At 71.8% G+C, this 55,624-nt stretch carries 54 protein-coding genes and 1 riboswitch (1 of these 55 cut by a window edge); of the genes, 26 read left to right on the forward strand and 28 right to left on the reverse strand.

Annotated elements, in window-relative coordinates; all coding sequences use genetic code 11:
• Positions 1–122: 122 nt before the first annotated feature.
• Positions 123–518: a cold shock domain-containing protein gene (locus P0Y31_RS14390; RefSeq protein WP_275870540.1), complete on the forward strand. Its 396-nt coding sequence runs from the start codon at positions 123–125 to the stop codon at positions 516–518.
• Between the two features lies 1 nt (position 519).
• On the forward strand, positions 520–1,257 hold the full coding sequence (locus P0Y31_RS14395) for a DUF3027 domain-containing protein (protein WP_275870543.1): 738 nt from the start codon (positions 520–522) through the stop codon (positions 1,255–1,257).
• Positions 1,258–1,332: 75 nt separating this feature from the next.
• On the opposite strand, the gene P0Y31_RS14400 is transcribed toward P0Y31_RS14395, so the two are convergent.
• Positions 1,333–1,611, reverse strand: coding sequence for a DUF2530 domain-containing protein (locus tag P0Y31_RS14400; RefSeq protein ID WP_275870545.1), 279 nt, complete (start codon positions 1,609–1,611; stop codon positions 1,333–1,335).
• Positions 1,612–1,662: 51 nt separating this feature from the next.
• Here P0Y31_RS14400 and P0Y31_RS14405 point away from each other — a divergent pair, with 51 nt between their 5' ends.
• The 3 genes from P0Y31_RS14405 to P0Y31_RS14415 all read left to right on the forward strand — a co-directional run bounded on the left by P0Y31_RS14405 (position 1,663) and on the right by P0Y31_RS14415 (position 5,032).
• A complete protein-coding gene (locus P0Y31_RS14405) occupies positions 1,663–3,153 on the forward strand; it encodes an NCS2 family permease (protein ID WP_275870547.1) in 1,491 nt (496 codons plus the stop codon).
• A 137-nt stretch (positions 3,154–3,290) separates the two neighbouring features.
• Positions 3,291–3,749, forward strand: coding sequence for a MarR family transcriptional regulator (locus tag P0Y31_RS14410; protein ID WP_275870550.1), 459 nt, complete (start codon positions 3,291–3,293; stop codon positions 3,747–3,749).
• Complete coding sequence (locus P0Y31_RS14415) at positions 3,746–5,032, forward strand: MFS transporter (RefSeq protein WP_275870552.1); 1,287 nt, start codon at positions 3,746–3,748, stop codon at positions 5,030–5,032. Before P0Y31_RS14410 ends, P0Y31_RS14415 begins: the two co-directional genes overlap by 4 nt.
• A gap of 103 nt (positions 5,033–5,135) precedes the next feature.
• On the opposite strand, the gene P0Y31_RS14420 is transcribed toward P0Y31_RS14415, so the two are convergent.
• The 4 genes from P0Y31_RS14420 to P0Y31_RS14435 all read right to left on the reverse strand — a co-directional run bounded on the left by P0Y31_RS14420 (position 5,136) and on the right by P0Y31_RS14435 (position 10,119).
• Complete coding sequence (locus P0Y31_RS14420; RefSeq protein WP_275870555.1) at positions 5,136–6,365, reverse strand: lytic transglycosylase domain-containing protein; 1,230 nt, start codon at positions 6,363–6,365, stop codon at positions 5,136–5,138.
• A gap of 103 nt (positions 6,366–6,468) precedes the next feature.
• Positions 6,469–7,596, reverse strand: a complete 1,128-nt coding sequence (serC, locus tag P0Y31_RS14425) for a phosphoserine transaminase (protein ID WP_275870557.1) — start codon at positions 7,594–7,596, stop codon at positions 6,469–6,471.
• 259 nt (positions 7,597–7,855) lie between these two features.
• The gene (locus tag P0Y31_RS14430; RefSeq protein ID WP_275870559.1) at positions 7,856–8,848 is read right to left on the reverse strand and encodes a type IV toxin-antitoxin system AbiEi family antitoxin domain-containing protein; all 993 of its coding nucleotides are present in this window, start codon (positions 8,846–8,848) and stop codon (positions 7,856–7,858) included.
• A gap of 173 nt (positions 8,849–9,021) precedes the next feature.
• Positions 9,022–10,119: a citrate synthase 2 gene (locus P0Y31_RS14435; protein ID WP_275870561.1), complete on the reverse strand. Its 1,098-nt coding sequence runs from the start codon at positions 10,117–10,119 to the stop codon at positions 9,022–9,024.
• Between the two features lie 107 nt (positions 10,120–10,226).
• On the opposite strand from P0Y31_RS14435, the gene P0Y31_RS14440 reads away from it, so the two are divergent.
• Entirely contained in the window at positions 10,227–10,817 is a 591-nt protein-coding gene (locus tag P0Y31_RS14440) for a pentapeptide repeat-containing protein (protein ID WP_275870563.1), read from the forward strand.
• A gap of 3 nt (positions 10,818–10,820) precedes the next feature.
• On the opposite strand, the gene P0Y31_RS14445 is transcribed toward P0Y31_RS14440, so the two are convergent.
• Positions 10,821–11,585 (reverse strand): NYN domain-containing protein, encoded by a 765-nt coding sequence (locus tag P0Y31_RS14445; RefSeq protein ID WP_275870566.1) that lies wholly within the window; start codon positions 11,583–11,585, stop codon positions 10,821–10,823.
• 42 nt (positions 11,586–11,627) lie between these two features.
• Between P0Y31_RS14445 and P0Y31_RS14450 the strand changes: the two genes are divergently transcribed.
• A complete protein-coding gene (locus P0Y31_RS14450) occupies positions 11,628–12,905 on the forward strand; it encodes an MFS transporter (RefSeq protein WP_275870569.1) in 1,278 nt (425 codons plus the stop codon).
• 34 nt (positions 12,906–12,939) lie between these two features.
• Here the strand turns inward: P0Y31_RS14450 and P0Y31_RS14455 are convergent, their stop codons facing one another.
• From P0Y31_RS14455 to P0Y31_RS14465, 3 genes are read right to left on the reverse strand one after another with little or no spacing between them, the layout of a single operon-like run.
• Positions 12,940–13,827, reverse strand: coding sequence for an oxygenase MpaB family protein (locus P0Y31_RS14455; RefSeq protein ID WP_275870571.1), 888 nt, complete (start codon positions 13,825–13,827; stop codon positions 12,940–12,942).
• Positions 13,828–13,868: 41 nt separating this feature from the next.
• Positions 13,869–14,531: a response regulator transcription factor gene (locus P0Y31_RS14460; RefSeq protein WP_275870573.1), complete on the reverse strand. Its 663-nt coding sequence runs from the start codon at positions 14,529–14,531 to the stop codon at positions 13,869–13,871.
• Complete coding sequence (locus tag P0Y31_RS14465) at positions 14,528–15,724, reverse strand: sensor histidine kinase (RefSeq protein WP_275870575.1); 1,197 nt, start codon at positions 15,722–15,724, stop codon at positions 14,528–14,530. The genes P0Y31_RS14460 and P0Y31_RS14465 overlap by 4 nt, the downstream gene beginning before the upstream one ends.
• A 209-nt stretch (positions 15,725–15,933) precedes the next feature.
• Here P0Y31_RS14465 and P0Y31_RS14470 point away from each other — a divergent pair, with 209 nt between their 5' ends.
• A complete protein-coding gene (locus P0Y31_RS14470) occupies positions 15,934–16,656 on the forward strand; it encodes a hypothetical protein (protein WP_275870577.1) in 723 nt (240 codons plus the stop codon).
• Positions 16,657–16,754: 98 nt separating this feature from the next.
• Here the strand turns inward: P0Y31_RS14470 and P0Y31_RS14475 are convergent, their stop codons facing one another.
• A complete protein-coding gene (locus P0Y31_RS14475) occupies positions 16,755–17,159 on the reverse strand; it encodes a hypothetical protein (protein WP_275870580.1) in 405 nt (134 codons plus the stop codon).
• A 47-nt stretch (positions 17,160–17,206) separates the two neighbouring features.
• Here P0Y31_RS14475 and pdxH point away from each other — a divergent pair, with 47 nt between their 5' ends.
• A complete protein-coding gene (gene pdxH / locus P0Y31_RS14480; protein ID WP_275870583.1) occupies positions 17,207–17,887 on the forward strand; it encodes a pyridoxamine 5'-phosphate oxidase in 681 nt (226 codons plus the stop codon).
• A gap of 6 nt (positions 17,888–17,893) precedes the next feature.
• Here pdxH and P0Y31_RS14485 read toward each other — a convergent pair whose 3' ends face one another.
• Positions 17,894–18,391 (reverse strand): phosphate-starvation-inducible PsiE family protein, encoded by a 498-nt coding sequence (locus P0Y31_RS14485; protein ID WP_275870586.1) that lies wholly within the window; start codon positions 18,389–18,391, stop codon positions 17,894–17,896.
• Between the two features lie 238 nt (positions 18,392–18,629).
• On the opposite strand from P0Y31_RS14485, the gene edd reads away from it, so the two are divergent.
• On the forward strand, positions 18,630–20,540 hold the full coding sequence (gene edd, locus P0Y31_RS14490) for a phosphogluconate dehydratase (protein ID WP_275870588.1): 1,911 nt from the start codon (positions 18,630–18,632) through the stop codon (positions 20,538–20,540).
• Positions 20,537–21,190 (forward strand): bifunctional 4-hydroxy-2-oxoglutarate aldolase/2-dehydro-3-deoxy-phosphogluconate aldolase, encoded by a 654-nt coding sequence (eda, locus tag P0Y31_RS14495; protein WP_275870590.1) that lies wholly within the window; start codon positions 20,537–20,539, stop codon positions 21,188–21,190. The genes edd and eda overlap by 4 nt, the downstream gene beginning before the upstream one ends.
• 287 nt (positions 21,191–21,477) lie before the next feature.
• On the opposite strand, the gene P0Y31_RS14500 is transcribed toward eda, so the two are convergent.
• From P0Y31_RS14500 to P0Y31_RS14525, 6 genes are all read right to left on the reverse strand, one after another.
• Positions 21,478–22,122, reverse strand: a complete 645-nt coding sequence (locus P0Y31_RS14500) for a malonic semialdehyde reductase (protein WP_275870593.1) — start codon at positions 22,120–22,122, stop codon at positions 21,478–21,480.
• 69 nt (positions 22,123–22,191) lie between these two features.
• Positions 22,192–23,256, reverse strand: a complete 1,065-nt coding sequence (locus tag P0Y31_RS14505) for a LacI family DNA-binding transcriptional regulator (protein ID WP_275870595.1) — start codon at positions 23,254–23,256, stop codon at positions 22,192–22,194.
• Between the two features lie 83 nt (positions 23,257–23,339).
• Positions 23,340–25,214, reverse strand: coding sequence for an ABC transporter ATP-binding protein (locus P0Y31_RS14510; RefSeq protein ID WP_275870597.1), 1,875 nt, complete (start codon positions 25,212–25,214; stop codon positions 23,340–23,342).
• Positions 25,215–25,219: 5 nt separating this feature from the next.
• The gene (locus tag P0Y31_RS14515; protein WP_275870599.1) at positions 25,220–26,140 is read right to left on the reverse strand and encodes an ABC transporter permease; all 921 of its coding nucleotides are present in this window, start codon (positions 26,138–26,140) and stop codon (positions 25,220–25,222) included.
• A gap of 28 nt (positions 26,141–26,168) precedes the next feature.
• A complete protein-coding gene (locus P0Y31_RS14520) occupies positions 26,169–27,158 on the reverse strand; it encodes an ABC transporter permease (RefSeq protein WP_275870601.1) in 990 nt (329 codons plus the stop codon).
• A 12-nt stretch (positions 27,159–27,170) separates the two neighbouring features.
• Entirely contained in the window at positions 27,171–28,742 is a 1,572-nt protein-coding gene (locus P0Y31_RS14525) for an ABC transporter substrate-binding protein (RefSeq protein WP_275870603.1), read from the reverse strand.
• Positions 28,743–29,035: 293 nt separating this feature from the next.
• Here P0Y31_RS14525 and P0Y31_RS14530 point away from each other — a divergent pair, with 293 nt between their 5' ends.
• The 3 genes from P0Y31_RS14530 to P0Y31_RS14540 are packed head-to-tail and all read left to right on the forward strand — an operon-like array spanning position 29,036 to position 37,035.
• On the forward strand, positions 29,036–32,446 hold the full coding sequence (locus tag P0Y31_RS14530; protein WP_275870605.1) for a cellobiose phosphorylase: 3,411 nt from the start codon (positions 29,036–29,038) through the stop codon (positions 32,444–32,446).
• Positions 32,443–34,608 carry a glycoside hydrolase family 3 N-terminal domain-containing protein gene (locus P0Y31_RS14535; RefSeq protein WP_275870608.1) on the forward strand — a complete coding sequence of 722 codons (2,166 nt, stop codon included), beginning with the start codon at positions 32,443–32,445 and terminating at the stop codon, positions 34,606–34,608. The genes P0Y31_RS14530 and P0Y31_RS14535 overlap by 4 nt, the downstream gene beginning before the upstream one ends.
• Before the next feature lie 12 nt (positions 34,609–34,620).
• Positions 34,621–37,035, forward strand: coding sequence for a beta-galactosidase (locus tag P0Y31_RS14540; protein WP_275870611.1), 2,415 nt, complete (start codon positions 34,621–34,623; stop codon positions 37,033–37,035).
• A gap of 33 nt (positions 37,036–37,068) precedes the next feature.
• Here the strand turns inward: P0Y31_RS14540 and P0Y31_RS14545 are convergent, their stop codons facing one another.
• Together P0Y31_RS14545 and P0Y31_RS14550 are read right to left on the reverse strand one after the other, a co-directional pair.
• Positions 37,069–37,821, reverse strand: coding sequence for an SDR family NAD(P)-dependent oxidoreductase (locus tag P0Y31_RS14545; protein WP_275870613.1), 753 nt, complete (start codon positions 37,819–37,821; stop codon positions 37,069–37,071).
• Complete coding sequence (locus P0Y31_RS14550) at positions 37,818–38,561, reverse strand: hypothetical protein (RefSeq protein ID WP_275870614.1); 744 nt, start codon at positions 38,559–38,561, stop codon at positions 37,818–37,820. The genes P0Y31_RS14545 and P0Y31_RS14550 overlap by 4 nt, the downstream gene beginning before the upstream one ends.
• 107 nt (positions 38,562–38,668) lie before the next feature.
• On the opposite strand from P0Y31_RS14550, the gene P0Y31_RS14555 reads away from it, so the two are divergent.
• Together P0Y31_RS14555 and P0Y31_RS14560 are read left to right on the forward strand one after the other, a co-directional pair.
• Positions 38,669–39,070, forward strand: coding sequence for a PGPGW domain-containing protein (locus P0Y31_RS14555; RefSeq protein WP_275870617.1), 402 nt, complete (start codon positions 38,669–38,671; stop codon positions 39,068–39,070).
• A gap of 55 nt (positions 39,071–39,125) precedes the next feature.
• Complete coding sequence (locus P0Y31_RS14560) at positions 39,126–40,328, forward strand: MFS transporter (RefSeq protein WP_275870619.1); 1,203 nt, start codon at positions 39,126–39,128, stop codon at positions 40,326–40,328.
• Here P0Y31_RS14560 and P0Y31_RS14565 read toward each other — a convergent pair.
• Positions 40,298–41,644, reverse strand: a complete 1,347-nt coding sequence (locus tag P0Y31_RS14565) for a deoxyribodipyrimidine photo-lyase (protein WP_275870621.1) — start codon at positions 41,642–41,644, stop codon at positions 40,298–40,300. The genes P0Y31_RS14560 and P0Y31_RS14565 overlap by 31 nt on opposite strands.
• Positions 41,645–41,663: 19 nt before the next feature.
• On the opposite strand from P0Y31_RS14565, the gene P0Y31_RS14570 reads away from it, so the two are divergent.
• On the forward strand, positions 41,664–42,359 hold the full coding sequence (locus P0Y31_RS14570; protein ID WP_275807144.1) for a metal-dependent transcriptional regulator: 696 nt from the start codon (positions 41,664–41,666) through the stop codon (positions 42,357–42,359).
• A gap of 149 nt (positions 42,360–42,508) precedes the next feature.
• Positions 42,509–42,702: riboswitch (cyclic di-AMP (ydaO/yuaA leader) on the forward strand.
• Between the two features lie 3 nt (positions 42,703–42,705).
• Positions 42,706–43,437 (forward strand): C40 family peptidase, encoded by a 732-nt coding sequence (locus tag P0Y31_RS14575; RefSeq protein ID WP_275870624.1) that lies wholly within the window; start codon positions 42,706–42,708, stop codon positions 43,435–43,437.
• A 107-nt stretch (positions 43,438–43,544) separates the two neighbouring features.
• Here the strand turns inward: P0Y31_RS14575 and P0Y31_RS14580 are convergent, their stop codons facing one another.
• Positions 43,545–44,261 (reverse strand): DUF305 domain-containing protein, encoded by a 717-nt coding sequence (locus P0Y31_RS14580; RefSeq protein ID WP_275870626.1) that lies wholly within the window; start codon positions 44,259–44,261, stop codon positions 43,545–43,547.
• 69 nt (positions 44,262–44,330) lie between these two features.
• Between P0Y31_RS14580 and P0Y31_RS14585 the strand changes: the two genes are divergently transcribed.
• Complete coding sequence (locus tag P0Y31_RS14585; RefSeq protein ID WP_275870628.1) at positions 44,331–45,011, forward strand: DsbA family oxidoreductase; 681 nt, start codon at positions 44,331–44,333, stop codon at positions 45,009–45,011.
• A 20-nt stretch (positions 45,012–45,031) separates the two neighbouring features.
• On the opposite strand, the gene P0Y31_RS14590 is transcribed toward P0Y31_RS14585, so the two are convergent.
• The 6 genes from P0Y31_RS14590 to P0Y31_RS14615 all read right to left on the reverse strand — a co-directional run bounded on the left by P0Y31_RS14590 (position 45,032) and on the right by P0Y31_RS14615 (position 50,522).
• Positions 45,032–46,129: an ionic transporter y4hA gene (locus tag P0Y31_RS14590; protein ID WP_275870630.1), complete on the reverse strand. Its 1,098-nt coding sequence runs from the start codon at positions 46,127–46,129 to the stop codon at positions 45,032–45,034.
• Positions 46,130–46,197: 68 nt separating this feature from the next.
• The gene (locus P0Y31_RS14595; RefSeq protein ID WP_275870632.1) at positions 46,198–46,548 is read right to left on the reverse strand and encodes a DUF3817 domain-containing protein; all 351 of its coding nucleotides are present in this window, start codon (positions 46,546–46,548) and stop codon (positions 46,198–46,200) included.
• 93 nt (positions 46,549–46,641) lie between these two features.
• On the reverse strand, positions 46,642–47,061 hold the full coding sequence (locus P0Y31_RS14600; protein ID WP_275807163.1) for a CBS domain-containing protein: 420 nt from the start codon (positions 47,059–47,061) through the stop codon (positions 46,642–46,644).
• A 114-nt stretch (positions 47,062–47,175) separates the two neighbouring features.
• On the reverse strand, positions 47,176–47,415 hold the full coding sequence (locus P0Y31_RS14605) for a crosslink repair DNA glycosylase YcaQ family protein (protein WP_275870634.1): 240 nt from the start codon (positions 47,413–47,415) through the stop codon (positions 47,176–47,178).
• A 535-nt stretch (positions 47,416–47,950) separates the two neighbouring features.
• Positions 47,951–49,666: an alpha-glucosidase gene (locus P0Y31_RS14610; protein WP_275870636.1), complete on the reverse strand. Its 1,716-nt coding sequence runs from the start codon at positions 49,664–49,666 to the stop codon at positions 47,951–47,953.
• A 286-nt stretch (positions 49,667–49,952) separates the two neighbouring features.
• Positions 49,953–50,522, reverse strand: coding sequence for a dihydrofolate reductase family protein (locus P0Y31_RS14615; protein WP_275870638.1), 570 nt, complete (start codon positions 50,520–50,522; stop codon positions 49,953–49,955).
• Positions 50,523–50,820: 298 nt separating this feature from the next.
• Here P0Y31_RS14615 and P0Y31_RS14620 point away from each other — a divergent pair, with 298 nt between their 5' ends.
• From P0Y31_RS14620 to P0Y31_RS14650, 7 genes are all read left to right on the forward strand, one after another.
• A complete protein-coding gene (locus P0Y31_RS14620; protein WP_275870640.1) occupies positions 50,821–51,447 on the forward strand; it encodes a hypothetical protein in 627 nt (208 codons plus the stop codon).
• Between the two features lie 110 nt (positions 51,448–51,557).
• Positions 51,558–51,872, forward strand: coding sequence for a hypothetical protein (locus P0Y31_RS14625; protein ID WP_275870642.1), 315 nt, complete (start codon positions 51,558–51,560; stop codon positions 51,870–51,872).
• Positions 51,873–51,929: 57 nt separating this feature from the next.
• The gene (locus tag P0Y31_RS14630; protein WP_275870644.1) at positions 51,930–52,346 is read left to right on the forward strand and encodes a hypothetical protein; all 417 of its coding nucleotides are present in this window, start codon (positions 51,930–51,932) and stop codon (positions 52,344–52,346) included.
• Positions 52,347–53,065: 719 nt separating this feature from the next.
• Positions 53,066–53,476 carry a hypothetical protein gene (locus P0Y31_RS14635; RefSeq protein ID WP_275870646.1) on the forward strand — a complete coding sequence of 137 codons (411 nt, stop codon included), beginning with the start codon at positions 53,066–53,068 and terminating at the stop codon, positions 53,474–53,476.
• 161 nt (positions 53,477–53,637) lie between these two features.
• On the forward strand, positions 53,638–54,618 hold the full coding sequence (locus P0Y31_RS14640) for an aminoglycoside phosphotransferase family protein (protein WP_275870648.1): 981 nt from the start codon (positions 53,638–53,640) through the stop codon (positions 54,616–54,618).
• A gap of 117 nt (positions 54,619–54,735) precedes the next feature.
• Complete coding sequence (locus P0Y31_RS14645; protein ID WP_275870650.1) at positions 54,736–55,173, forward strand: adenylyltransferase/cytidyltransferase family protein; 438 nt, start codon at positions 54,736–54,738, stop codon at positions 55,171–55,173.
• A 63-nt stretch (positions 55,174–55,236) separates the two neighbouring features.
• Positions 55,237–55,524 carry a hypothetical protein gene (locus tag P0Y31_RS14650; protein WP_275870652.1) on the forward strand — a complete coding sequence of 96 codons (288 nt, stop codon included), beginning with the start codon at positions 55,237–55,239 and terminating at the stop codon, positions 55,522–55,524.
• 78 nt (positions 55,525–55,602) lie between these two features.
• Here the strand turns inward: P0Y31_RS14650 and P0Y31_RS14655 are convergent, their stop codons facing one another.
• On the reverse strand, positions 55,603–55,624 hold the end of the coding sequence (locus P0Y31_RS14655) for a maleylpyruvate isomerase family mycothiol-dependent enzyme (RefSeq protein ID WP_275870654.1). It continues 662 nt past the right edge of the window; 22 of the gene's 684 nt are visible here — the last part of the coding sequence; the start codon falls outside the window, past its right edge; it ends in the stop codon at positions 55,603–55,605.

Here is a 55,624-nt window from a genome sequence, read left to right on the forward strand (position 1 = left end):
GGGGGGGGCGCGGCATACCGGCTCATCGATTTGCCGCGACACGTTAGCCTTGCGGGAGGCGCGCAGTGCTCGCGCCGTCACACACGAACTTCCAGGGCTCTTTTCAAAGGCAGAGGTGGGCAGTGCCTACAGGCAAGGTCAGGTTCTACGACGCGGACAAGGGCTTCGGCTTCATCGCCGGTGACGAGGGTGAGGACGTGTTCCTGCACGCCAGCGCCCTGCCGGAGGGCGTCACCACGCTGAAGAAGGGCACCCGCGTCGACTTCGGCATCGTCGAGGGTCGCCGCGGCGCCCAGGCCCTGTCGGTGCGCGTGCTCGAGCCGTCGCCCAGCGTCGCCGCGGGCAAGCGCGAGCAGACCCGCAAGAAGCCCGAGGAGATGGTCGTCCTCATCGAGGACACCATCAAGCTGCTCGACGACGCCTCCACCTCCCTCCGCCGCGGTCGCCGGCCCGACAAGGCGCACGGCGACAAGCTCGCCACCGTGCTGCGCTTCCTCGCCGACCAGCTGGAGTCCTGAGGTGGCTGCCCCCAAGCACGACGCCGTGCTGAAGGCCTCGGTCGATCTGGCCCGCGAGGCCGCCGAGTCGATCGCCGAGACCGGCAGCGTCGGCGGCCACCTCGGCATGGAGATGGTCGACGAGCGGCTGGCCACGCACTACTTCGCCTGCACCGCCAAGGCCTACCCCGGCTGGCGCTGGGCGATCACGGTCGCCCGGGTGCCCCGCGGCAAGGTCGCCACGGTGTGCGAGACCAACCTCGTGCCCGGCGAGGGCGCGCTGCTCTCGCCGGAGTGGGTGCCGTATGCCGAGCGGCTCGCGCCCGGTGACGTCGGGCCCGGCGACGTGCTCCCCTACCGGGAGGACGACCCCAACCTCGAGCCCGGCTTCGAGGCCACCGGCGACGAGGACGTCGACCAGATGGCGCTCTGGGAGCTGGGACTGGGGCGCAAGCGCGTGCTGTCGGCCGAGGGCCGCGAGGCCGCGGCCCAGCGCTGGTACGAGGGCGACAGCGGTCCGCACTCCGAGGTCGCCGAGAAGGCCCCGGCCCCGTGCTCGACGTGCGGCTACTTCCTGCCCATGGCGGGAGCGCTGAGGTCTTTTTTCGGCGTGTGCGCCAACGCCTGGTCCCCGAGCGACGCCCGCGTCGTGAGTCTTGACCACGGCTGCGGCGCCCACTCCGAGGTCGACGTGGAGAAGCAGCTGCCGGTGCCCGTGGGCGAGCCGCTGGTGGACGAGCAGGCCTACGACCTGGTCTGAGCGCCGGTCCGAGCCCCGGTCTGAGGTGCGGTTGCTGGTGCGGTCGGTGGTTCGGGTGGTGCTGCGGCCCTGCCCTCAGCGGGCGTCGGAGGCGTTGCCACGCCCGCGGCGCACGTAGCCGTAGCCGAGGAAGCCGAGCACGATCCCGGCGACACACACCCACGGCCACCACGAACGGTCGCCGGTGTGCAGGGCCGGCACGGCGAGGGTGACGACCAGCGCCACGGCCCAGATCGCGATGCCCCACAGCACGACGTGGGTCGTGCGCCACGGCAGCGGCTGCGGCTCGGTGACCTGGGGTGTCGAGCGGCTGGTCGGGCCGTTGGTCGGCCGGCTGGCGCTGGACTGTCTCACGTCTGCAGCCTAGCCGCAGGACAAACCGCCACAGGCCCTACTCTTCTGTCCATGTCGAAGTCCTCCACCGCGACGCGCAGGGCCGTCTCCACCGGCGCCCTCGACTCGTTCTTCCAGATCACCGAGCGTGGCTCGACCGTCGGACGCGAGGTCCGCGGCGGTCTGGCCACCTTCTTCACGATGGCCTACATCATCGTGCTCAACCCGCTCATCATCGGCACCCAGGCCGACTCCACCGGGCAGTTCCTCGGGGGCGGCACCGCCCCGAACCTGCACATGGTGGCCGCCGCGACCGCCTTGGTCGCCGGTGTGATGACCCTGCTCATGGGTGTCGTCGCCAACTACCCGCTGGCACTGGCCACCGGCCTCGGCCTCAACGCCTTCGTCACGTTCGGCGTGGCCAAGCTCCCGGAGATGACCTGGGCCGACGCCATGGGCCTGGTGGTGCTCGAGGGCATCATCATCACGGTGCTGGTGCTCACCGGCTTCCGGCAGGCGGTCTTCAAGGCGATCCCCGCCCAGCTCAAGACCGCGATCAGCGTCGGCATCGGCCTGTTCATCACCATCATCGGGTTCGTCGACGCGGGCTTCGTGCGCAAGCCGGCCGGCGGCCCGGTGCCGGTCGAGCTCGGCATCGGCGGCTTCCTCACGGGCTGGCCGCTGCTGGTCTTCGTCGCCGGCCTGCTGGCCATCATCGTCATGATGGTCAAGGGCGTGAAGGGAGCGATCCTCTACGGCATCGTCGGCGCCACCGTGCTCGCGGTCGTCGTCGAGACCATCGCCAAGATCGGCGGTCAGGCCAACGACAAGGGCGAGGTCGTCAACCCGGCCGGCTGGGGCCTGAACGTCCCGGCGATCCCCAAGACGATCGTCGACCTGCCGGACTTCGGCCTGCTCGGCCAGTTCAGCCTGCTCGGCTCGTTCTCGAAGATCGGCGGCGTGGCCGCCCTGCTGCTGGTCTTCACCCTGCTGCTGGCCGACTTCTTCGACACGATGGGCACGATGGTCGCGATCGGCTCCGAGGCCAAGCTGCTCGACAAGGAGGGCAACCCGCCCAACGCCGAGAAGATCCTCATCGTCGACTCCGTCGCCGCCATGGCCGGTGGCGCCGCCTCGGTCTCGTCGAACACCTCCTACATCGAGTCGGCCTCCGGTGTCGGCGAGGGCGCGCGCACCGGTCTGGCATCGGTGGTCACCGGTGTGCTGTTCCTGCTGGCGACCTTCCTGGCGCCGCTCGTCAACATCGTCCCCTACGAGGCGGCCACGCCCGCGCTCGTCATCGTCGGCTTCCTGATGATGCAGCAGGTCAAGGGCATCGACTGGGACGACCTCGAGATCGCCATCCCCGCGTTCCTCACCATCGTGCTGATGCCGTTCACCTACTCCATCACCGTGGGCATCGGCGCGGGCTTCGTCGTCTACACCCTGATCAAGGTCGTCCGCGGCAAGACCGCCCAGATCCACCCCATCCTCTGGGGTGTCTCGGCGCTGTTCGTGGTCTACTTCGCGATCGATCCGCTGCGCAGCGCCGCCGGCCTCTGACCTTCGGCGCCCCGCGCGTATGCCGGGTGGTCCCCGCACGGGGCCACCCGGCATACGCGTCTGCGGGGTTGTCACCCCTCGCCGGAATAGTTAGCACAGGTAATGAGTTGTGCTAAACATCTAGTGAGGAGGGACCCATGAGGTCATCGGACCGCCGCGCGGTGAGCGCGGGCCTGTCGCCCTCCGCTGTCGCCGCCGTGGCCGGCGAGATCCGCCTGGCCTGCATGCGCATCTCGCGCCGCATCCGTTTCGAGAGCACCCACGAGGTGCCGCCGCACCAGTTCAGCGTGCTGGCACGGCTGCAGGAGGCGCCGCGCACGCCGGGTGAGCTGGCGGAGATCGAGCGGGTCAGCGCCCCCAGCATGACGCGCACGGTGGCCGCGCTCGTGGAGCGTGGCCTCGTCGCACGCACCGCCGACCCCTCGGACGGGCGGCAGGTCATCCTGTCGCTGACCGACGAGGCGAAGCGGGTGCTCAAGGAGATCCGCCGCCGACGCGACCAGTGGATGACCGTGCGCGTCAAGGCGCTCAGCCCCGAGGACCAGGAGGTCCTGCGCAAGGCCGCCGCCATCCTGACGAGGGTGGCCAGCGAATGAGCCCGACGTTCTCGTCGCTGTCCATCCGCAACTACCGCATCTACGCCACCGGCGCCTTCATCTCCAACATCGGCACGTGGATGGGCCGGGTCGCCCAGGACTGGCTGGTGCTCACCGAGCTCACCGACCACTCGTCGCAGGCGCTGGGCATCGTCACCGGGCTGCAGTTCCTGCCCTTCCTGCTGCTGGCGCCGTGGGCCGGCATGATCGCCGACCGGTTCCCCAAGCGGCGCACGCTCGTCCTCACCCAGACCGGGCTGGCGGCCTCGAGCCTGTTGCTCGGCCTGCTCGTCGTCACGGGGGTGGCCGAGCTGTGGATGGTCTACGCCATCGCGCTGTTCACCGGTGTCGCCACCGCCATCGACAACCCGGCCCGCCAGTCGTTCGTCTCCGAGATGGTGCCGCGCGACAAGCTGGCCAACGCCGTCTCCCTCAACAGCGCGTCGTTCAACGCCGGGCGGCTGATCGGCCCGGGCATCGCCGGCCTGACCATCGCCTGGTTCAACACCGGCGTGGCGCTTCTGCTCAACACCCTGACCTTCGTGGCGGTGCTCGTCGCGCTCGTGCTGCTGCGGCCGAGGGAGCTGCGGCCCGCTCCGGTCACCCGGGGCAAGGGCGCCATCACCGACGGGCTGCGCTACGTCAGGAACCGGCCCGACCTCATCCTCGTCATGGGCCTGGTGTTCGTGCTCGGCACCTTCGGCATGAACTTCCAGATCACCACCGCCCTGATGGCGACCCGCGAGTTCGACAAGGGGCCCGAGGAGTACGGCCTGCTCGGCTCGATCATGGCGATCGGGTCGCTGGCCGCGGCCCTGCTCTCGGCTCGCCGCTCCGAGCCGCGGCTGCGCATCCTGCTCACGGCCCTCGTGGGCTTCGTGCTGGCGACCGCTGCGGCTGCGCTCGCGCCGACCTACACGCTCTTCGCCGTCGCCCTCGTGCCGGTGGGCCTCGCCGCCCTGACCGCGCTGACCACCGCCAACGCGATGGTGCAGCTGCGCGTCGAGCCCTACATGCGGGGCCGGGTCATGGCGCTCTACATGGCGATCTTCATGGGCGGCACGCCCGTCGGGGCGCCCATCATCGGCTGGATCGGCGACGTCTTCGGGCCCCGCTGGACCATCGCGATCGGCACCGTGGCCGTGGGAATGGCGCTGGCCGGTGTTTCGGTCTGGCTGGCCCGCCACGAGAATGTCCGCGTGAGCTACGAGTCGCAGCGACGTCCCCGGTTCCGGGTCAGCACCTCGCCGGTGTCCGAGGCCGTGCCCGAGGCGGCCCGGTGACCCCGGCGTTCCGGCGACGGGTCACCATCGCGGTGCTGGTGGCCGTGGTCGCCGTGGCCGTGGTCGCCGCGCTCGTCGGCTGACTGGTTCGGTCGGCGGCTGACTACTTCGGGTAGCACATCGGCGGAACGGTGAGCCGCAGCTCGTACCCGGCGGGGCAGACGAGCTGACCCAGCGCGTTGGTGACGGGCTCGACCGGCTCGGGCGCCGACGTCGTGGTGGGGGAGGGGCTCGAGGTCGACGTGGGGGTCGACGTCGGCTTCGGCTTCAGCGGCTTTGTCAGGTCTTCGACGACACCGCCCACGCCCGTGGTCGACGAGGGTGAGGGGGTCGGGCTGGTGGTCGCCTCGTCGCCCGAGCCGCCGGTGGTGCCCGAGCCGGAGCCGGAGCCGCCGGCCGCGCGAGCCGACGGCGTCGAGCGCGGGGACGGTGCCGACGCGGTGGAGCCCTTCGCTGCGGTCCCGCCCTCCGGTGCGGAGGACCCCGAGGGGAGGTAGGGGGTCGCGGCGCGCTGGGCCGCGGAGAGGTCGCCGCTGGGCAGCACGGTGACTCCGCGCCGGTAGCCGTCGGCGATGGCGACGACCTGGCTGACGTAGGCGTCGCTGTGGTTGTAGCGCAGGACCGCCGAGCGGAGGTCGGAGCCCTGGGTGAGGTCACCGGGGCCGGAGCAGAGGTAGACGGCGGTCGAGGTGGCCGCGTCGGACATGTTCTGCGGGTTCTTCGTGCCGTCGCCGTCGGCGTCGACCCCCACCGTGCGCCAGGTGCCGGGGATGAACTGCATCGGCCCCACGGCGCGGTCCCACTCGGTGTCGCGGTCGAGGGCGCCGCCGTCGGTGTCGCGGATGACCGCGGTGTCGTTGCTGCCGTCCAGCGGCAGCCCGTAGATGCCCGGGCGGACGGTGCCGGACTCGTCGAGGCCGTTACCGGCATACCGTCCGTGGTCGCTCTCGACCTTGCCGATCGCGGCGATGAGCGCCCAGTCGATCCCGCATGCGGGGTCGGCCGCGTCGACCAGCGTGGCGCCCCGCTTGTAGGCGTCGAGGGCGCGCGAGGGGATGCCGCTGGCCGCGAGGGCAGGGGCGAGGTCGGGGCTGGTGGCCGACGGCAGCGAGGGCGCCACCTCGTCGGGGATGGGCGGCAGCGGCGGCAGCACCGGGGCCGCGGGACGCGTCAGCGGTGTGGCGGGCACCGTCACGATGGGCTTGGACCCGGCGGTGACGTGCTCCGCCGACGCCCCACCGGTGCCGACGAGCACCGATCCGCTGCCGATCAGGGCCACCGCCGGCAGGGCGCCGGCAAAGGTGCGCCAGGTCAGTCGCACGTCCCGCGTCATTGCGTGCTTCTCCTCGTGTCCGCGTGCCCCATCCCCGGGGTGGTCCACCCGGACCAACGACGGGCCGGCGCGCAGGTTACGCCCGAAAGGGCGCGTTCGCAGGTCAGAGGCGCTCGACGATGTGCTCCACACAGGCGATCAGGGCCGACACGTCGTCGGGCTCGACGGAGGGGAACGTCGCCACGCGCAGCTGGTTGCGGCCCAGCTTGCGGTAGGGCTCGACGTCGACGACGCCGTTGGCGCGCAGGGTCTTGGCCACCGCGGCCGCGTCGACGTCGTCGGCGAAGTCGATGGTCGCCACGACCTGGGAGCGCGCGGCCGGGTCGGCCACGTAGGGCGTGGTGTAGGACGTGCGCTCGGCCCAGTCGTAGAGACGCCCGCTGGAGTCGGCCGTGCGCTTGACCGCCCAGTCGAGACCGCCGTTGCCGTTGATCCACTCGAGCTGGGCCTTGAGCAGGGCCAGGGTGCCGACGGCCGGGGTGTTGTAGGTCTGGTTCTTGCGGGAGTTGTCGATCGCGGTCGGCAGCGAGAAGAAGTCGGGCACCCAGCGGCCTGACGCGGCGATCTCCTCGACCCGGGCCAGGGCGGTCGGGGAGAAGACCGCCAGCCAGAGGCCGCCGTCGGCCGCGAAGCACTTCTGCGGGCCGAAGTAGTAGACGTCGGACTCGCGGACGTCGACGGGCAGGCCGCCGGCGCCGGAGGTCGCGTCGATGAGCACGAGGGAGCCCTCGTCGGCGCCGGCGACCCGCTTGACCGGGGCCATGACGCCGGTGGAGGTCTCGTTGTGCGGCCAGGCGTAGACGTCGACACCGGCCTCGGCCTGCGGGGAGCTCAGCGTGCCGGGCTCGGCCTTGATGACGGTCGAGTCGCCGAGGAAGGGGGCGTTCTGGGTGACGCTGGCGAACTTGGACGAGAACTCGCCGAAGCTCAGGTGCTGGGCGCGTTCGCGGACCAGGCCGAAGGCGGCGATGTCCCAGAAGGCCGTCGAGCCGCCGTTGCCGAGGACGACCTCGTAGCCGTCGGGCAGGCCGAACAGCTCGCCGATGCCCTCGCGGACCGCGCCGACGAGGTTCTTCACCGGGGCCTGGCGGTGCGAGGTGCCGAGCACGGTCGTGCCGAGGGAGGCGAGGTAGTCGACCTGCTCGGGCCGGACCTTCGACGGACCGGAGCCGAACCGCCCGTCCTGGGGCAGCAGCTCGGCGGGGAGGGTCAGCGGGGCGCTCTCGGTCACGTCAAGTCACCTTCGGGTTCGGTGGCCGCGGTCTGCGGTCGGCTGGCTGGTGGTCTGGCGACGCCGTTGTCGGCCACCAGTCTGGCACCGCTGTCCGCTCTGTGGGACGTGAGGTCCACCAACCGGACGTTCCGCCCGCCTTTCGTGCAGCAACTTCTGCTAGCAGAAGTTGCTGCCGCCGACCCACGTTGCTGCATACCCGTGCGGCAGCATCCTGTGCTGTGTCGTGATGAGTCGAGTCGCAGCGGACCCGTTGAGGTCAGGCTCCGAGGCGGCCGCGTGCCCGCGCGATGGCCGCGTCGAGCCGGGTCCGCACCACGGGGGCGTCATCGGCCTCTGCCCAGACGAAGCGCACCACCTCGCGCTCGGTGCTGCGCAGTCGGTCCTCGCGCCACTTCTCCAGGGCGAGCGCCTTGCGCAGCTGTTCTGGCGCCGGGTTCATGAGCCCGCCTGAGTACTTCGCGAGGCCGTCGAACTCCACGATGACCGGGTCGTCGTCGAGTACGAAGTCAACCCGCCAGCGCCGACCCCCGGCGGTCACCTTCACCTGCGGCGTGAACTGGTAGCCCAGGGCGCGCATGGTGTGTGCCAACCGGGTCTCCCCGACCGACTCGTGGCGACCATCCGCGTGCGCGAGGAGGGTCCGCACCCCATGAATGCCGGGGAGCCGGCTGTGCGCCCTGACCGCGGCCTCGAGCTCCTCCTTGGTGACCAGGCCGTCGTGGAGTGCGCCGTCTGCCGCCACCAGGCTCTCGAAGGGGAATGGCGGGAGACCGTCTCGTGGAGCGTGGAGGCCGGCCTGGACGACCGCGGTCGCGACCGGCACGGTGAGGAAGCCGTCAGCGGTCTTCACCGGATCGACACCGCACGCCGGGTGCAGGACGGCCGCCGCTCGCCGACGGGTGTGGTCGTCGTCGGTGCGGCAGACGTGGGCGGTCTCGAGGTCCGACTTCCACAGCCGAACACCGTGGAGCACCAGCGCGGACTGGTGACTCGCCACTACGCGGCCCTCGAACGACCGCAACAGGGCGATGGTCAGGAGGCGGTGTTCGGCCCGGGCAGTCTCCCACTCGTCCTCGCCCTCCCACGGTGGACGGTCCGCGTCGGGCGAGCCGACGGCATACCAGCCGCGGATGAGCCGGCGGATCTCGCCCTGCCTGACCATCCGGCGCAGATCGGACGGTCCGAGTCCCAGCGTGGTGGCGTCGCGGGTCGACACCACGTTGTGCCGGGCGAGGTCGTGCAGCTCCATCCCGGCAGGGTGCCGGATGCAGCAAGGTCGGCGCTGCGGGCCTGTGGACAACTCGGGTCGCGCAGGCCGTTGCGGTCGCCCGACTCAGCAGAGACTGCTGCCGCAGGGGTATGCAGCAACATAGGTAGTCGGCAGCAACCCCTGCTAGCAGAAGTTGCTGCAGGGGAAGGCGGTCAGCCGCGCCAGCCGGCGACGGACTCCACGGGCCGCGGGCCGGGGCCGACGTAGCGCGAGCTGGGCCGGATGAGGCGCCCGGTCTTCTTCTGCTCGAGGATGTGCGCCGACCAGCCGGCCGAGCGGGCGCAGGTGAACATGGGCGTGAACATCGACGCGGGCACCTCGGCGAAGTCGAGGAGCACGGCCGCCCAGAACTCCACGTTGGTCGCCAGCACCCGGTCGGGGCGCCGGGCGTGCAGCTCGTCGAGGGCAGCCTTCTCCAAGGCGGCCGCCACCTCGAAGCGGGGCGCGCCCAGCCGCTCACAGGTCGCCCGCAGCACCCGGGCGCGGGGGTCCTCGGCGCGGTAGACGCGGTGGCCGAAGCCCATGAGCCGCTCGCCCTTGTCGAGCACGTCCTTGACGTAGGCCGTGGCGTCGCCGGTCTGCTCGACGCCCTCGATCATGTGCAGCACCCGCGAGGGGGCACCACCGTGCAGCGGGCCCGACATCGCCCCGACGGCACCGGACAGGCAGGCGGCCACGTCGGCGCCGGTGGAGGCGATGACGCGGGCGCTGAAGGTCGAGGCGTTCATGCCGTGCTCGGCAGCCGAGACCCAGTAGGCGTCGACGGCTTCGACGTGACGCGGGTCGGGCTCGCCGCGCCAGCGGATCATGAACCGCTCGACGATGGTCTTTCCCCTGTCTACCTCGCGCTGCGGGATCATCGGCTGCTGCAGCCCACGGGCCGACTGCGCCACGAACGACAGCGCCGTCACCGAGGCGCGGGCGAGGTTGTCGCGGGCGGTCTCGGGGTCGATGTCGAGCAGCGGCCGGAACCCCCACAGCGGGGCGAGGGTCGCCAGCGCGGCCTGGACGTCGACCCGCACGTCACCGGAGTGGATCGGCAGCGGGAACGGCTCGGCGGGCGGCAGGCCCGGGTCGAACTCGTTGTCGACGAGTAGCCCCCACACCTGGCCGAAGGAGACCCGGCCGACGAGGTCGTTGATGTCGACGCCGCGGTACCGGAGGGCGCCGCCCTCCTTGTCGGGCTCGGCGATCTCGGACTCGAACGCGATGACTCCCTCGAGCCCTGGCTTGAAGTCACTGTCGGACATCGGAGGTCCCCATCCCTTGCTCGGCGTCGTTGTCGGCGCTGCCATTCTGCACTGTCGGCGTGATGGGCCAACATGGCGTCCATGCACATGTCTGCGACGCCCGTATGGTGACCCCTCGCCTGACCGCCGACGGCGACTTCGACGCCGAGGTCTTCACCGGTGACCTGACCGGGCAGGACGCCGGGAGCGCACGCTTCCTGGAGTGCCGGTTCGAGGAGTGCGACCTCACCGAGCTGCGGGCACCGCGGGCTCGCTTCGCGGACACGACCCTGTATGCCGTGCGCGGAGCCGGCGTCGACCTCGCCGAGAGCGAGTGGCTGGACTGCGTCGTCTCGGGGGCGCGACTGGGGGCGGTGCAGCTCCACGGGTCCGAGCTGCGGCGGGTGCGGGTCGAGGGCGGCAAGATCGACTACCTCAACCTGCGCGGGGCAGACCTGCGGGAGGTGGCGTTCGTCGACTGCGTGCTGACCGAGCCCGACTTCGGTGCTGCGACCCTGCAGCAGGTCACCTTCGAGGGCTGCCGGCTCGTGGGTCCCGACTTCAACCAGGCGCAGATGAAGGCGGTCGACCTCAGCGGGGCACACCTGGCGGCACCGCGCGGGCTGGCCAGCCTGTCGGGCGCGACGATCTCCCGCCTCCAGCTGTTCGACCTCGCCCCCGGGCTGGCCGACCAGCTCGGCATCACCGTCGCCGACTGAGCCCTATTGCCTGCCGTCCCTGGCGACCCGCTTGTCCCGCACGGCGAGGGTGGGCTTGCCCTCGTCCTTCATGTCGAACAGGTCGGTCGCCTCGAGCAGCCTGCTGAGCTTGGCGTAGCCGTAGTTGCGCGGGTCGAACGACGACTGGTTCGCGATGTGCTGGCCGACGGTTCCCACGAGCGCCCAGCCGTCGTCGTCGGCGGCCCCCTGAACGGCCCGGCGGAGCAGCGTGACGAGCTTGGCGTCCTTCTTGAGCTCGGTGGTGGGCACCCGCAGCCGCGCAGGCCGGGCCTCGGCCTCGGTCGTGTCGGCCGCCGCGGTCTCCTCCTCCTCGACGTCGAGCTGGTCGAGCACGAGGAACCGCGAGCAGGCGCTCTTGAAGGGCTCCGGGGTCTTGCGCTCGCCGAACCCGTAGACGGCTGCGCCCTTCTCGCGCAGGTGCATGACGAGGGGGGTGAAGTCGCCGTCGGAGGAGACGATCGCGAAGGCCTCGGGCCGGTCGGTGTAGAGCAGGGCCATGGCGTCGACGACGAGCGCCATGTCGCTGGCGTTCTTGCCGCTGGTGTAGTCGTACTGCTGCATGGGCCGGATGGCGTTCTCGTGGAGCACCCCCGCCCACCCCCGCAGCTCGGGCTTGGTCCAGTTGCCGTAGGCGCGCCGGATGCTCGTCTCGCCATAGCCGGACAGCTCGTTGAGGATGAGGTCGATCCGGCGGGCCGACACGTTGTCGGCGTCGATGAGCAGCGCGATCCGCGCCTTGGCTTCCATGCGGCTGCACGCTAGCCGACACCGCGTCGTAGGGTCCTGCCTGTGCCCTTGCTGCTCGACCTGACGCCGCTGCGCGTCAGCCCCGAGTACCGGCGGCTCTACACCGGCTTCACGTTCAGCAACATCGGCTCGCAGATGGCCACGGTGACCATCGGCCTGCAGGTCTACGACCTCACGAAGTCCACGGCCGCGGTCGGTCTCGTCGGTCTCTTCGCGCTGGTGCCACTCGTCGGGCTCGGGCTCTACGGCGGCTCGCTCGCCGACCACCACGACCGCCGGCTGGTCGCGCTCGCGGCCCAAGGCGCCAGCTGGCTCACCAGCATCCTGTGCGCGGTGCAGGCCTTCCTGGGCAACACCAACGTCTGGGTGCTCTATGCCCTGGTCGCCATGTGGAACGGCTCGTTCGCCGTGGCCTCGCCGTCGCGCACCTCGATCTACCCGCGCATCCTCGAGTCCCGCCTGGTGCCGGCGGCCAACGCGCTCTCGGTGTTCGCCATGAACGCCTCGCTCACCGTCGGCCCGCTGCTCGCGGGCGTGCTGGTCGACTGGGGAGGCTTCCGCACGGCCTACGCCGTCGACGCCGTCGTCACGACGGCCGCGCTGTGGGGGCTCTGGCGCCTGCGTGCCCTGCCGCCCGAGCCGCACGACGACGAGCACGCCGCGACGAGGCCCGGGCTGCGTTCGGTGCTCGACGGCTTCCGCTTCCTCAGCACCCGGCCCAACGTGCGCATGACCTTCGTGGCCGACATCGCCGCGATGCTGCTGGCCCAGCCCCGGGTGCTGTTCCCGGCTGCCGGCGCCGTCATCTTCGGCGGCGGCGCCAAGACGGTCGGCGCCCTCAGCGCCGCCGCGGCGGTGGGCGGCATCGTGGCCATGGCGTTCTCGGGCCGGCTCGGCCACGTGCGACGCCAGGGCGTGGCGATCCTCGTCAGCATCGTCGGGTGGGGCTTCGCCATCGCGGGCTTCGGCGTGGCGATGCTCGCCAGCGGTGGCGCCCTCACCCAGCAGCAGGCGCTGTGGGCCGGGCTCGCCTGCATGGCCGTGGCCGGGGCGTCCGACTCCGTGAGCGCCGTCTTCCGCACGACCATCCTGCAGTCGGCCACGCCCGACCACCTGCGCGGGCGCCTCCAGGGCGTCTTCATCGTCGTCGTCGCGGGCGGCCCGCGGCTCGGGGAGCTGGCCGGCGGCCTCGCGACGAAGGTGCTGGGGGAGGGCTGGACCGCCGTGGTCGGTGGCCTGCTGTGTGTCCTGGCCATCGGCGTCCTCGCCCGCCTGCAGCCCGGCTTCGTCCGCTACGACTCCCGCCACCCGACGCCCTGACGGCGCGCCAGGTGCGCGTGGGCGAGGGCTGCGATCAGGCCGAGCGGCGGTGGCGCACGTCCTCGTCGGTGCGCATCGCCCAGCGCACCACCGCGGTCGCCGCACCACCGAGCGGCCGCCCCACCAGGTGCTCGGTGACCGGCAGCCACGGCAGCCGCAGCGGCCGGCGGGCCCACCGGGGCAGCATCGCCACGGCACCGGCCGCCAGCGCGGCATACCCGGTTCGTGCGGCCAGCGGCAGCGGCGGGTGCACGAGCAGGAAGCGGGCCGCCTCGCGCGCCTCGGGGGTGCTGGCGAGCTCGGGGCGGTAGGCCTCGATGCCCTCACGCAGCTGCGCCACGGTCGTCGGCGGGTCGAGCACCCCGAGGCGGCTGGCGACGACGGCGGTCTGCTCGACGTAGGTGTCGGCCTCCCCGGGGGTGAGGGGCTGCTGGGCGTAGCGCTGGTAGGAGGTGAGGAAGCTGTCGGCCTCGGTGAGGTGCACCCAGCGCAGCAGGTGCGGGTCGTCGGCGGCGTAGGCCCGACCGTCCGGGGCGACCCCGCGCACCCGGCGGTGGATGCCGCGCACCCGGGCGATCTGCCGCTCCGCGTGCTCGATCGTGCCGAACGTCGTCGTGGCGAGGAACTCGCTGGTGCGCTGCAGGCGGCCCCACGGGTCGCCCTTGTAGCCGGAGTGGCCCGCGACGCCGGCCATGGCCAGCGGGTGCAGCGACTGCAGCAGCAGGGCGCGGATGCCGGCCGGGAACATCGAGGCGTCGGCGTGCACCCGCCAGATGGGGTCGTCAGGGGCGAACCACCGTGGGCCCTCGGTGAGCCAGATCGCTGCGGCCTTCTCCCGGGCGTCCTCACCGGCCACTCGCGACCGCAGGGCGCTCGCGAGCTGGGTGCGCGCCAGGCTGAGGGCGGGGTCGAGTGGGCTCACGTGACGTCGAACGGCACAGCGGCGCTCGAGGTTCCGCCCGTTCAGGCCTCGCCCGGGCGCACCAGACCGGTCTCGTAGGCGGCGACCACGGCCTGCACCCGGTCACGCAGGCCCAGCTTCATCAGCACGCTCGAGACGTGGGTCTTCACCGTCGCCTCGCCGAGGTAGAGGTCGGCGGCGATCTCGGCGTTCGACATCCCGCGGGCCAGCAGGGCGAGCACGTCGCGCTCGCGGGCGGTCAGCGTGTCGAGCACGGCCGACCGCTGGGTCCGTCCGGGCGGCGCGGCGGCGAACGACTCGATCACCCGCAGCGTGACCGAGGGGTCGAGCAGCCCACCGCCACCGGCCACCGCGCGCACGGCGTCGATGAGCTGCTCCGGCGGCGAGACCTTGAGCAGGAAACCGCTCACCCCCGCCCGCAGCGCGCCCTCGAGGTACTCGTCCTCGCCGAAGGTCGTGAGGACGACGACCCTCGTCTGGGGGCTGGCGGCCAGCACCCGCCGTGACCCCTCGATGCCGTCGACGTGGGGCATCCGCACGTCCATCAGCACGACGTCCGGGCTGGTCTGCGCCACGACGTCGACGGCAGCCGCGCCGTCCGCGGCCTCGCCGACCACCTCGATGTCGGGCTCGGCCGACAGCACCATGCGCAGCCCGACCCGCACCATGGCCTCGTCGTCGACCAGCGCCACCCTGATGGTCATGACCACCTCCGGTCGAGGGGGAAGCGGGCGTCGACCTCGAAGCCGCCGCCCGGCACCGGCCCGGCGTCGAACGACCCGCCGAACATCGCGGTGCGCTCCCGCAGCCCCACCAGGCCGTGCCCGCCGACCGTGCCGGTGGCGGGCTCCGCCCCGTCGCGGTCGGTCACGCCCGAACGCCCCGCGCCCCGGCCGTCGTCGGCGACCACGACGCGGATGTCGTTGTCCTGCCGGTGGATCCGCACTTGGGCGTGAGCCTGAGGTGCGTGCCGGAGCACGTTGGTCAGGCCCTCCTGCACGACCCGGTATGCCGCGACGTCCAGGGCGCGGGGCAGCTCGCCGAGGTCGCCGCTCACCTCCAGGCTCACGTCGAGCCCCGCGGCGCGCACGTCGGCCACCAGCTCGTCGGCCCGGGCGAGCGATGCCGGGGCCACGGGCGCTGGCGTCTCGGAGTCGTCGCGCAGGATGCCCACGGTCGCCCGCAGCTCCTCCACCGACTGCCGCCCGAGCCGCTCGAGGCCGAGCATGACCTCGCGCTCGGCCGGGCGGTCGCGCAGCACGTCGTCGAGCTGGCGGCGCAGGCCCCCGATCTGCAGGGTCATCACGCTCACCGAGTGCGCCACCGAGTCGTGCACCTCGCGGGCGATCCGGGCGCGCTCCTCCACCACGGCGGCGTGGGCGCCGGCCTCGCGCTGGGCGTCGATCTCGGCGGCCATCGCGGCGAGCTGCCGGCTGCGCTGCTGCTCCCGCCGCACGAGGGTGCCGGTCCACCAGGCGGGCACGAAGATCGCGGGGAAGAAGATGGTGTCCCAGGTGAGGCCGTGCTGCACGGCATCGGTGGCGACGAAGACGGCGATGCTGACCAGCACGGCCGCCCGCGACCGGGTGCGGGTGTCGGCGAAGCCGGCCCACGCCACGGCGATGAGCATGGAGATGAGGCCGGTGCCGCCCGGACCGGGTGCGCCGAGCAGGGTGCTGAACGGGTAGAAGCAGGCCACCGCGACGGCCCCCACAGCGGGCCAGCGAGCGGCGACGAGGAAGCCCGCACTGATCCAGGCCGAGGCGAGTGCGAGCTCGGCGAAGTGGACGTGGAACTCGGGGTCGAACCACGCCTCGTTGAGGCCGAGCAGGCCCATGGCCACGGCCGCGGCATACGGCACGAGCCGCGGGTCGCGCAGGCGGGCGGTGGTCGACATGGCCGAAACCCTAGGGCGGCAGGGGCGCCGGCGTATCCCCCTTGGGAGGGAGAGGTCGGCGAGGAGGTCCGCCTCGTGGGGGAGGCCGGCTCGGTGCGCCGCGGGGGAGCCGCGCTGAGGGCGGGCCGGCGGAGGGTTGTCCCGTCGCCGAGCACCGGTGGACGCCCGGAGGGTCCGGGCCACGAGAACGACCTCGAGAAGGAATCGCCATGACCGCCAACACCTCCACCCTCGGCGCCACCGACCGCGCCGCCGCACCGTCCACCTCCGGGGCCGCCGAGGATGCCCGGCGCGCCTCGTCCCGGGTCCTGCCCGTGGCTGCCGCGACCGCCCTCGTCGCCGGACCCGTCCTCTGGTCGCTGGGGATGTTCACCTCCCCGCCGTCCGACTCCATGGCCGATGCCGACTACATCGCCTCCCTGGCGCGTGACACGACGATGACCCAGGTCTCGGCGCTCTTCCTGCACTACGGCAACCTCGCGATCGCCCTCGGGGTGCTGGCCGCGCCGTCGCTGGTGCGCCGGGCCCGTGGCGCGTGGCTGACGGTGGTCGGGGCGCTGCTCACGACCATCGGCTTCGCCAACGTGTCGGGCATGGTGCTCAGCGACTGGTGGAACGCCTCGGCCGGCCGCGCGCTCTCCAGCGAGCAGGCCGTCGAGGTCTTCCGCGGCGTCAAGGAGGCCTCGCTGCTGTGGATGTGGGACGGCACCGAGCTGTTCAGCCTGGTCGGGCCGATCCTGCTGCTGGTCGGGCTCGCCCGGGCCGGGGTGCTGGGCTGGTGGACCATCGCACCGTTCCTCGGTGGCGTCGCCGGGCTGATGGCCTTCGGGGCCGGCTCGCCCGTCGTGGTCGCGGTGATGGTGCTCATCGGGTTCTCGCCCTTCGCCCTCATCGGCCTCCGGCTCGTGCAGCGCAGCCGCCTGCACCAGTAGGCCCGCACAGCACGGGACCCATCACGACGGCGCCCGCCCTCCGCGTTGACGGAGGGCGGGCGCCGTGGTGCTCATGGGGCCTTCGAGCGGGAGACCCCCTACCGCGGCCGGCGCTTGGGCAGCTGGCGGGGGAGCTGCCGCACCCGCTCGGACGTGGAGGGCATCTCGTGAGGCGCCTTGCGCATGGTCAGGTCACTGCGGGCGACGAGCTCGGCCAGCGGCGTGGTGGTGGTGGGATGCGCCGCGATCGGCTCCTCACCGGAGAACACGACCCAGACCGGCTCGTCCGACTCCTGCCGCGGGTCGAAGGTCTTCAGCACACTGCCCTCCCGCACGGTGGCGGCGTGCTCCACCGCGCGGCGGCGGGCCTTCTGGCGCTCCATCGCCTTCTTGGCCGCCGCCATCGCCGGGTCCTTGGCCTGTTGCGCGAGCACGACGACGTGGGGGCCGTACTTCACGCCCCACTTGACGATGTTGCCGACTGCCTTGCCCCGATCTGGCATTCGCGCCTCCCTGTGTCGTGGCTGGGCTCTCACCCTAATCTCGTGCCATGACCGATGCGCACCGTGTGGACTACACCGGCGAGGGGCTCTCCGAGGTAGATGTCGCCCCGACACCCTGGCAGCAGGCGCAGCAGTGGGTGGCCGAGGCCCAGGCGCGCTCGCGCGAGCTCGGAGACGTGCCCGAGCCGCTCGCGCTGTCCGTGGCCACCGTCGACCCCGACGGCCGGCCCAACGTGCGCACGGTGCTCATGCGCTTCTTCGACGAGCGGGGGCCGGGGTTCGTCACCAACACCGAGTCGACCAAGGGCCTGGAGATCGCCGCGACCGGCGGCATCGCCGCCTCGCTCACCTGGCCGGCGATGTTCCGCGCCATCCGGTTCCGCGGGGCCGCCGAGCCGCTGACCCGTGAGGAGGTCGCGGGCTACTTCGGTTCGCGGCCCTGGGCCTCGCGCATCAGCGCCTGGGCCTCGCAGCAGTCGCGGCCGATCGAGGGCAGGGCGGACCTCGAGGAGGCCTACGAGCGGTATGCCGCGCAGTGGCCGGACCGCGGCAACGTCGACGACGTGCCCGTCCCCGACTTCTGGGGCGGCTACCGGGTGGTCTGCGACGAGGTCGAGTTCTGGGCCGGCCGGCGCAGCCGGTTGCACGACCGCCTCGTGTTCACGCGCGTGGGGGAGGGCTCGCTCGACGAGCCCACCGCGTGGCGGCTGCACCGCCGCCAGCCCTAGCCGTCCTCAGCCGGTTGCCGGGGAGGGCTCGGTCAGGTCCGGCCTGCCGTCGCTGTCGCGGTCGCCCTCGGTCGGCTCGCGCTCCTTGCGGCGCAGCAGGAAGCCGGCCACCGAGAGCACGACGATGGTGGCGGTGAGGATGCCGATGAGCCAGATCATGTCCTGGAACTCCGGCTTGCCGAGCAGCTCGGGCGCCTTCACCGACAGGACGACGATCTCCTTCAGGGACGCGATGATGCCGACGAGGATGAACGGCTCTGCGACGAGCTCGCGCCGCGAGAGCGTGGTGCGCACGGCGAAGAGCAGCTCGACGACGATGAACACCAGCAGCAGCAGGTCGAGCACCTTCGCGGCGACGTCGGTGACATCGTTCGTGCCCAGCTTGAGGAACTCGAGGACGGCACGGACGAGGACGACGGCGGCGATGACGAACAGGATCGCCGCGACCACGAGGTAGACGACGTTCTCGGCCCGCTCGATGGCCTTCTCGGTCCAGTCCTTCATGGGGGCATCCTCGCGCCGAGCCGGGGCTCAGCACCACGACACGCCGAGTGGTCGTGTGACGGAACCCCATCTCGCGACGTGGTCTACCCGTCCGTATGACGGGATGGGGTGGCGGGGTTCTGGAGTCGGGGACGTCGCTGGCCCTAGTGTGACCGGTGCCACACCAGACGCGAGCGCCACCGTCGCCGTTCGCCCGTGGCCCCTTTCCGGGCCGCCTGCGAACCGCGAGGAGAACACCGTGCCCCGTCCTGCCCTGCCCGTCCATCCTGTCGTCGCCGACGTCACCGCGAAGGTGGCCGAGCGCAGCCGTGCCAGCCGCGCGGCATACCTCTCGCGCATCTCGACGGCCGCGGCCGAGCGCGGCCTGCGGCCGGCTCGGGCCGACCTCGGGTGCAGCAACCTCGCCCACGCCGTCGCCGCGTGTGGCGGCTCGGACCGGGTCGCGATGACCGGGGCGAGCGCGGTCAGCCTCGGGATCGTCACGTCCTACAACGACATGCTCTCGGCCCACGCGCCCTACGAGCACTACCCGCAGGCCATCAAGGAGACCGCCCGGGAGGTCGGGGCCGTGGCGCGGGTGGCCGGCGGCGTGCCGGCCATGTGCGACGGCATCACCCAGGGCCGGGCCGGCATGGAGCTGAGCCTCTTCAGCCGCGACGTCATCGCCATGTCGACCGCGATCGCCCTCTCGCACGACGTCTTCGACGGTGCGCTGATGCTCGGCGTCTGCGACAAGATCGTGCCCGGCCTGGTGGAGGGGGCCCTGACCTTCGGGCACCTGCCGACCGCGTTCGTGCCCGCCGGCCCGATGGCCTCGGGGCGGTCGAACGCCGAGAAGGCCGAGGTGCGCAGGGCGTTCGCCGACGGGAAGGCGGGGCGCGAGGAGCTGCTCGAGTCCGAGATCGCCAGCTACCACTCACCGGGCACCTGCACCTTCTACGGCACGGCGAACTCCAACCAGCTGCTCATGGACGTCATGGGGCTGCACCTGCCGGGCGCCGCGTTCGTGCACCCCGACGACCCGGTGCGCGCGGCCCTGACCGACGCGGCCACCCGGCGGGTCGCCGAGATCGCCTCGGGTGAGCAGGTCTACGGCATCGGCCAGGTCGTCGACGAGAGGGCGGTCGTCAACGGGGTCGTCGCGCTGCTGGCCACCGGCGGCTCGACCAACCACACCATGCACCTGGTCGCCATGGCCGCCGCGGCGGGCATCCACCTGACGTGGGACGACTTCGATGAGCTGTCGGCGGTGGTGCCGCTGCTCGCCCGGATCTACCCCAACGGCCCCGCCGACGTGAACCACTTCCACGCCGCCGGTGGCACCTCCTACCTCGTGCGCACCCTGCTCGACGCGGGCCTGCTTCACGAGGACGTGCAGACCCTCGCCGGGCCGGGCCTGTCCCTCTACACCCAGCGTCCCGTCCTCGACGCCGAGGGCGCCCTGGTGTGGGAGGACGTGCCGCTGGAGTCGGGCGACCGCGACGTGCTGCGCCCGGCGACCGACCCCTTCGCGCCCGACGGCGGTCTGCGGATGCTGCGCGGCTCGCTCGGCAACGCCGTCATCAAGGTCTCGGCGGTCGCGGAGGAGCACCGGGTCGTCGAGGCGCCGGCGCGGGTGTTCACCGACCAGGTCGGCTTCCTCACCGCCTTCTCGCGGCGCGAGCTCGACCGCGACGTCGTGGTCGTCATCCGCGAGCAGGGCCCGTCGGCCAACGGCATGCCCGAGCTGCACGCCCTCACGCCCTCGCTCGGCGTGCTCCAGAAGCGGGGGTATGCCGTGGCGCTGGTGACCGACGGCCGCATGAGCGGGGCGTCGGGCGCGATCCCCGCGGCCATCCACGTGACGCCGGAGTCGGTGCACGCGGGGCCGATCAGCCGGGTGCGCGACGGCGACGTGGTCCGCCTCGACGCCGATGCCGGCACGATCGACGTGCTGGTCGACCCCGTCGAGCTCGCCTCCCGCCCGCCGGCGATGCGGGCGGCACCGGAGGAATACGGCACCGGGCGCGAGCTCTTCCACCCGCTGCGCACCGCCGTCGGCCGCGCCGACGAGGGTGCCCACGTCTTTGCCACACTGGCTCGCACCGCCGAGCTCGGTGACCACACCCTGACCCCCACCATCACCCCCCAGCAGGAGCAGACCCGGTGAGCCCCACCTTGCAGCACCACGAGATCCGCAGCGGCGCCGACGTGCTCGACATCTCGCCCGTCATCCCCGTGGTGGTTGTGGAGTCCGCCGAGCAGGCGGTGCCGCTCGCGCAGGCCCTGCTGCGCGGCGGCATACCGATCATCGAGATCACGCTGCGCTCGGAGGCCGGGCTGGCCGCGATCGAGGCGGTGGCCAGCGAGGTCGAGGGCATGGTGGTCGGCGCCGGCACCGTGCTGACGCCCGAGCAGGTGGCCCAGGTGCGTGACGCCGGGGCGCAGTTCCTGGTGACACCCGGCTCACCGCCGCGGCTGCTCGAGGCGGCCGTGGGCTCCGGCCTGCCGCTGCTGGCGGGTGCCGGCACCCTCACCGAGATGCTCACCCTGGCCGAGGCCGGGCTGACCGCGATGAAGTTCTTCCCGGCCGAGGCCAGTGGCGGTCGGCCGTACCTCTCGGCCGTCGCCGGCCCGTGCCCGCACCTGCGGTTCTGCCCGACCGGCGGGGTGACGCCTGAGAACGCCCGCGACTACCTGGCCCTGCCCAACGTCGGCTGCGTCGGGGGCTCGTGGCTGACGCCGAAGGACGCGCTGGCCCGGGGCGACTGGGCGCGGGTCGAGACCGTGGCCGCCCAGGCCGCCGCCCTGCGCCCCTGAACGACCTTCGGTGTCGGCGGGCATGGAACAGCCCGCGGGCCTGCCTGCCGAGACGAGCGGCTGGCACTGTGCAGGGGACGACCTGCACGACCCGCGGGCTGCGGTGATGCTGGTGGGATTGCGCGTCAGCGCAGTTGCCGTGCGCCTAGCGCCCAGTCACCTCACGCGTCCAATGAGAAATCACTTCCTGGACCACCTCCCTTCCGTGTGCCACGACGGTAAGCCGGGGTTCGGCGTCGAGGCAACACATTTCGGGCACCGAGATGGATGGCGGTCCGAGGCCGGACTCAGACCGAGGCGACGACCTCGTCGTAGTCGAGACGGGGGAGGCGCTGGAGCCAGGCGTCCTCGCCCGGCTTGCCGATGTTCATGACCACGAGGGTGCGGTGGCGGCCGTCGGGGAAGAACTCGCGGTCGACCGCCTCGGCGTCGAGGCCGGTCATCGGTCCGACGGCCAGGCCGGCCGCGCGCACGCCCATGGTGAAGTAGCCGATCTGCAGGGCGGCGTTGAGCTTGGCCGCCTCCTCCCGGGCGCTCTCGTTGCCGGCGAAGAGGTCGCGGGCGCCGGGGAAGTGGGGGAACACCCTCGGCAACTCGTCGTGGAAGTCGACGTCGGCGGCCAGGATCGCGACGAGCGGGGCGCTCTCGGTCTTGGCCTTGTTGCCGTCGGCCATGAGACCCACCAGGCGGGCGCGGGCCTCGTCGCTGCGGACCAGCACGATGCGCAGCGGCTGGTTGTTCATCGAGGTCGGCGCCCACTTCACCAGGTGGTAGATCGCCTTGACCTGCTCGTCGGTGACGGGCTCGTCGGCGAAGGTGTTGGCGGTGCGGGCCTCGCGGAACAGCAGGTCCTGGGCCTCGGGGTCGAGCGCGAGGGGGGCGTCGAACTCGGCCTCGTAGTCGGTCAGGGTGTCGGGGGAGATCTGCGTCATGCCTCGTTGAACGTTCAACGAGAGGCTCCTATTCCGCCGCGGGAGGAATATCTGCCGGGGTTTTTGCCCTCACTCGCCCAGAGATGTCCGTTCCGTCCCCACCGTAGCGGCTGGCAGGGCCGGGCCGTCCCACGGGCACCCGCACGAGCCGCGCACCACGACCCGGGTGGGCAGCACCTGGGGCTCGACGTCGCGGGTGCGCCCCTGGATCCGTTCGTGCAGCCGGATCGCGCCCCACCGGCCGAGCTCGGCGGTGGGCTGCTGCACCGTGGTCAGGCCGGGGGCGACGTACCGCGACGCCATGAGGTCGTCGAAGCCCACCAGGGCGACGTCGTCGGGCACCCGCACCCCGCGGCGGGCCAGGTGCGCCATCGTCGCGAGGGCCAGCTCGTCGTTGGCGCAGACGAGGCCGTCGACGCGCCCCGGGTTGGCCATGAGCACGTCGACGGTCTGCGGCGCGGACTCCTCGTCGAACCACGCCGGCACGGGCGGGAGCGCCTCCGCGACCCCGGCGGCCGCCAGCGCGCCGGTGAACCCGGCATACCGCTCGTGGATGTCGTAGGACGCCTCGGGGTCGCCGGCGAAGAGCAGGCGGGTGCGTCCGTGGCCGAGCAGGTGCTCGGTCAACGCCGCGGCACTCTCGCGGTTCTCCGTGACGACGCTGTCGCACCCCTCGAGCGGTGCCCGGCCGAGGAGCACGGTCGGGGTGCTGCGGGCGAGGGAGCGGACCAGCGCGTCGCTGGCGGTGCCGTGGGTGAGCACCAGCCCGTCGACGCGGGCGGTGAGCGAGCGCAGGGTCGCCTCGAGGTCGGCGGCCGACCCGGACAGCACCACCACGACCGACTGGCCGTACTGCGCCGCCGTCGACTCGAAGCCCGCCAGGAGCTCGGCGAAGTAGGGCCCGGTCAGGCCCGGCAGCACCAGCCCGTGGGCCTCGTGGCGCGGGGTGTCGACTGCCCGGGAGGCGCGCAGCGGCACGTAGTCGAGCTCCTCGACGGCCCGCAGCACCTTCTGCCGGGTGACCGGGGACGTGCGCGCCGAGCCCTGGAGCACGCGGGAGACCGTGGCGATCGAGACCCCCGCACGCTCCGCGACGCTGTAGATCGTGACCGGGCGGTCGTCGCCCGGGCTCACGCCGGTGCCTCCATGGGAGGTCACCCTGCCGGGGAGCCCGACAAAGCACAAGGGCACCGCCGGACCCGGCCGGGGGTACACCCTCAGGACACCTGCTCGAAGGGGTTGGGGATGGCCTCCAGCAGGGTGCGGGTGTAGCTGTCGGTGGGGTTGCGGATGACGTCGAGCGCCGGGCCCTGCTCGACGACGCGGCCGCCGTTGAGCACGATGATCTCGTCGGCCAGCAGCCGGGCGCTCAGCAGGTCGTGGGTGATGTAGAGGACCCCGAGGTCGCGGGTGCGGACGAGCTCGTGGAGGAGCTCGAGGATCTCGGCGCGGATCGAGACGTCGAGGCTCGAGATCGGCTCGTCCGCCACGACCAGCTGGGGGTCGGCGGCCAGGGCGCGGGCGATGACCACGCGCTGGCGCTGCCCGCCGGACAGCTCGTACGGGTAGCGGTCGAGGAACCGTGCGCTCGGCGTCAGCGCCACCGTCTCGAACAGCTCGGCCGCGGCCGCGTCGGCGTCCTTGGCGCCCAGCCCCCGGTGGTTCCGCAGCGGGCGGGTCAGGGTGTAGCGCAGGGTGAGTGCCGGGTTGAGGGAGGAGTACGGGTCCTGGAAGACCATCTGCACGTTGCGCCGGTAGTCGCGCAGCGAGCGGGTCCGCAGCCGCTCGACCGCGGTCTGGGTGCCGTCGCTGCCGGTGAAGCGGATGGTGCCCGCGGTCGGCCGCTCCACCCCGGTGATCATCCGGGCCAGCGTGGTCTTGCCGCTGCCGCTCTGGCCGACGAGCGCCGTGACCTCGCCCCGGCGGAGCTCGAAGCTGACGTCGGTGACGGCGTCGGTGCGCTCGACCCGCAGCCCGCGGCGGCGCTCGAACACCTTGGACACGCCGTCGACGGTGAGGAAGACCGGCGCCTGCAGGGCCCGCTCGGAGTCCGCGCTCGTCTTGACGAACTCCGGTCCGGCGAACCGGCGGGTCGGCTCGGGCAGGTCGGCGACCGTGTCGGCGCCGGGGGTGCGCTGGAGCCGGGCCACGTGGCAGGCGGCGCTGCCCCGGCCGAGCGGGGCGAACTCCGGCTCGACGCTGGTGCAGCGCTCGATCGCCTCCGGGCACCGCGGCGCGAACCGGCAGCCGTCGAGCGGCCGGCTCAGGTCCGGCGGACGGCCCGGGATGTAGGTGACTCGCACGGTGTCGGCCCGGGGGTTGCTGTAGGAGCCGAGCAGCCCCTTGGAGTAGGGGTGCAGCGGGTCGGCCACCAGTCCGGCGGCCGGCTGCTCCTCGGCCAGCCGGCCGGCATACATCACCAGGATCCGGTCGGAGAGCTCCATCACCGTGCCGATGTCGTGGCTGATGAACAGCACCGCGAAGCCGAGCTCCTTCTGGAGCCGGCGCACCGCGTCGAGGATGGAGCGCTGCACGACGACGTCGAGCCCGGTGGTGGGCTCGTCGAGCAGCACGAAGCGCGGCCGGTTGACCAGGGCGAGGGCGAGGTTGACCCGCTGCTTCATGCCGCCTGAGAGCTCGTGCGGGTAGGCGCTCATGAACTTCGGGTCGATCATGACCATCTCGAACAGCTCGCGGACCCGGCCGCGCACGGCGTCCCCGCGCAGGTCGCTGTGCTGCTCGATGGCGTCGCGGAACTGCGCCTCCACCCGCATCACGGGGTTGAGCGAGTTCATGCTGCTCTGGAACACGGTGGCGATGTCGCGCCAGCGCCGCACCCGCAGGTCGTCCTCGGGGGCGGTGGTGATGTCGTCGCCGTCGAAGGTGATGGAGCCGCCGCTGATCCGGCCCGGCCGCTCGAGCAGCCGCAGCAGGGCCATGGCCAGGGTGCTCTTGCCGCTGCCCGACTCGCCGATGAGGCCGACGAACTCGCCGTCGGCGATGTCGAGGCTCACCCGGTCGACCGCGGTCAGCGACGGCTGGCTCCGGGGCTCGTAGCGCACGCTGAGGTCGCGCACCTGGAGAAGGGTCATGACGGTCAGTCCTCTCGCAGGTGCGGGTTGCTCAGCAGGTCGACGCCGAAGTTGATGAACGTCAGGCTGGTGATGAGGAGCGCCAGGGTCAGGCCGGGTACCAGCACCCACAGCCAGAGGCCTTGTGCCACAGCGCCTTGCGCATCGGCCTGGTAGAGCATCGTGCCCCAGGAGATGGAGCCGGGGTCGCCGAGGCCGAGGAACGACAGGCCCGCCTCGGCGCCGATCGCGCCGGTCGCCGCCCCGACGAAGCCGGCCGCGACCAGCGACGTCATGCTCGGCATGATCTCGCGGAAGATGATGCGCCAGGTGCCCTCGCCGGCGAACTTGGCGGCGGTGACGAAGTCACGGTTGCGCAGCGTGATGATCTGGGCGCGCTTGGCCCGCGCGTGCCCGGCCCACGACGTGATGCCGATGACGAAGACGATGAGCGGCACTCCGCGCACCTCGGAGTAGGCGACCAGCACGATCATCAGCGGCAGCACCGGCACGACGAGCGCGACGTTCGTGAAGAACGACAGGACGTCGTCGGTGAGGGTGCCCTCCTTGTAGCCCGAGATCATCCCGATGATGAGCGCGATGACCGTGGCGAAGAGGCCACCGAAGAGCCCGACCAGCAACGAGACCCGGGTGCCGTAGACGAGCTGCGAGAAGATGTCGCCGCCCTGGCTGGTGGTGCCCAGCAGGTGCTCGCCGCTCGGGGGCAGGAGGGGCCCGAAGTCGGTGCGGGTGCCCTCGTAGGGGGCGATGAGCGGCGCGAACACCGCGACGAGCACGAAACCGAGCAGCAGGAGGATGCCCACCCTTGCCTTGGTGCTGCTCCAGATGAGCTGCCACCAGCGCGTCTCCGGTGGGGCGACGACCTCGTGGGTCTCGCTGCCGACGGGCAGCTCGTCGGTGCCTGTCTGGACGACTCCGGCGGTCATGACTGTGCCTCTCTCATGATTGGGCCTTTCATGACTCGGCCCTTCTCGCGCGCGGGTCCAGCACGCCGTAGAGCATGTCGGCGACGAGGTTGGCCAGGAGGACGCCGACGATGATGAACAGCAGCAGGGTCTGCAGCAGGGGGAAGTCGCGGTTGCCGATGGCCTCTCCCATGAGGCGGCCCATGCCCGGGTAGTCGAAGATCGTCTCGACGAGGATCGACCCGCCGAGCACTCCACCGAGGGCGATCGCAAAGCCGGTGACGCTGGGCAGCAACGCGTTTCGCGCGGCATACCGCAAGGCGACGACGCGGTCGGGCAGGCCCTTGGCTTTGGCGAGGCGGATGTAGTCCTCGCCCAGGTTCATGACCATGGTGTTGCGCATTCCCAGGATCCAGCCGATCGGGGCCGTCACCAGCAGCGCCATGGCCGGGAGGATGGAGTGGTATGCCGCGTCGGCCACGAAGCCGGCGTTCCACCCCGGCTGCGAAGCGCCGTAGCCGCCGGCGGTGGGGAACCAGCCGAGCGTGTAGCCGAACCCGAAGAGCAGCAGCAGGGCGATCCAGAACGACGGCAGCGTGCCGACGAACGTCGAGCCGAGCGTCACCACGCTGTCGAACCGGCTGTTGCGCCGCCAGGCGGCGTAGGCGCCGAGGGTCACCCCGATGACGAAGGCCAGGGTCTGGGTCACGCCCACGAGGACCAGCGTCCACGGGACCGCCTGACCGATGACCTCCGTCACCGGGTAGGGGTAGTAGGTGTAGGAGAGCCCGAAGTCACCGCGCACCAACGCCTTCAGGTAGGCGATGTACTGCTCGAACAGGCTCCCGTCAGGGGCACCGAGCATGGCCCGCATGGCCTCGACCGCCGCCGGGTTCAGCTGGGTGTCCCGGCCGGCGAGCTTCTGCACCATGACCTCGGCCGGGTCGCCCGGCTGCATCCTGGGGATGATGAAGTTCAAGGTGATGGCAGCCCAGAGCGTGGCGAGGAAGAACCCGATCCGGCGGGCGAAGTACCTCATGCGGGCCGCCCGTCAGCTGTCCGAGCCCGGCGCGCGCAACCGCGTCAGGATCAGCAGGCGGTCATCGGCGGGCTGGGCGTAGGGGTCCTCCTCGCTGGGCCAGCCGACGGCCTTGTCGCTGCGGTAGATGATGCGCGCGGGAGCGTAGACCAGCGCGGTCACGGGGTACTTCGTCATCATCGTCTCGACGAGGTCGCCCACCAGGCGCTTCTGCTCCTCGGGGTCGATCGCGGCGCTGAGCTCCTTGACCGTGGCGTCGGTCTGCGGGTCCTTCCAGCGCTGGACGTTCGGCAGGATCTCGGTCTTGGTCGGGATCTGGTTCGAGGCGAGCTTGGCGCCGAGGTTCTTGGCGACCTCGCAGCCGCCGTGGAGGTACTCGAGCATCATCTGGTAGTCGCCCGACTTCTTCTGGGCGTCGACGGACTCCGGCGCCGTGGCGACGACCTTCGACGTGACGCCGACCTCGTTGAGGTTGCGCACGACGACGTCGGCAGTGGCCTGGTAGTCGATCCAGCCCGCCTGCACGGTGAAGGTGAGGCTGAGCGGCTGGCCGTCAGGGGTCGTCCGCTTGCCGTTCGCGCCCTTCTTGTAGCCGGCGGCGTCGAGCATCTGGTTGGCCTTGGCCGCGTCGAACGCCGTGACGGTCTCCTGCTTGGCCAGCTCCTCGGGCAGCAGCTTGGCGGCCAGGGGCAGCTTCAGGCCGGTCTGGCTGGCCGGCTTCATGATGCCGTAGGTCGCCTTGTCGGAGATCTCCTGGCGGTTGATCGCGGGCGCGATCGCCTCGCGGAACTTCGCGTCGTCGAACGGCTTCTTCTCGACGTTGGGGCTCAGGACCGTCGTGCCGTTGGGCGCGTAGTAGAAGTGGTTGTTCTTGGGGTCGGCGTCGACGAACGACCTCTGCGGGTTGGGGATCTCGCCCCAGTAGGCGTCGAGCTGGCCGGAGCGGAGCTTGAGCGAGGCCTGCGCGGCGTCGTACTGGCCCTCGAGCACGAGCTGCTGCACCTTGACCTTGTCGGCCTGCCAGTAGGCGGCGTTGCGCTGGAGCACCAGGCGGCGGCCGTTGTAGCTGCCGACGGTGAAGGGCCCGGTGCCGACGGGCTTCTTGTCGATGTACTTCGACGGGTCGCCCACCGATCCGTAGACGTGCTCGGGGAGCATCTGCAGCTTGACGAGCTCGTCGAACTTGGGAGCGGCGTTGCCGCCGAACGCGATCACGACCTTGTTGCCCTCGGCGGTGACGGAGGTCGCCGCCGCGCCGAACGTGTCGGTCCACAGCCCCGCGCGGTCGATGCCGGGGTACTGCTTGCCGAGGTTGAGGGTGAAGGCGACGTCCTTGGCGGTGAACGGCTTGCCGTCGCTCCACTTCACGCCGTCGCGGATCGTGAAGGTCAGGCCCTTGGCACCGTCGGTCCACTCGAAGTCGGTGGCCAGCCAGGGCGTGATCTCACAGGAGAGGCCGTTGCGGATCATGAGCGGTTCGTAGAGCCACGTCTTCGTCAGCGCGTTGGGGGAGTAGGGGTTGTAGTCGACGAGACCCCCGATCGTGTTCGGCGCGTCGGAGGGGAAGGTCAGCTGCTTGATCATGCCGCCGCCTCCACCGGCTCCTGCCTGCTGGGCGTTCGAACCGCCCTGACAGGCCGCGAGTCCGAACGATGCGCACACCGCGACCGCGACAACCGAAAAGCGCTTAGTCACCATTGACTTGACCTCCGTGGTGGGAATTTCCCGCCACCTTAGGAGCGCCGATGAAAGCGCTGTCAATGGTCTTGACCATGAAAGTACTTTCATGAGCAGGTTTCGTGCTTGGTGCTGAGTTTCATTTATTTACAAGGGTTTCCGGCATGGGCAGGCGAAGCGGCCGCTGCTATACAACTCGGGTGGCCACCTCCCAGACAGCTTCCCTGACGGGCTCCCGACACGCCTTCGCCAACGACGCCGGCCTGCGCGCCGTCTTCACCGACACCGCCGGTCTCGCGCGGCTCGACGTCGGCGACGTGAGCTTGCTGATGTACCCCTCGGGCGAGCTCGAGTCGGGCCCGGCCAACCTGTTCCTGCGCCGGCTCGACGCCGGTCGCGCGCGGTTCGTGCCCCTCTTCGGGCCCGAGAGCCCGAGCCGGGTCGGCTGGTCCGCGGAGGGCCCGGTCGTGCGCGGAGCGTGGGACGGGCTTCGGTATGCCGCCGTGTTCCGGATGGAGCCGGACTCACCACGGTGGTCGTGGTTCGTGGAGGTCGAGAACTCCACGGGTGTGGAGTCGACCGTCGACGTGGTGCTCACCTTCGACCCGGCGTTGGCGCCATGGGGCGCCGTGCGCACCAACGAGTTCTACGTGAGCCAGTACCTCGACCTCACCCCGGTCGAGACGGGGCGGAACGGGACCGCGCTGGCGGTGCGCCAGAACATGCCGGGACCCGTCGTGCCGTGGATGGTGCTGTGCTCCCTGCGCGAGGGCTCGTCCTGGGCCACCGACACGCTCCAGCTGGTCGGCGACCGCGCGAGCGGCGGGCACTTCCGCGCGCTCGAGGAGGCGCACCTGCCGGCCGGGAGGCTGCAGCACGAGCACGCCCTGGTCGCCCTGCAGGACGCACCGGTCACCCTGGCGCCGGGGGCGCGGCACACCACCGGCTTCGCCGGCGCCTTCGTGGCCGACCACCCCTCCGCCACTGGCCCGGACGACGCAGCCGCTGCCGAGCAGGCCGTGTCGGCGGCGCTGGCCTCGCACACGGCGCTGGGGGAGGGCGGCGACCACCAGGAGGGCGAGCAGCAGGGTTCCCTGTTCTCGCAGTCGCCGGTGCTGCCGCCGCGTGAGCTCGACGACGACCGCCTCGACGTCTTCGCCGGGGCGAGCGCACGGCTCCACGTCGAGAGCGACGACGACGGAGCGCCGCTGGCGTGGTTCACGGCCGAGGGCACCCACGTCGTCACCGTCGCGAAGGAGCGCCAGGTGCTGCGGCCCCACGGGCACATCCTGCGCACCGGCGACACCCTGGTGCCCGACACCGCTGCCCTGACCTCGACCGCCTGGATAGGCGGCACGTTCCACTCGCAGGTGACCCGCGGGCACGTGGGCCGTGACCGGGTCCTGTCGACCCGTCGCGGCTACCTCGGCCTGCACCGGGCCCACGGCCTGCGCGCCTTCGTGGAGGACCCCGACTCGCCGACCGGCTGGACCCTGCTGGCCACGCCGAGCGCCTGGGCCGTCTCGCCCCAGGAGTGCCGGTGGCTGTATGCCGCGTCGTGGGGAACCCTCGAGGTCACCGCCTCGGCACCCACCGGCGCCGACGAGCTGCGGCTCGGGGCCCGGTTCGTCGAGGGGCAGCCACGCCGCCTGCTGGTCGTGCTGAACCTGGCCGCGGGTGACGACGGGCACGACCCCGCCCCCGTTGACGTCTCCCAGGCCGGGGACGTCGTGGGGGTCCGCAGCGAGGACGGGCGGGCGCTGGACGTGGAGGTGCGCCGGGGCTCGCTCGAGTCGGTGGAGCGCGACGGTCCGCTCTTCACCGACGGCCACTCCCGCGGGCTGCCGTGGGTCAGCCTCACCACGGCGGCCACGGCCGAGCTCGACCTGGCCCTCACGGTGCCCCTGGCCGCCCCCGAGCAGGAGGACCGGGCGGACGGCCAGCGCCACCTGGGCGAGGCGTGGGACGCCGCCGTGCCCCACGGCATACGGCTCACGGCTCCGGAGGCCTCGGAGCTGGCCGGGGAGGTCGCGAGGCTGGACGCCGTGCTGCCGTGGTTCGCCCAGAACGCCCTGGTGCACTACCTGTCACCGCGGGGCCTCGAGCAGTACTCCGGTGGGGCGTGGGGCACCCGTGACGTCTGCCAGGGGCCGGTCGGCATCCTCACCGCCCTCGGGCGCACCACCGAGCTGCGCGAGGTGCTGCTGCGCGTCCTGCGGGCCCAGAATGCCCGTGGCGACTGGCCGCAGGCCTTCGAGTTCCTGCCGCCGCTGCCCGTGGCCGGCCAGCACGACTCGCACGGCGACGTGGTGTTCTGGCCGCTGCTCGCCGTCGGTGACTACCTCCAGGGCACGGCCGACGCCTCGCTGCTGGGGGAGCGGCTGCCCTTCGTCGGGGACGACGGCTTGACCCCGGCCGCGCCGGTGCTCGACCACCTGAGTCGGGCGCTCGCGCGGATCAGGGGTATGCGGGTGCCCGGCACACCCCTGCCGGCCTACGGCCACGGCGACTGGAACGACTCGCTCCAGCCGGCCGACCCGCGGCTGGCGGCCCACATGGTCTCGACGTGGACGACCGTGCTGCTCGTGCAGTCGCTGCGCTCCGTCGCCGCCGGGCTGCGCTCGTGCACCGGTGCCCACGTAGTCGACCACCCTGACGAGGTTGCTGCCCTCGCCGACGAGGCCGCCGCCATGGCCGACGCGGCGCACGAGGCCCTCACCTCCGAGCTCCTGGTCGACGGCGTGCTGCCCGGCTACGTCGTGCTCGACGGCGACCACCGCGAACCGCTCGTGCACCCGCGCGACACGCGCACCGGGCTCACCTACGGCGTCCTGCCGTGGATCCACGCGATCAGCAGCGACCTGCTCGCACCCGACGACGCCCGGCACCACCTCGCGCTGCTGCGTGAGCACCTGCTGGGTCCCGACGGTGCGCGCCTGTTCGACCGCCCGGTGGCATACTCCGGCGGGCCGATGCACGTCTTCCAGCGCGCCGAGTCGAGCACCTTCTGGGGCCGGGAGATCGGCCTGATGTACATGCATGCGCACCTGCGCTTCGCCGAGGCGCTGGCCCGGGTCGGCGAAGCCGAGCAGCTCTTCGAGGCCTTCATGCTGGCCAACCCCGTGGGGGTGACCGGGCGCGTGGCGCAGGCGCGGCCCCGGCAGAGCACCACCTACTACTCGTCCTCCGACGGCGTGTTCGCCGACCGCCACGACGCCTCCGAGCGCTACGCCGACCTGATGCGTGGCGAGGTGCCGCTCGAGGGCGGCTGGCGGGTCTACTCCTCGGGCCCGGGGCTCTTCCTGCGCCTGCTCACCGAGACGCTGCTCGGGGTGCGCGTGCGCGGCGACCGCGTCGAGGTCGACCCCGTGCTCGACCCGCGCCTCGACGGCCTGACCGTGCGTATGCCGTTGTGGGACAGGCGTGTCGAGGTCACCTTCCGGGTGGGGAGGCAGGGTCACGGGGTGGCTCGTCTCGCCGTCGACGGCCGCGAGCTGCCCTCCACCCCCTTGGTCAACCCCTACCGCCGAGCCGGTGCCTCGGTCGCCCTCGCCGACCTGACGGGTGCCTCGGCCGACGGCGTCATCACCCTCACGGTGGAGACTGCATGACCGCGCAGGGCCGGCCCTGGCTCGACGCCAGCCTCCCCGTCGCCGAGCGCGTCGACGCGCTCCTGGAGCGGATGACCCTGGAGGAGAAGGTCGGCCAGACCCACCAGGTGGCCAACATCCACCCGGACGACGACGCAGCGCTGCTGCGCCGGGGCAGCATCGGCTCCAGCCTCTTCGCCAGCGGCGCCACCGGTGGCAACGAGCGCGACGAGGGTGTGCTGGCCTACAACATCGACGCCGCCCAGCGGCACGCGGTCGAGGGCAGCCGGCTCGGCATCCCGGTGCTCTTCGGCCGCGACGTGATCCACGGCCACCGCACGGTGTTCCCGATACCGCTGGGGCTGGCCTCGGCGTGGGACGAGGAGCTGGCCGAGCAGGTGGGGGAGATCGCGGCCCACGAGGCCGTCGTCGACGGGGTGGCGTGGACCTTCGCCCCGATGGTGGACATCTCCGAGGAGCCGCGCTGGGGCCGCGTCGCCGAGTCGCTCGGCGAGACCCCGGTGCTGAGCGGGCGACTCGCCGCCGCGCTCGTGCGCGGTTTCCAGGGCGACGACCCGGGCCACGCCGACCGGATCGCCGCCTGTGCCAAGCACTTCGCGGGCTACGGCCTCGCGGCTGGTGGCCGCGACTACGACACCGTGTCAGCCGGCGAGAACACCCTGCGCAACCTGCACCTGCGCCCGTTCAAGGCCGCGGTCGACGCGGGCGTCACGACCGTCATGGCGGCGTTCAACGACGTCGACGGCATCCCGATGCACGCGCACCGGCACCTGCTGCGCGACGTGCTGAAGGGCGAGTGGGGCTTCGAGGGCCTCGTCGTGGCCGACTGGAACGGCGTCGGGCAGCTCGTGAACCAGGGCGTCGCGGCCGACCTGCGCGACGCGACGCGCCAGGCGATCGAAGGCGGGGTCGACCTCGACATGTGCTCGGGCGGCTACTCCGCCCACCTGGCCGACCTGGTGCGGGACGGCGAGGTCGCCGAGGAGCTGGTCGACGACGCGGTGCGCCGCATCCTGACCCTGAAGTTCCGGCTCGGGCTGTTCGAGCGCCCCTACGCCGGCGAGCCGACCCGCAGCAACGCCCCCACGGCACAGACGCGCGCGGTGGCGCGGCGGGCGGCGCACGCTGCGCACGTGCTGGTCTCCAACAACGGCGTCCTGCCGCTTCGCCCCGACTGCGGGACCGTCCACCTCAGCGGGCCGTTCGCCGAGGAGGGGGAGGCCCTGCTCGGCACCTGGACCCTCGACGGCCGCGGTGAGGACGTCGTCAGCCCGGCCAGCGCCTTCCGCGAGCGGCTCGGCCGTGAGCGCGTCCTCGTCACCGACGGCCGGTTCAGCGACCGCTCGGTGCAGCAGACGCGCAACGCCGACGTGACGGTCGCGGTCATCGGCGAGCACTCGTGGCGCTCGGGCGAGGCGAACTCGGTGAGTGACATCGGCCTGCCCGCGGGACAGCTCGACGCCCTGCGACAGCTCTCGCGGCTCGGCAAGCCGCTGGTCGCCGTCGTCTACACCGGCCGGCCGCTCGAGCTGGGCGACGTGATGGACGTCGCCGACGCCGTGCTGGTCGTCTGGCACCCCGGCGTCGAAGCCGGAAATGCGTTGGCCGACATCGTCTTCGGTAACGTCACCCCGCACGGCCGCCTGCCCATGACCTTCCCCCTGACGACGGGGCACATCCCTACGAGCACGCACCAGCGACCCACCGGGCGGTTCATCGAGCAGCACGAGGACGCCCGGCACGGCCGCTACCTCGACGACCTGGTCTTCCCCCGGCTGCCCTTCGGGCACGGGCTGTCCTACACGACCTTCGACCACGGCGAGCCGCGGTTGTCGGCGCCCCGGCTGGCGCGCTCCGGTGGCAGCGTGCAGCTCCAGGTGGACGTCACCAACACGGGCGACCGCCCGGGTCGCGAGGTGGTGCAGCTCTACTTCCGCGACCCGGTCGCCGAGGTCACCCGCCCCCTGGTCGAGCTCACCGACTGGGCGGTGATCGACCTCGCTCCGGGCGAGAAGGGGACGGTCGAGTTCTCCGTCACCGCAGACCAGTTCGCCTACTTCGGGCGGGACAACACGGCGCGCGTCGACGCCGGCGAGGTCGTCCTCCAGGTGGGGCCCGACGCCCTCACCGGCGCCCGCACCACCCTGACCGTCACCGACTGAGAGAAGAGCCCCATGATCGAGTACCGCGACAAGCAGCTCCTCATCGACGGCGAGCCCCGGGTGGTGATGGCCGGCGAGATCCACTACTTCCGGGTCGCCCGCGAGGAGTGGGAGCAGCGCATCCTGCTGCTCAAGGAGGCGGGCTGCACGGCCGTCGCCTCCTACATCCCCTGGCTGTTCCACGAGCTGCCCGACGGCAGCATCGACGTCAGCGGCACCACGCGGCCCGAGCGCGACGTGGCCGCCTTCATCGACCTCTGCCGCGAGCACGGCCTGTGGTTCATCGCCCGGCCGGGCCCCTTCGTCATGGCCGAGCTGAAGAACGAGGGCCTGCCCTACCGGCTCTACACCGAGCACCCGGAGATCGTGCCCAGCGGCTGGGACGGTGCGCCGGCACCTTCGCGCACCGTCGACTACCTCGCGCCGGCCTACCTCACCGAGTGCGAGCGCTGGTATGCCGCGATCATGCCGCTACTCGCGGAGCGCCTCCAGCGGCGGGGCGGCAACGTCATCGCGGTCCAGCTCGACAACGAGATCGGCATGCTGGCGTGGGTCACCAACACCCCCGACCTCACCGACCACCTGGTCGCCGACTTCGGGGAGTGGGTGCGCGCCCGTGGGCAGGCGGAGGCCGACGGTGGCCGCACGGCATACCCGGTGGAGCCCGGCAGCCCGGCGTGGGCCGAGGCGGTGCGGTCGCCGCAGGAGGCCTGGGCCGGTGCGCTGCGGGTCGACCTCGCGCGGTTCATGCGCGACCGGTTCCGCCGCTACGTCGAGGCGCTGCGGGTCATGGCCGAGCGCGGCGGCGTCGAGGGCGTGCCCTTCCTCGTCAACATCCACGGCACCGAGGGCGGCAGCGGTGAGTCGTTCCCCATCGGCATCAGCCAGCTGGTGGAGACGTATGCCGGCGTGCCCGGCGTGCTCTCCGGGTCCGACCACTACATGGGCGACATGACCATGGCGACGACGACCGACCTCTACGTCATCAACGCCTTCATGGACGCCGTGCACGACGCCGACCAACCCACCACGTCGCTGGAGTTCGAGGCGGGGTCGGGTGACTACGGCGGCGGGCTCGACCAGCAGTACGACCCGGCGTCGGTCGATCTCAAGACGAGACGCTCCGTGGCGCAGGGGAACCGGCTCATCAACTACTACCTCTTCGCCGGTGGGATCAACCCGCACCTCGACGAGCCGGTCGGCGACGGCAACGACCGCATCAGCTTCACCGGGGAGCGGCACGGCACCGCGGCGCCCGTCGGCCCGGAGGGGCAGCGGGGGATGACCTACGCGAGCACCTCGGCCGCGGTGCACGCGGTCAACGTCCACGAACGCTGGCTGGCCCGGATGCGCGAGGACCACGACCCCCTGCAGCTCGGCTTCGTGCTCGACCACTACGCCACGGAGTACCACCACACCGGGAGCCCGCTCATGGAGGAGGTCGTCGCCGACCTGCGCGCCCACCGCGGCGCGGGCCAGCGGCGGGCACTGGTGCGGTCACTGCTGCTCGACGGCTTCCGCTTCCCGGCCGTGCACCTGCAGCGCGACGAGCCCGCCGGCGTCGTGCTGCTCGCCACCGGGCGGCACCTCGGTGAGGACGTGCAGCAGCGGCTGGTGCGCCACGTGCAGGGCGGCGGTGGGTTGCTGCTGCTCGGCCGGCTGCCCGACCGCGACCTGCAGGGCCGGCCGTGCACCGTGCTGGCCGACGCGCTCGGGCTCAAGGCCGGTGAGGTCGTCCGCGACACCGGGCACTACTACCCCTCGGCAGTCGCCCGCGGATGGGCCGCCCCGTGGCCCGAGACCCGGGTCGGCTGGCGCCAGGAGCTGGTGCCGTCGAGCGGTGACGTCGTGCTCACCGACGTCACCGGCGCCGTGTGCGGGGTCGACGTGCCCCTGGGCGAGGGCCGAGCTGTCGTGCTGACCGCCGAGCTGCCCTCCAACCCAGTGCTGTTCGGCAGGGCGATGGAGCGGCTCGGCGTGCAGCCGGGCCTGGCCGTGCGGGCCGATGTGCCGGGCGTCTTCGCCACGACGACCTCGACCGACGACGGCCAGCGGCTGCTGCACGTCACCAACACCACCGGTCACCGGCCGGCCGTCGACCTCACGCTGGACGGCGAGCCGGTCAACCACGGCGTGCCGCTGCGGGTGCCGCCGCGCAGCGGCCACATGCTCGCCCTCGGTCTCGAGACCGGCCTCGGACGTGTCGAGTGGGCGAGCGCCGAGCTCGCCGAGGTGGGCACCGACCGGCTGGCGTTCCACCCGGGGCTCGGGCACGAGGAGGACGAAGCCGGCACCGTGGTCGTGCTCTCCGGCTGCGCCCCCGTGCGACCCGACCCGGCCCACGTCGTCGAGCAGGACGGAGACCGCCAGGTGGTGCGCACCCTGCCCGGCGCGGCCCCCGAGCGCCTGGTCATCCGCTTCGCCTGAGGTCGGCGCAGGAACCGCCGCCGGGGGAGTGGGTCAGGGCTCGCGGTACACCTTGTGGGGCGCCGCCTGCACCCGCGGCTTGATCACCAGCAGGTCGACGTTGACGTGGGCCGGGCGCGTCGCCATCCAGACGATCGCGTCGGCGACGTCGTCGGCGACGAGCGGCTGGGGCACACCGGCATACACGGCCTCAGCGCGCTCCCGGTCGCCACGGAACCGGGTCAGCGAGAAGCCTTCGGTGCGCACCATGCCGGGCGCGATCTCGGTGACCCGCACCGGCTGGTCGACCAGCTCGAGGCGCAGGGTCTCGGTCATCACGGCCAGGGCGTGCTTGGCGGCGGTGTAGCCACCGCCTCCCTCGTATGCCGTGCGGCCGGCAATCGAGCCGACGTTGACGATGATCCCCTCGCCGCCGGCCTTGAGGGCCGGCAGGAGGGCCTGGGTGACCTGCAGGGTGCCGATGACGTTGACCTCGTACATCGCCCGCCAGTCCTCCACCCGGGCCTCCTCGACCGACTCGAGGCCGAAGGCGCCGCCGGCGTTGTTGACGAGCACGTCGAGCCGGTCGCCCACAGCGTCGGCGAGGCGCTGCACGTCGGCGGGGTCGGTCACGTCGCACACGACGGCCACGCCGCCGATCTCGTCGGCCAGGGGCTCGATGCGCTGCGGCCGGCGGGCGGCGCAGAGCACCTCGAAGCCGGCGGCGGCCAGCTGGCGGGCGGTGGCCTCGCCGATGCCGCTGCTGGCGCCGGTGACGACGGCGGTCTTCCTGGGGGCGGCACTCACGGGGTGCTCCTCGGGTTGTCCCGGACGGGCCGGACGGCGGCGGGGTCGATGGCGATCCAGGTGGCGTCGGCGTGCGCGAGCAGCGTGCCGTTGGCGGCATACAGGGCGGTGCCGCACCAGTGCTTGCGGCCCTCGCTGCCGCGCGCCCAGGCCATCACCACGTGCTCCTCGCCGACCGCGGGAAGGCGGTCGACCTCGGCGGTCATGGTGCCGAGCACCATCGGGCGCCCGCCGACCCCGAGGGCCCACGCGCCGGGGCAGTCGAGGGCCGCCCACACGATCTCGGGGGTCGCCTCGGTGGGCACCCAGGCGGCGGCGTGCACGCCCTCACGGCCGGGCAGGGCGCCGGGACGCAGGCAGAGGGCGTCGCCGGGGTCGCGCTCGGTGCCGCACGAGAAGCAGGTGGGGAAAGGGTGGTCGTGCAGCCCGGCATACGACGGTGCGACCGACAGCGCCTCGGCAAAGGTGACGGCGGCCGGCAGCCCGGAGCGGGTCAGGGCGGGGGCGGGCTGGCCCGAGGCCACCGGCACGTCGCCGTCGACGACCTCGACCGCGCCGGCCATGCCTCGAAGCACCTGCATGGGGTGGTCGAGCGGCGGAGGGGTGCGCAGTCGCACGGAGACCGCGGGGAGCTCCTCGCTCGTCGGCACCAGTGTGGCCAGGTGCCCGCTGGTCCACCCCCCGTTGCCGGACTCGGGCGGGCCGCAGAACCGGGCGGGGACGGTGAAGGTCTCGGTCACGCCGCCGACGCTAGCCAACGCCGCCGGGCCACGCTCAGGTGGCTCACAGGAACACCCCTCACCATGGGGGGTCGGCCACTGCCTCCACCCACCCCTTCGGGAGCCCCATGCACCACCCCTCACTGCCGCCGCGCGCCCAGCGCCTGCTCAGCCGCGTCGACGCCTGGTCGAGCCGTGGGCGGGTGCGCGCGGTGACGGTGCGCGTCGGTGTGACGGTGCTCGGCCCGCTCGTGGTGCTGGCCGGGCTGGCGATGCTCGTGCTCCCGGGGCCCGGCCTGGTCGTCATCGCGCTCGGCCTCGCCCTGCTCGCGCTCGAGCACGACTGGGCCCGTCGGGTGCTGCATGTCGGCGGTCGCGGCCTCTCCCGTGCCCGCCGGGCGGCGCTCCCCGCGGGCGGTTCGCGTGGTCGCCGGGCGCTGGGCGTCCTGGCCACCGGCGGCGTGCTCGTCCTGACCACGGCCCTGACCGCCGCGGCCACGACCTACCTCGGATCGGTGACGCTGCTCTGACCCCGGGCGGCAGGTCGGCGGGCCCCGGTGCGCAGCCGAGGGCGACAATGGCGCGGTGCCCGTCGCCGAGGAGTCCTTCCGCCTGAGCCGGATCGCCGTCCCGGCCTTCGGGCCGACCGTGCTGGCCTCCCTCGGCCACGGCGCCGTCCTGCCCGTCCTCGCCCTGACGGCCCGCGACCTCCGCGCGTCGGTGGGGATGGCGGCGCTGACGGTCGCCCTGCTCGGGGTGGGGCAGCTCGCCGCTGCCCTCCCGTCGGGGGCGCTCGCTGCGCGCATCGGCGAGCGGCGGGCGCTGATGGTGGCGGCCGCCGTCGAGGGCGCCGCGATGACGGCAGCGCTGTTCGCCGGGGCCGTGTGGGTGCTGGCCGCGGCGGTCCTGGCCCTGGGCATGGCAGGGGCCCTGTTCAACCTCGCCCGGCAGGCCTACCTGACCGAGGTGGTGCCGGTGTCGATGCGGGCCCGGGCGCTCTCCACGCTCGGCGGCGTGCACCGCATCGGTCTGTTCGTGGGTCCCTTCGTGGGCGCCGCGGTGGTGTCGTGGTGGGACCTCAGGGCTGCGTATGCCGTGGCCGTGGCGGCGAGCGCCGCAGCCTTCCTCCTCGTGCTGGTGCTGCCCGACCTGACGGCGGGCCACGAGCGCGCCACGGCGGCCGGCCCGCGCCGCTCGGTGGGCTCGGTGCTCGTCGAGCACCGCCGCACCCTCGTGACGCTGGGGTCCGGCGTGCTCACCATCGCCGCCGCCCGCGGCGCCCGCACGTCGCTGCTGCCGCTGTGGGCCGAGCACATCGGGCTGAGCGCCACCGACACCGCACTGGTCTTCGGCATCGCGGGCGGGCTCGACATGCTGCTCTTCTACCCGGCCGGCGCGGTGATGGACCGCTTCGGCCGGGTCTGGGTCGCCGTGCCCACCGTCGTCGTGCTCGGCCTCGGCATGGCGGCCCTCCCGCTCACGTCGTCGATGCCGTCCCTCACGGTCGTGGCCCTCCTCATGGCGCTGGGCAACGGCATCGGGTCGGGCATCGTCATGACGCTCGGCGCCGACGCCGCGCCACCGGACGCGCGCCCGCAGTTCCTGGGCGGGTGGCGGCTCTTCGTCGACTCCGGCATCGCCGGCGGGCCACTGCTGGTCAGCGCGATCACGGTCGTCGCACCGCTGGCCGCGGCCTGCGTGGTGCTGGGCGGCGTCGCCCTCGCCGGCGGCGCCTGGCTCGCCCGCTGGGTGCCGCACTACGACCCGGTGCGGCGGGCCTCCTCGTAGCGGCGCAGGGCCTCCTCGCGCTCGGCCCGGTGGTCGACGATCCGCTCCGGGTAGCCCTGCGCGTAACCGTCGTCGTGCTCCCACGGCTCGTGGGCGGCCTTGCCCTCGAGGTGGCGCAGCTCGGGCACCCACCGCCGCACGTAGTCACCGTCCGGGTCGAACTTCAGGCCCTGGCTGACCGGGTTGAACACGCGGAAGTACGGCGCCGCGTCGGTGCCCGTGCCGGCCACCCACTGCCAGCCGTGGTTGTTGCTGGCGACGTCGCCGTCGCGCAGGTGGGCGAGGAAGTGCCGGGCGCCCTCCGGCCACCAGATGTGCAGGTCCTTGACGAGGAAGCTGGCGGTGATCATCCGCACCCGGTTGTGCATCCACCCCTCGGCGAGCAGCTGCCGCATGCCGGCGTCGACCATCGGGTAGCCGGTCTCGCCGCGCTGCCACGCCTCGAGGGGCTTGTGTGCCCGGGAGTACCTCATCGACGACAGGGCCGGCTTGAGGTCGTGCCAGGCCGACTCCGGGTGGTGCCACAGCACGTCGGCGTAGAACTCCCGCCAGCACAGCTCGTTGGTGTAGGTCCGCGCCGCCGTCGAGCGCGCCCCCTCGTGCGCGGCGATGTCGGCCAGCAGGGTGCGCGGGTGCAGCTCGCCGTACTTCAGCGGCACCGACATCCGGCTGGTGCTGTCGAGGTCGGGCCGGTCGCGCTCGCCGTCGTAGTCGCCGAGGTGCTGGTCGAGCCACCGCTTCCAGCGGCGCCGGGCGGACTCCTCGCCCGCGCCCTCGACGGCCGGCCCCTCCGGGATGCCCTCGGAGTCGGCGCGCGCCCAGCGCAGCCCGCGCGGCATGGGGGCGGGAGCCGGCCAGCCGTGCGCCCGCCACGCCTTCGAGAACGGCGTGAAGACCTGGTATGCCGTGCCGTCCGCCTTCGTCAGCGTGCCCGGGCCCACGGCATACGGCGTGCCGGTGGCCACCAGCGAGCGGCCGTCGCGCTCGAGGCGGCGGCGGACCCGCTCGTCGCGGCGGCGGCCGTAGGGCGTCGACTCCGCGGTGACGTGCACCGTGTCGGCGCCCACCTCGTCGGCGACGGCGGCGACGACCTGCTCGGGCCGGCCCCGGCGCACCACGAGGTGGCCGTCCATCGCGTCGTCGAGGGCGCGCAGCGAGGCGAGCAGGTGGTCGCGCCGCGGGGTGGCCCGGTCGACGAGGCGCGGGTCGAGGACGAACAGCGGCAGCACCGTGTCGCCGGCGTCGGCTGCTGCCGTCAGGGCGGGGTGGTCGCGCATGCGAAGATCACGTCTCACCCACACGACGGTGACGGTCATGAATGAGAGGCTAGGGGCTGTGACGGACCTGATCGACACGACCGAGATGTACCTGCGGACGATCTACGAGCTCGTCGAGGAGGGCATCGTCCCCCTCCGTGCCCGGATCGCCGAGCGTCTCGGCCACTCGGGTCCGACCGTGTCGCAGACCGTGGCCCGCATGCAGCGCGACGGCCTCCTGACCCTCTCGGGCGACCGCCACCTCGAGCTCACCGACGAGGGCCGGCTCATCGCCACCCGGGTCATGCGCAAGCACCGCCTGGCCGAGCGACTGCTGGTCGACGTCATCGGCCTCGAGTGGGAGTACGTCCACGAGGAGGCATGCCGCTGGGAGCACGTCATGTCCGAGCGGGTCGAGCGCAAGATCCTCGCGATGATCGGCGACCACCGCGAGTCGCCCTACGGCAACCCCATCCCCGGTCTCGACGAGCTCGGCGAGGAGCCCAACGAGGAGTTCCGGGTGGGGGTGAAGAGCCTGGCCGAGCTGGCCCTGCCCGACACCGCGACGGTGCTGGTGCGCCGCATCGGCGAGCCGGTGCAGGTCGACCACGAGGCCCTCAGCCTGCTCACCTCGGCCGGCCTGCTCCCGGGGCAGCGCGTCGACGTCCGCCGCGAGGACGGGCGCGTCATCGCCGTCCGGGAGGGCGCTGCGGAGTCGACCGGCGTCTCGCTGCCCCACGACGTCGCCCAGCACGTCTTCGCCGCCGTCGTCTGAGCTTTTCCGGCCCGGTGAGGGTCGTTTAGTGCGTTCTCCTGCTGTTGCATGAACTCGCCGTGACCGCAGTGTGACATTCGGTTTGCCCGTTGTGTACCGTGTCGGGGTCCTCCACCCCCCTGGGAGGACGGCTCGAAGCGGATCGCCTAGTCCTGTCACCGCCGAAGGTCTCAGCACACCGCTTGGCAGGAGCGGGGGACCCACTTCTGGGCGGCCCTGGTGCCGTCCTCGGGGTGAAGCCCTCACCGCGAGCGCCCGCTAGGACGGGTGGCAGACGGCAGGGCCGGGTGAAACCAACCTCCACCCGAACCCGACAGCTCACCTCGTAGGCGCTGGAGGTTCAACCGTGTCACATCACGCTGGGCGCCACCGTGCGCAAGGCCGTTTCAACCCCCTGTCCGAGCTGACCGACATCGTGGCGAAGTCCGCCGAGCCGGCCGTCAAGACCTCGGCCGTCCTCGCCGCCTCCGGTGGCCTCGTCGCCGCGTTCGCGATCCCCTCGCAGGCCGCGCCGGCCGAGAAGCCCAAGACCGGCTCGGCCGCCGCGCCGGTGGCGGTCAAGGCGCCCGAGGCCGCTGCGCCGGTCGCCCAGGACGCCTTCGGCGTCATCGGCTTCACGGCCACCGCGAAGCCCAGGCCGAAGCCGGCCCCCCGCCCGGAGCCCGCGCCCGAGCCGCAGCCCCAGCCGGAGCGCACCGAGCAGGCCGCCAGCCGCTCGGTCGAGCGGGCGCCGCTCAAGCCCGCAGCGGGCGGCATCCTCGGGATCGCCGCGCAGTACCAGGGCATCATGTACCACTACGGCGGCACGTCGCCCGAGACCGGCTTCGACTGCTCGGGCTACACCCAGTACGTCTTCCGCCAGATCGGGATCGACCTGCCCCGCACCGCCGAGGAGCAGCGCCAGGCCGTGACGCCGGTCTCCGACCCGCAGCCGGGCGACCTCGTGTTCTTCGGCGCCCCCGCCCACCACATGGGCATCTACGCCGGCGACGGCAAGATGTGGGACTCCCCGCGCACCGGCAAGGCTGTCGACCTGCGCGACATCTGGTCCTCCGACGTCACCTACGGACGTCCCTGACGGCTGACCTCCACGACGCCTCGCGGAACCGCCGAGGGCCCCCGACCACGTGGTCGGGGGCCGTCGCGTACGCCGGGCCGGAGCGCCGCGCAGGTGCTCGTTCGCTCCTAGTTCGCGCGCTCGTCCTTCATGGCCTTCATCTGCGCGATCTCGGCGGTCTGGGACTCGACTATGGACTGCGCCAGCTTCTTCGCCTCGGCGTTGGCGCCCTTGTCGAGCTCGGTGCGGGACATGGCGATCGCCCCCTCGTGGTGCTCGATCATCATGACCAGCCACATGCCCTCGAACCCGATGCCCTCGATCGCGTCGAGGTCGTCGAGCTCCTGCTGGGTCATCATCCCCATGCCGGAGTGGCCCATGTGGCCGCCGCCCTCGGGCACCGGCTGACCCCAGCCGGCCAGCCACCCCGACATCTGGTCGATCTCCGGCTTCTGCGCGGCCTTGATGGCCTTGGCGAGCGCGACGAACTCGTCGGTCCCACCGTGGGCGAGCGCCATGTCGGCCATGACCAGGGCCTGCTGGTGGTGCGGGACCATGCCCGCGGCGAAGTCGATGTCGGCCTGGTTGTGGGGTCCGGCGGCAGGGGTGCCGGCGGTGGCCGAGCCGGTCGCGCCGGGAGCGCTCGTCGTCGGCTGGACGCTGGGGGAGCCGCCGGCCGTCGCCGTGGTCGACGACATCATCGCGCCGTGATCGCCCATGGGCGTCGTGTCGTCGTCCCCGCAGGCGGCCAGGACGGTGGCAGCGGCAATCACGACAAGCACCGAGGCGGCAGACCGCCGCGCGTGCCGCGGCTGGGGCAGGTGGGTCCGGAGCGGTGGCTTCATGCCGTCATCGTAGGCAGGAGCGTCCTTTGGCCCCGGGCCCGACCCGCGCGTCCGTGTGAGGATGGGCCCATGAGCGAGGTGGAGATCGAGGTGTGGGTGGACGTCGTCTGCCCGTGGTCCTACATCGGCAAGCGGCGGCTCGAGCAGGCCATCGCGGAGAGCGCCCAGCCGTCCGAGGTGACGGTGACCTACCACGCGTTCGAGCTGGACCCGGGCAAGCCAGCCGGTGAGGGCGTCCTGGTGGTCGAGCGGCTGGCCCACCGGCACAGCACCAACCTCGACGAGGCCCGGCGCATGGTCGAGCGGGCCGCGATCATCGGCCGGCCGGACGGCATCGACATGGACATCGACGCCCAGGTCGACGCCAACTCCTTCGACGCCCACCGCCTGGTGGCCCTGGGCCTGGTGCAGGGTGGCCCCGCGCTGCAGGCGGCGGTGCTCGAGCGCCTGTTCAGCGCCCACTTCAGCGAGGGCAAGTCGATCGACGACCACGAGGCCCTGCAGCGGCTCGCGGGCGAGGCCGGGCTCGACGGGCGCCGGGTCGCGGCCGTGCTCGCCGGTCGCGACTACGCCGACAAGGTGCGCGCCGACGAACAGGAGGCTGCCGAGCTCGGCGTCACCGCCGTGCCGTTCTTCGTCGCCAACCGCCAGGTCGCCCTGACCGGGGCACACTCCGTCGGGGTGCTCGGCAAGCTCATCACCGCCGCCCTCGAGGGTGAGCACGAGCCGGCCGGCCAGTCCTCGATCTGACCACGCGGCCCGGCTCGGGCTCAGGGGGCGATGGCGAGGAACACGAAGGCGGCCAGCAGCACGAGGTGCACGCCGCCCTGCAGCCGCGTCGCCCGGCCGGGCACCACAGTCAGCACGCTGACCACCACGGTGAGGGCGAGCAGCACCATCTGGGTCGGGCCGAGGCCCAGCAGCAGGGGTCCGTCGAGCCAGATCGTGGCGACGGCGATGGCGGGGATGGTCAGGCCGATGCTGGCCATGGCCGAGCCGAGCCCGAGGTTGAGGCTGGTCTGGAGGCGGTTGCGGCTCGCCGCCCGCACCGCTGCCAGCGTCTCGGGCGCCAGCACCAGCAGGGCGATCACGACACCGACGAAGGACTGCGGCAGCCCGGCCGCGGCAACCGCCGACTCGATCGCCGGCGACTCGACCTTGGCCAGGCCGACCACCGCCACCAGCGAGAGCAGCAGCAGGCCGAGGCTGGTGTACGCCTCGCGGTTCGTGGGCGGCTCTGCGTGCTCGTCGTCGAGCGGCATGCCCTCGGCGGAGACCGGCAGGAAGAAGTCGCGGTGGCGCACCGTCTGCGTCGAGACGAACATGCCGTAGAGGGCGAGCGAGGCCACCGCGGCGAACGTCAGCTGGGCGCCCGAGAACTCCGGGCCGGCTTCGCTGGTGGTGAAGGTCGGCACCACCATGGTCAGGACGGCGAGCGTGGTCACCGTGGCCAGTGCGGCGCCTGCGCCCTCGGCGTTGAAGGTGACCAGCCCGTGGCGGCGCGCCCCGACGAAGAGGCTGAGGCCCACGATGCCGTTGCAGGTGATCATCACGGCGGCGAAGACGGTGTCCCGCGCCAGCGAGGAGGTGTCCTTGCCCCCCGAGATCATCAGGGTGACGATCAGCGCCACCTCGATGACGGTCACCGCCACGGCCAGGACGAGCGACCCGAACGGCTCCCCGACCCGGTGCGCCACCACCTCCGCGTGGTGCACCGACGCCAGCACCGCGGCGGCGAGCAGGGCCGCCACGACCACCACGATGGGGGTGTTGAGGCCGCGTCCCCAGGTCAGTGCCAGGGCGACGAGGGCCCCGAAGGGCGCCAGGGTCGTCCAGGTGAGCAGGGGGCTGGTCGTTCGCGCGGCCATGCCTCAGCATTTCAGACGAGGCCGGTATGCCGGGTGGCCGGCCGGCTGGGTCGGGGTGTTACCGCGTGCTACAGCCCACGCGAGTACCCCGACCCGCGGAGGGGGTGGCCGGTGCTCGGCCCGAGCCGGCCGGTCCGCGCGGCCCACACCTCGAAGGCAGCGGTCGCGAACGGCGGCACGGCCGCGACGAGCCCGAGCAGGAGCGTGCCCCACGACCAGCGGCGCACCCGGGCGACCGCCAGGGTGAGCAGGCCGTAGAGCACGAAGATCCCGCCGTGGATCGGGCCGAACACCTTCACGCCCAGCTCGCCGGCGTCCGTCAGGTACTTGGCGTACATGCCCGCCAGCAGCCCGGCCCAGGAGACTGCCTCGGCGAAGGCGACGACACGGAACAGGGTGATGAGGCGGGAGGAACGCATGGACACAGAGGGTAGGCCGGGTGGCGGCGGACACGGAAAACCGGCCCGTGCGCACGGTGGCACCGAGCCGGCATACCGGGCAGTGGGTGGCGGTCAGGGTCGGGCGAAGACGTGCTCCACGAATTTGCTCAGGTGGGCGTCGTCGAGGTGCTGCGCGAGGTCGGCCTCGCTGATCATGCCCACGAGCCGGTGGTCCTGGATCACGGGCATGCGCTTGACCTGCTCGCGGCCCATGAGGTCGACGATGGCCTCCATGTCGGTGTCGGCCTCGACGTAGGTGACGTGGCCCTGCGCGAGCTCGGCGGCGGTGCACGAGCCGAGGTCCTTGCCCTCCGCCACCGCCTTGATGACGATGTCGCGGTCGGTGATGATGCCGTGCAGCTTCTGGTCGTTCCCGCAGATCGGCAGGGCGCCGACGCCCAGGTCGCGCATCATCTGCGCGGCCTCCAGCAGGGTCTGGTCCTCACCGATGCAGGTCGCACCGGTGTGCATGATGTCTCGAGCCGTCGTCATGGGGACTCCTTCGGTGTGGGTGGATGGAGGGGTGTGCGGCGGGTGTGACCGGGTCAGCCGCCGCGGGCGTGTCCACCGTCCACACAACACCCGGCCCGCGCCGGGACACGTCCCTCATCCGGCGTAGTCCACCGCCGCCAGCCGCAGGCCGCGGAACGAGGCCAGCGCCTCGGCCCCGGCCTCGACGGCACGTTCGGCAGCTCGGGTCCGACGGGCCCAGAGGCCGACGCTGACGGTGAGCGTCGACCCGCTCTTGCGCGGGCGCCACAGCCCGGCCACCTCGCGGCCGAGGAGCACCGCACCGGGCCGCCCCAGCACTGGGCGAAGGGCCTTGGCGTGTGCCGGGTCGGGCACCAGCAGGTCGCGCCGCGACCCTGGAGGAGCAGGTCGTACGGGCCGAGCAGGCGGTCGGCCACCGCCTCCGCACCCACCAGTGCGTCGAGGTCGTCAGCGAGCGCCCACCGCTGCTGGCCGTCGACCTCGACGGGGGTGACGTCGACGGGCCAGCGCGCCCGGACCCAGCAGGTGGAGGGTGGCGCGCACGACGTCGTGTCGGGGCTGCACCGCGGAAGCGCCCTCGGACGGAGGGATGAGGCCGTCGACGCGTTGCAGCACCGGCGGCGACGTGCGGCGCTCCGCGCAGGGTCCAGGCCGTGATGAGGTCGGCCGGGTCGACGGCCGTGGTGTCGACACCGCGCACCGCGAGCGCCCACAGCGCGCCATCGGGGCCGGTGTCGTGGGCGCCCATGTCGAGGAGGTCGGTGTCCGTGAGGGCGCCGGCGGCACGGTCGAGCTGCTGGCGGTGCACCCGGAAGGAGAGCACGTGTTGCCGCGTCACCGTCGTCATGAGCTCACCGTAGGCGTGCCGACCGACACGGTCGGAGGGGGATCAGGTGGTGCGGCGCAGCACCCGCGCCTCCCACGGGCGCAGCACGAGCGGCCCGGACGAGGGGGTGGAGGGCTCCGGGTGGGTGCCGAGCACCAGCTCGGCCGCCGCCCAATGCTCGGCCTCGGGCAGACCCTCGACGGGGTGCGGGTGGCCGCTGAAGTTGGCCACCACGAGCAGGGTCGTCTCACCGAGGGAGCGGGTGAACGCGTAGACCACGGGGTCGTCCGGCAGCAGCATGGTGAAGGTGCCCTCGGCCACCACCGGGTCGGTGTGGCGCAGCTCGATGAGCCGTCGGTAGTGGTGGAACACCGAGTCGGGGTTGGCCAGCGCCTGCTCGGCGTTGACCTCCCGGTGGTTGGGGTGCACCGGGAACCAGGGCGTTCCGGTCGTGAAGCCGGCGTGCCGGGAGGTGTCCCACTGGACGGGCGAGCGGGCGTTGTCACGGCTGCCGAGCCGCAGGGCGTCGAGCACCTCCTCGACGAGCAGGCCCTGGCCGGTCGCCGCGGCGTAGTAGTTGAGCGACTCGATGTCCTTGAACGAGCTGGCGTCGGCGAAGGGCACGTTGGTCATGCCGAGCTCCTCGCCCTGGTAGACGTAGGGCGTCCCGCGGTGCAGGTGCAGCACGGTGCCGAGCAGCTTGGCGGACTCGACGCGGTGCTGGCCGTCGTCGCCGAAGCGCGAGACGGCGCGCGGCTGGTCGTGGTTGTTCCAGTAGAGGCTGTTCCAGCCGACCTCGGCGAGGCCCTCCTGCCACCGGCCGAGCGACGCCTTGAGGTCGACGAGGCTGAGCGGCCGCCGGTCCCACTTGTGCTCGCCGTGGTCGAGGCCGACGTGCTCGAACTGGAAGACCATGTCGACCTCGCGACGGGCAGGGTCGGTGAAGAGGACGGCCTCCTCGACGGTGACGGCCGGCATCTCGCCGACGGTGAGCAGCGAGTCCTTGCGGCCCTCGAAGACCTCGCGGTGCATCTCCTGGAGGAACTCGTGGATCCGCGGCCCGCAGATGTAGAAGGGCGAGCCGTCACCCCAGGGGCCGGGGCCGATGAGCGGGCCGTCGCGCAGCGGAAGGTCCTTGGAGATCATGTTGATGACGTCCATCCGGAAGCCGTCGACGCCGCGGTCGAGCCACCAGCGCATCATCGCGTAGACCGCCTGGCGCACCTGCGGGTTCTCCCAGTTCAGGTCGGGCTGCTTGCGCGAGAACAGGTGCAGGTAGTACTCGCCGCTCTCCTCGTCGAGCTCCCAGGTGGAGCCGCTGAAGAAGGAGTGCCAGTTGGTGGGCTCGGCCCCCGGGACGCCGGCCTTCATCCCCTCCCGCGGCGGGCGCCACCAGTACCAGTCGCGCTTGGGCGAGTCCTTCGACGAGCGCGACTCGACGAACCAGGGGTGCTCGTCGGAGGTGTGGTTGACCACGAGGTCCATGACGATCCGTATGCCGCGGGCGTGCGCCTGCTCGACCAGCTCGTCGAAGTCCTCCAGTGTGCCGAACGTCGGGTCGATGTCCTGGTAGTCGCTGATGTCGTAGCCGTTGTCGTCCTGCGGCGAGGCGTAGATGGGCGACAGCCAGAGCACGTCGATGCCGAGGGTCGCGAGGTAGTCGAGACGCCGGATGACGCCGCGCAGGTCGCCTATCCCGTCGCCGTCACTGTCCTGGAAGCTGCGCGGGTAGACCTGGTAGACGACGGCGGAGTGGAACCATGGGCGCTCGGCTGGCATGCAGAGCAGTCTCCCGAAGGAGTGCGGTGGGCGCGAGCCGCGTCTCAGGCCGCGGGGCCGGCCCTCACTGGCTGCCCTCTTGTCAGCCGTGCGCGCTGGGCACCGTCCGCCTGCCGGATCCAGCCGATGAGCGGACACCCCGCCCGAACCCGTCATCTACCGGCACCTCGGGGATGCAGGTAGCGCCGTTCTGTCCGCACGTCTGGGACGGTCCGAACCCTCGCATCAGGCGTGAGAGCTGTCGTTCCGTCGCGAGGCAGCGGCCAACGTGCCAGGACGAATCACGTCAAGCCGTTACCCGCGTGGGCCGGTATCGCAGGGCGACCGCCCCCGACCGGAACTCATGGCGATCCACGAGCTCGAGCTGGATGCGCTCGCGCAGACCGGCGAGCAACGTCGGCCCGTGTCCGGCAAGGACCGGCTGCACAAGGAACACGTACTCGTCGATCAGTCCCAGATCTGCCAACGCCAGGGGGAGCGTCACGCCACCCACGAAGAGGCCCTCGCCCGGCTCCTGCTTGAGCCGCTGAACCGCTTTCCCCACGTCGCCTCGCACCAGCTCGGCATTCCAATCGACCCCGCTCAGCGTGCTCGACACGACGTACTTCTTCGTCCGGTCGATGGTCTCGGCGAACGGGATCTCCCACTCATCCATCCAGTCAGGCCACGTGCCCGTGGCCGGCCGCCGCCACGCCGACTCCATCATCTCGTAGGTCACCCGGCCGAACAGCAGGGCATCGGCTCGTTCCATCTCAGCGGTCCAGTAGCGCATCGACTCCTCGTCGGGCGGGAGCCCTGCCTCGTGATGGCAGCAGCCGTCGAGTGTGACGTTGATCGAGTATCGAAGTGGTCTCATCTCGTTGCTCTCCCTTGGTGCGCGCAGCGCGTTTTCACCGGACCGTACTCAGACCACTGTCGCCGCGATATCTCATCGGCGCCCGATCCCAGCGGTCACATGGTCCGGCTGGGGCGTGATCGAGCGGTCAAAAGCCGATGAGAAGACTCGCAGCCACCTCGGCCTCCAAGGTGGCGGACTTCGAGATCCGTGGAAACCATCCAACCCGTAGACGCAACCCGGCGCGGGAAACGAACGTCCGCTCGCCGCATTCCGTGCGACAGGGTGTCCGCATTCCACACGCCGCTACAGTCGGGGCATGCCGCCATCCCGCCGCGGGCCGGTCACCGCAACTGAGCTCCATAAGGAGCTCGAAGATCGGTACCGCAACGATCCGGCGTACAAGGCAAGCGTTGACCGCCAGGAAGCAGAACACCGGGCCAGACATGAGGAACTGAGGCGCGCAGAGCGCCCTTTGGTGTCCGCCCTTCAATCCGCTGGGATCCCGGTGGACTCAGTTTGGGAGTTGTACGAGTATCCCGAACTCGGCGAGACGGCGTATCCGCTGCTCCGGGAACACCTTGACCGGGACTACCCGGACCGTATCCTCGACGGCATCGCGCGTGCCTTCACCAAGGACGTCGCACGAACGCACTGGCAGGACCTGCTCGGCATCTACCTCAGCGACGGCCGTCCGGAGGTCCGGGACGGCCTAGCCGCAACATTGAGCGATTGTGCCGTCCGAACCCATTTCGACGACTTGATCGCGATCGTCGAGAACCAGGCACTTGGAGAGTCACGGATCTACTTCCTACGGCCGGTGAACCGCATCGGCAATCGCATGAGTGCGGGCGGCGGGCGGAAGGTCATCGAGCGTTTCGCGAACGACCCTCAGTTGGGCACCGAGGCGAACGCGATCCTGAAAGGACGCGGGCGCAACGACTAAGTCCGTGCGTCAGGATCTGGCGCAGTAAGTGAAAGAGCGAAACTGCCGATGACAGGACGACGGCGTGGACCACAGCTTCCGGCCGGACGCCTCGGGGGAGGATGCGCGCCATGACGGTGCAGCACCCCGAGAAGGGGCGTGAGCCCCTCAAGCGAGAGCAGGTTTGGGTGCGGTGCGAGCCAGTGGGGAAGGTCGACCTACTTGGTCCATCATTCGGCGGCGACCCGTACGGACTCTCCCTGGTGATCGAAGTCGTGGCGGGCGTAGCAGGCGGGCTGTGGCGGCTCGTGGTGGGCAGAGGCCGCTGGCGTGTTCTTGTGACCGAGCCCGGAAGCGACTCAGTGGTCTTCTCGCAGGTCTATAGGAACAAGAGGGCCGCCACCCACGAGGGCATGGCGCAGGTCGAGGCCCTGTTCATTTCCTAGGGCTGCTGGGGGCGCCGTGGGCGCGATCGGTGCCTGTAGTCCGGCATGCTGCAGAGCATGAAGGGTCTTGAGCCCCAGGCAGTGGATTGGCTCGGCTGGGCCGGCGACGACGAACCCCGTCACCTCCAGCAACGTTCGGAAACCCAGACGTTCCTTCGCTTCCTGGAATCACTAACGACCTACGGCGAGGGCTACGCCGAGGTCGCTAGAGGCGATCAGCCGTTTCCGAGGCTCGCGCTGTCGGCTGCATCAAGGCAAAGCGTCATCCACCAGTTCGAGTCCGAGGACAAGTCCTACTTGCTCCGCGGGGACAGGTCAGTCCAGGCCGGCGAAGTCGTCGTGCTCCCGGTGCTCGAGGGGCTGGCCACCTTTTCGGGTGACTTCGTCCTCACTCTTGACCTTGCGGTGGGTGCTGTCGAGGCGTTTGCTCGAGGTGCTGCTGTCGCACGGTTGGGCGAATGGGTCGCACTCTAGAAACACACCCACATGCCGCACTCCGGTCGTGCGGAAATGAGGATGTTGGTTCCGCGTTGTCGGGCTGTGACAACTGGGCCAAGGTACTGCGAACGAACGCTGTACTGTCGCCGCATGCGACCGGTGCGTCTCGCAGCGAGCCCATGGCGCTGGGCATGGCCGCCGTTGATGGCCCTGGCCACGGTCGTTGTGTTGTTCGCGATTACTCCTCCGGGTGGCCCGGGGTGCCCCTCCGTCTGGGGCGCGGCGCAGTACCCCGGGCACGGTCTCGGGGCGCGCTTCTACGACTGTCGGACCTGGGGAGAACAGACAGACGCCACGATCCAGTGGATGTACCTCAGCTTGGGACTCGGGCTATGCCTCCTGTTCGGTGGGTACGCATTCGAAGGGCTGCTGCACAACCGCCATCGTGCACACGAGGCCAGGGACCGGGCCGTCTAGCGCCGTGCTGCATGGGCAGATCGAGCGCTCCTGGGAGCGCTCCGATGCGACCTGGGTGTCGCGCAGTTCCCTGGCGTGCGAATGCAGGAGATTTCGGCGTCCAGCCTCGGGCAGACTGCGGAGCCGCGTATCCCCTCGTCCTGTCAGGCTGAGGGCCGCGGGGCAGCGACGACGGCCGTGCCCGGCGGAAGAGACCGTGTCGACGTGGAGTGCCGCCACAGTCGCAAAGGTCATTCCGGATCCCCCGCGCCGCGTCCAGGGTTGAGGAAGGGGACCGCATGCGTCGGTTTCTCACCAGAGCGGTCACGGGTGTGATCGGCGTCCTTGCGGCGTTGGCAACGACTGGAAGCATCGGGGAATGGCAGAAGGCGCGGGAGCGGGAGCAGATCGCTCACGCGCAGATCGTGACGCTCGAGCATCCGCTGCCGGCTCGACCCGAGCTCTGCCGGCGATCCGATCCTTGTTGGGTCGGTTCTCCGCAGGATCGGCGCCACGGCAAGGAGCTGCAGCAAGCGTTCGAGCGGGCCGGTTGGCTGCACGTGGATTCATACCAGGGCTTTGAGAACTGCTGGTTCCTGTTCGACTTTGTCACCGGCAGGTCCATGTTTCAGTGCTACCCGAAGGGTGGAGGCATGTCAGGAGGCTCCTCCGTACCGGACTACTCGTACCTGCCCCAAGGGGGATGGTGAAGGTCGCTGCCGAGGCCCCGGTGGTGGGGGCACTGGCCGCCACTGAGTATGGAGGGAACTGCAGGAGCGCAGCGCTGCACCTCCACGGGAGTCAACGCCCGCCTGGATGAGCCGAGATATCCGGTTGTCCGATCATGATGATCGCGTCAGGCTCTGGTGCCGTGCCTGCCGACGACGCCTTCGACCTGGGGCCTGTGCCGACCCGTATCCCCGTCACCGAGAAGCTGACGCGGAGTCTGGTGGCAGCGCAGTTCCCGCAGTGGAGCGAACTTCCGATCGAACCGGTGGCCCGCGGCGGCTGGGACAACTGGACCTTCCAACTCGGCACCGACATGGTGGTGCGCCTGCCCAGCGCGTCTGAGTACGCCCAGGCGGTGGAGAAGGAGCATCGCTGGCTTCCGGCGCTTGGCCCGCAACTGCCGTTGCCGGTCCCCGTCCCGCTCGCGAAAGGCGAGCCCACTCCGGAGTACCCACACGCATGGTCCATCTACGGGTGGCTCGACGGCGTGACTGCGACCGCGGACCGCATCGCCGAGCCGGTCCGGTTCGCCCTCGACCTCGCCGACTTCCTGGCCGCCCTGCAGAGCATCGACGCCGCTGAGGGCCCACAGCCGGGAGTCCACAACTGGTTCCGGGGCGGCACTCTGCGCACCTACGACGACTACACCCAGCGCGCGCTGGAGGAACTGGCCGGCCACGTCAACGTGGATCTGGCTCGCGAGATCTGGGCGAACGCACTGGCCGCGCCCTGGGACGGCGTGGACCGTTGGTTCCACGGCGACGTCGCCGAGGGGAATCTCCTGCTGCGAGACGGGCAGCTGGCCGCGGTCATCGACTTCGGGACCTGCGGCGTCGGCGACCCGGCCTGCGATCTGGCCATCGCCTGGACGTTGCTGCCCGACGACGCTCGGCAGGCGTTTCGGTATCGGCTGTCGGTGGATGCGGCGTCGTGGGCACGCGGCCGGGGCTGGGCGCTGTGGAAGGCACTCGCCACCTGCTCGAGCGCCTACGCGGATCCCGAGGACGCGGAGGAGTTTGCCAGTGCGAAGCGCGTCCTCGACGAGATCTTCTCTGAGTACTCAGGCAGTGACTCCGCCACGCCCACGGTCACGGTGGACCCGGGGCGGGGCGTCCGCCGGTAGCCGCGGATGGGGCGGTCGGTGCTGCCGATGCGCGCGCCTCGCCCGTCTTGTCCGGTAGAACGGTGAGCGACCGCGACTGATGGGCGAAGGGGCAGGTGAGCTGTGGAGAACCAAGACATGGGTGCGGCTGCCACATCGCGGGTGTACGTCGACATGGTTGGCGACCTGTTCCACGCGGGACACGTGTCGCTCCTCCGGCAGGCGCGTCGCCATGGTGACTGGCTGGTCGTCGGCGTGCTGTCCGACGACACCGCAGCCTCCTACAAGCGTCGTCCGATCATGACCCTCGCCGAGCGCGTCGCCGTGATCGAGTCGTGCAGGTACGTCGACGAGGTGATCGAGGACGCCCCGCTCCAGGTGACCGAAGAGTTCCTCGCCGAGCGCGGGATCACCAGCGTGGTGCACGGTGACGACTTGTCGCCCGAGGGGGCCGAGTTCGTGTACGGGCCCGCTGCAGCTGCCGGGAATCTCACGTACGTTCGTCGCACGGGAGGAATCTCGACCACGCAGTTGATACAGCGGGTGCTCGACGCGGCCGCCTCACGAAGTGAATGACCGGATCGGCCGCGAACAGGCGCGAACAGGTCGGGGTGGGCGCAGGCCCGATACGTTCACGTCATGCCTCAACTCCTCACGCCCGAGCAGTTCACCATGACCATCGCCGATGGCACGCCCACCATCACCCTGCAAGGCGTCACGCTCTCGACCACCGACGGTTGGTCGATTCTGAATCGGGAGACCCTGCTCGTCGTGGACGGGCCAGGAGAGGAGGGCTTCCTCCTGCCTCGAAGGACCAGCCCCGACGGCGACCTGGCACCGGAGGGCTGGGATGCCGCTGTGGCATCAGCTCGGTCGGTGCGGGTTCTGGCCTCAGGGGCCCGAGTTGCTGCAACCGTGATCGACTAGCACGCACGTCGCGTGTTGACGTCGACGGGCGTTGTTACCGCACCTGGTCGGGTGCAAACGAGCTCGACCGATGACCTCTCAGACGGGGTTGCGCGGAGCA

Origin of the sequence: Knoellia sp. 3-2P3 (assembly GCF_029223115.1) — a bacterium.
In the GTDB taxonomy this organism is placed as follows: Bacteria; Actinomycetota; Actinomycetes; order Actinomycetales; family Dermatophilaceae; genus Pedococcus_A.

What these genes read in the sequence shown, in the direction of transcription:
- P0Y31_RS14405 (WP_275870547.1), top strand. Translation starts at nt 1,663, where the DNA reads ATGTCGAAGTCCTCCACCGCGACGCGCAGGGCCGTCTCCACCGGCGCC.
- P0Y31_RS14410 (WP_275870550.1), top strand. Translation starts at nt 3,291, where the DNA reads ATGAGGTCATCGGACCGCCGCGCGGTGAGCGCGGGCCTGTCGCCCTCC.
- P0Y31_RS14415 (WP_275870552.1), top strand. Translation starts at nt 3,746, where the DNA reads ATGAGCCCGACGTTCTCGTCGCTGTCCATCCGCAACTACCGCATCTAC.
- P0Y31_RS14420 (WP_275870555.1), bottom strand. Translation starts at nt 6,365, where the DNA reads ATGACGCGGGACGTGCGACTGACCTGGCGCACCTTTGCCGGCGCCCTG.
- P0Y31_RS14430 (WP_275870559.1), bottom strand. Translation starts at nt 8,848, where the DNA reads ATGGAGCTGCACGACCTCGCCCGGCACAACGTGGTGTCGACCCGCGAC.
- P0Y31_RS14435 (WP_275870561.1), bottom strand. Translation starts at nt 10,119, where the DNA reads ATGTCCGACAGTGACTTCAAGCCAGGGCTCGAGGGAGTCATCGCGTTC.
- P0Y31_RS14445 (WP_275870566.1), bottom strand. Translation starts at nt 11,585, where the DNA reads ATGGAAGCCAAGGCGCGGATCGCGCTGCTCATCGACGCCGACAACGTG.
- P0Y31_RS14460 (WP_275870573.1), bottom strand. Translation starts at nt 14,531, where the DNA reads ATGACCATCAGGGTGGCGCTGGTCGACGACGAGGCCATGGTGCGGGTC.
- P0Y31_RS14465 (WP_275870575.1), bottom strand. Translation starts at nt 15,724, where the DNA reads ATGTCGACCACCGCCCGCCTGCGCGACCCGCGGCTCGTGCCGTATGCC.
- P0Y31_RS14470 (WP_275870577.1), top strand. Translation starts at nt 15,934, where the DNA reads ATGACCGCCAACACCTCCACCCTCGGCGCCACCGACCGCGCCGCCGCA.
- P0Y31_RS14475 (WP_275870580.1), bottom strand. Translation starts at nt 17,159, where the DNA reads ATGCCAGATCGGGGCAAGGCAGTCGGCAACATCGTCAAGTGGGGCGTG.
- pdxH (WP_275870583.1), top strand. Translation starts at nt 17,207, where the DNA reads ATGACCGATGCGCACCGTGTGGACTACACCGGCGAGGGGCTCTCCGAG.
- P0Y31_RS14485 (WP_275870586.1), bottom strand. Translation starts at nt 18,391, where the DNA reads ATGAAGGACTGGACCGAGAAGGCCATCGAGCGGGCCGAGAACGTCGTC.
- P0Y31_RS14500 (WP_275870593.1), bottom strand. Translation starts at nt 22,122, where the DNA reads ATGACGCAGATCTCCCCCGACACCCTGACCGACTACGAGGCCGAGTTC.
- P0Y31_RS14510 (WP_275870597.1), bottom strand. Translation starts at nt 25,214, where the DNA reads ATGACCCTTCTCCAGGTGCGCGACCTCAGCGTGCGCTACGAGCCCCGG.
- P0Y31_RS14515 (WP_275870599.1), bottom strand. Translation starts at nt 26,140, where the DNA reads ATGACCGCCGGAGTCGTCCAGACAGGCACCGACGAGCTGCCCGTCGGC.
- P0Y31_RS14520 (WP_275870601.1), bottom strand. Translation starts at nt 27,158, where the DNA reads ATGAGGTACTTCGCCCGCCGGATCGGGTTCTTCCTCGCCACGCTCTGG.
- P0Y31_RS14525 (WP_275870603.1), bottom strand. Translation starts at nt 28,742, where the DNA reads ATGATCAAGCAGCTGACCTTCCCCTCCGACGCGCCGAACACGATCGGG.
- P0Y31_RS14535 (WP_275870608.1), top strand. Translation starts at nt 32,443, where the DNA reads ATGACCGCGCAGGGCCGGCCCTGGCTCGACGCCAGCCTCCCCGTCGCC.
- P0Y31_RS14540 (WP_275870611.1), top strand. Translation starts at nt 34,621, where the DNA reads ATGATCGAGTACCGCGACAAGCAGCTCCTCATCGACGGCGAGCCCCGG.
- P0Y31_RS14555 (WP_275870617.1), top strand. Translation starts at nt 38,669, where the DNA reads ATGCACCACCCCTCACTGCCGCCGCGCGCCCAGCGCCTGCTCAGCCGC.
- P0Y31_RS14565 (WP_275870621.1), bottom strand. Translation starts at nt 41,644, where the DNA reads ATGACCGTCACCGTCGTGTGGGTGAGACGTGATCTTCGCATGCGCGAC.
- P0Y31_RS14580 (WP_275870626.1), bottom strand. Translation starts at nt 44,261, where the DNA reads ATGAAGCCACCGCTCCGGACCCACCTGCCCCAGCCGCGGCACGCGCGG.
- P0Y31_RS14585 (WP_275870628.1), top strand. Translation starts at nt 44,331, where the DNA reads ATGAGCGAGGTGGAGATCGAGGTGTGGGTGGACGTCGTCTGCCCGTGG.
- P0Y31_RS14590 (WP_275870630.1), bottom strand. Translation starts at nt 46,129, where the DNA reads ATGGCCGCGCGAACGACCAGCCCCCTGCTCACCTGGACGACCCTGGCG.
- P0Y31_RS14595 (WP_275870632.1), bottom strand. Translation starts at nt 46,548, where the DNA reads ATGCGTTCCTCCCGCCTCATCACCCTGTTCCGTGTCGTCGCCTTCGCC.
- P0Y31_RS14600 (WP_275807163.1), bottom strand. Translation starts at nt 47,061, where the DNA reads ATGACGACGGCTCGAGACATCATGCACACCGGTGCGACCTGCATCGGT.
- P0Y31_RS14610 (WP_275870636.1), bottom strand. Translation starts at nt 49,666, where the DNA reads ATGCCAGCCGAGCGCCCATGGTTCCACTCCGCCGTCGTCTACCAGGTC.
- P0Y31_RS14615 (WP_275870638.1), bottom strand. Translation starts at nt 50,522, where the DNA reads ATGAGACCACTTCGATACTCGATCAACGTCACACTCGACGGCTGCTGC.
- P0Y31_RS14620 (WP_275870640.1), top strand. Translation starts at nt 50,821, where the DNA reads ATGCCGCCATCCCGCCGCGGGCCGGTCACCGCAACTGAGCTCCATAAG.
- P0Y31_RS14625 (WP_275870642.1), top strand. Translation starts at nt 51,558, where the DNA reads ATGACGGTGCAGCACCCCGAGAAGGGGCGTGAGCCCCTCAAGCGAGAG.
- P0Y31_RS14630 (WP_275870644.1), top strand. Translation starts at nt 51,930, where the DNA reads ATGAAGGGTCTTGAGCCCCAGGCAGTGGATTGGCTCGGCTGGGCCGGC.
- P0Y31_RS14635 (WP_275870646.1), top strand. Translation starts at nt 53,066, where the DNA reads ATGCGTCGGTTTCTCACCAGAGCGGTCACGGGTGTGATCGGCGTCCTT.
- P0Y31_RS14645 (WP_275870650.1), top strand. Translation starts at nt 54,736, where the DNA reads ATGGGTGCGGCTGCCACATCGCGGGTGTACGTCGACATGGTTGGCGAC.
- P0Y31_RS14650 (WP_275870652.1), top strand. Translation starts at nt 55,237, where the DNA reads ATGCCTCAACTCCTCACGCCCGAGCAGTTCACCATGACCATCGCCGAT.